This window comes from Bacillus sp. FSL L8-0099, assembly GCF_038006385.1.
Classification (GTDB): domain Bacteria; phylum Bacillota; class Bacilli; order Bacillales; family Bacillaceae_G; genus Bacillus_A; species Bacillus_A toyonensis.
Genome location: NZ_JBBOVC010000003.1, coordinates 115,343 through 173,013 on the forward strand (window position 1 = coordinate 115,343; position 57,671 = coordinate 173,013).

Sequence of the window (57,671 nt, forward strand, 5' to 3'; positions counted from 1 at the left end):
GGCTTATTAAACTTCCATCCGCAGCTGCATAATTAGTATCACTGTGGTGTTTTAATAAAGCATCTCGATTTTTTTCTGGTAAAGAATAAATAAAGTCAATCATATTAGCGTCAAATATACGATTAACAAGCTTACTTTCATTTACAGCTTTATATGAGAAAGGTCTCATCGTTGCCGTAATATCTGATTTCGGATAATTATTGATTAGATGGAAAAATAATTCAGCTGAGCTTTGTCCCGACCCTACAACTAAAAACTTATGAGCATCATTTTGTTTAAAGTTATTAATTTTGTTTTTAAATTGACTTGAATGAAATACTCTACTATTATTCATTTCAATATTTATTGGCGTTCTTGGTGTTCCACCCGTAGCCAAAACAATATTTTTAGTAATATAGCTCTCTAATTGATTAGTTTTTGTATTTTGCACAATAACTTCTAATAATTCGACGGAATCTTCAGATATAATAGGGTCTACTGAAATTACTGTTCGACTATAATAAACGTGTTCTTCTAATTGAGAAGCAACCCAAGACATATAATCATTGTATTCAAGTCGTGACGGATAAAACTCTGAGAGATTAATAAAATCGCTTAGTCTTTCATTTTCATGTAGATAATTTAAAAAGGAGAATTTACTTTTAGGATTTTTTAGAGTTACAAGGTCTTTCAAAAATGAAATTTGAATATTTGTATTATCTAAAAGCATCCCCGGATGCCATTGATAGTGCGTTTTTTCTTCTAGAAAAATTCTTTCCATTGAATTATTTTCTTCTTCAATAGCAGTTGCTAAAGCTAGGTTCGCTGGCCCAAATCCAATTCCAATAACGTCATAGATTTTATTATTCATTTGACTCGTCCTTTTCGTTTTTTTTTAAATTCTCGTATATAATTTTATTTTTTATAGTTTTTTTATAGTTTTTTTATAGTTTTTTTATATTTTTAAAAATAATTCCAGAAAAAGTTTTATTTAGACATAGTAACTTTCTTACTTAAAAGTTCAGTGATAAGTTCAATTGTTGTGTTGACAGTAATATTATCCTTGTCTAATATAGGGTTTATTTCCGTGAACTCTGCAGCTACTAAGTTTGTATTATTTCTTAGCATATCAATTGCCTCTTTTGTATCATCTAAACTTAAACCATGTGGAACTGCCAATCCTCCTCCAGGAGCAAATTCAGGATCTAAAGCATCTAAATCAAATGTTAGATGAACTGCATCTGTATTATTATTGAGAATCTTAATTGCTTTTTCCATAATACTTTTTATTCCTTGTTTTCTCACATCTTCTGCTGTAAAAATTGTTACTCCTAAATTTTTGAGAAACTCTTCTTCCCCCGGGTCTAAATCACGAATTCCTATTTGTACGATATTCTTTGGATCAATTTTAGTTTCTTTCTCTAGAAAATCTTTAAATTTTTCGTTACCGTATCCTAAGAGAATTGCTAAAGACATCCCATGAATATTACCAGAAATCGATGTTTCAAATGTATTTGCATCCCCATGAGCATCAAACCAGATTACTCCCAATCGTGGTATTTTTCTAAGAATTCCAGTAACAGTACCAATTGCAATACTATGATCTCCTCCTAAAACTAATGGGAAATGCCCTTTTTCCAATTCGTTCTCAACTGTCGAGGCAATATTTTTACATATATCAATTACTTCATTTGAAAACTCTTGTTTGACAATTCCATAATTTTCATTATTGGTTGAAGGAAGAGAAATGTCTCCTAGATCAACAAAATCAATTCCGATTTCAGTTAATTGTTTAGACATACCGCCATATCTTACAACATATGGTCCAAGGTCAACCCCTCCTATACTAGCTCCGAAGTAAGTAGGTGCTCCCAAAATAGATACTTTCTTATTCATAATATTTTCCACTCCATTTCTATAAGAATACACATAGGATTACTGGGTTTTAAATTGATACTATTAAATAATTTATCGATAAATCTAGCGGTTATATTCCTCATTTAAAACAAGGAATATAACAACCAGATTTACTTAAGTTTTTATGCATGTACCGGAATTTCTAATTCTATATTTAATTGATTATCTAATACTCTAGCTCTTTGGCGCAATTTTTCTACATCAGATTTATCATTATAGGGTGCTCTTAATGAAAGTAAGCCCGTTATATCAAATCCTTTTGGAGCATGATATACTTCAGCTCCTACTTTTGCTACAGGATAGTAAGCCTTATACTCTGGCTGTTCAGCAACAATTCCCAATTCATTTTTCTTTATAATTCCAGATCTATATACAAATTTAATACAAGTACAAGATTTTGGTGTTGTAGATCTAGTTAAGAAGAATTCCATAATATCCCCTTTACAATCTAATAAACCAAGAATATTAACGGCTACTAAATCAATTCCATGTACATCACGTATATTACGATAAACATGCCCGCCACTGATTCTAGTACTAAATTCTACAACTTTAAAATTCCCTTGCGTATCTCGGCGTAGTTCTACATTAAATAAACTGTTTTCAATAGCTAATTTTCCACATATTTCTTTAGCAATATTAACAACTATGTCTTCATCTACACCAACATACGGTAAAGTGTATTCATCTTCCTCGAAATATGGACCCATCATTTTATTTTTATTGTGAATTCCACCAAGGTAAAATTCTCCATTTAAAACGACTCCATCAACTGTAATTTCTTCACCAGTCAGAAATTCTTCTACTAATGCCACACATTGTTGTGTTTGGTTAAAGTAGAATCCTTTATTTGTTTTAGAAAGATTAATAATTTTTTCTAATGAATTATTCAATTCTTCTAAGTTGTTAACTAAATATACAGATTCACTGCTAGCAGCCATAGTAGGCTTAATGATTACAGGGAAAGGAATATTTTCTATTTCTTTCTCTGCATCCTCTATAGAATTAACTTTTGCAAATTTAGGACTAGCAATAGAATTCTTTAACATAAATTCTCTCTGCTTTGATTTATCTCGAGATGTCGTAGCAGCTTCAACAGATAACGCTTTATTCCCAAAGCGTTCATTAATTTTAGCAGTTAAGACAATATCAGTTTCTTGCCAAGTGACAAAAAAGCTAATTCCTATATCTTTTCCTTTTGCAAAAATATAATTTTCAGCATCTATTTCAGAAGCCTCTTCAAGTACAATTACTTCTTTAAAGCGCGCATCAATTGTTTTACTTGGTACACTCGTAAACAAGTAAAGTTCATCAGATATTCTTCCTGCAGTTTCAATATGATCACCATGAATGCTATAACCTTTTCTCATGATGATTCCAATTTTTTTATTTTTCATATGTAATCTCCTTTTCTTCTCTGTATATCTTGATATCACGTTGTAATCGTATACTAAAACTTTTAATTGTTCAATAGATTAGAAATATTTAGAAATATTTTCCCGTAAATATATTTTTATGTAAAAAAATACTAAAAATTCCCAAATCAAAAGTCATACAACTAGATATTTTTACTTAAGAAAAACAAACAAGAATTCATTAAAACGCCGTAAAGTTTACCTTTTTTAAACATAAATTTACTTTTTTTTACATTTATGTTTTTTTCTATTGATTATTATTTATTGAAAAAATTTATTTTTCTTTAATGGAATTACATACTTGCCTATAATTAGTTGTTGTCTAATTTAAACAAACTTGATAAAAAGATATTTATTTTTACCTTTCTTATTATGCAATTATCGTTGTAATTAAAAATCTTTTTCGCAAGAGTATTCAGCAGGTGCAAAGAAAACTAGTACCGTGAGATCTTCTTCAATAGTATGAAATCTATGTTTCATGTTAGCCTTTACATAAATAATAGAACCAGATTCCACAAAAATATTTTCACTCTCTACTTCAAGTTGTGCTCTGCCATTGATAATATAATATACTTCATCTTCTGTATGTGGTTGTTGCATATCTAAAGATCCTGCCTTCAATTCATAAATCCCCATACTTAGATCCGTTTCATGCAAAAATTCATAATAATTTTTGTCTATATTTCTTTTTTCTCTTAAAATCTGTGTAAGTTGATAATTTTTCATTTGCTATCCTCCTAATGTTTTAAAATTCTAGAATCAATTAACTTAGTTAACTTAATAAAAGGAATATATCAGGTATAATCTAAATTCCTTTATATGTGTCTAAAGAATTAATTAAAGATATATAAACTGCCAGCATAACAAAAAGAGATAGAAATAGTCCTATCTCTTTTCTACATAAAGGCCATGCTTACAGATTATCCTTTCATTTCAAATTTAATTTTAATAGGGGAAATCTTAATATTCAATCTCTAAAATATTTTCTCAATATGTATAATTTAATCTTTAATTTATACTATAGTTAACTCTATTTTTAACAAATTATCCAAATATATGGTGTTTTTTCACTCTTATGAAGGATATTAATTCAATGATCATACCGAGATGAATGTATTACCAGTATTATCAATAAGTTGTTGAATGAACTATCTATTTTTCCTTACATAAAATACTTCTTATCAGATATCGCGCTTTGTATAACAAAGTACTAGATAATATCTTCTTGTTTTACTTTACCTTTAACCTTTTATTATGATCCATAAAATAAAGAAGCTATGTATGTAATAATGACATACCTAACAATCTTAATTATAAGCAGTCTTGTGAACTATAAACATCAAAGAGGAAGCTATATGCATAGTAGTATTATTATAAATACCCTGGAACAAGGGGATTCATTCGGTTTTGTTAGGATTAATTCGATGGCTATTAAACATAAAAATTAACCAAAGTAAATACTACCGAGTGTTGGATAGTTCATGTAACCATCCCGTAAAATCTATAAAAATTGAAAGGAGATAAATACATATGAAAAAAATGAATTTCATTAAATCACTTATACTTATATTCACAGTTATATCTCTAGGAGCATGCAAAGATGCAGAACTCAACAATTCACTAAATTGGGATGTGCAAAAGTTCTCATTTACAGATCAAAATGGGAAGCAATTTGGATCAGCTGAGTTACAAGATAAAATTTGGGTAGCTGATTTCTTCTTTACAAGTTGCCAAACAGTTTGTCCACCTATGACAGCAAATATGGCAAAAATCCAGAGAATGTTGAATACGGATGGGATTAAAGATGTAGAGTTTGTATCATTTAGTGTTGATCCTGAAGTAGACACACCAGAAAAAATAACAGAATTTATGAAGGTCTATGAAATGGATGGAAATAGGACTCATTTCCTCACGGGATATAAAAGAGCAGATATTGAAAAGTTTGCTAAAGAAAACTTCCAATCACTTGTAACTAAACCAGAAAATGATACACAAGTTATACATGGTACAAGTTTTTATCTGATTGACAAAAATGGAAAAGTTCTAAAAAAATATTCAGGTGTCGAAAATACTCCTTATGAAGAAATTGTTCAAGACATTAAAAAAATTCGATAAAAAAATTCTATTAAGTCAATATTTAGAGGAAAGTGAAAGTTTACTTTCATTTTTTTAAACATTTACAACAAAATTTGTAATTACTTTCTCAATATATATACTATTGTTGATTATGGTTTTAATATTAAGAATCAGCAAAAATCTAAGCAAAATAAAAATATAATGGTTATGCTTTTTGTTTACTCCTTGTGCTTAAGATAAGATCGTGTTCGCCGATCTTATCTTTTTACTTTGTATACTTTTGATACAAAAAAGAATCCTTATATAATAAGAATTCTGTAACTGGAACTAAAAATTTTTAATAATTTAGGAGATTATTTGTTTGTAGACCACTTGCTTTCTACTATGACCATCGACAGTAAATTTATCTGTTGAAACAATCTGCCCACGTTAGGGAACCCTACTTTTTAAAAATATAGTAGAGAAGATGGATATGATGATTAGTCTAGTTACTACGTACATGAGGATTGAATTAGGATCTACGGAAGAATTAAAAGAACTTCAGAAAGAAATTATTCATGCTCAAGCATATATTCAAAAAAGAAAATTTGAAGAAACACAGAGATAAAACCCTGTGTTTTTATTTGGACGTCTATGAAACCAATTTGTTATACATCAAATTAGATGTAATTTAGTCATTGTTTTGGCATAATCCATACAATTTGTTGAATTCGTACAATATACGGTACCGTATCTTCAATAAGTAAATGATCTGGTTTAACATCTTTTAACTTTCCTCTTACATTACCTCTTACAGTTTCAATAACCACATATTTACCAATTACTGATTGTAATGTCTGATATACGTAGGGATTAGTTGTACTTACCATATGTTGTTCACTCAAGTCATTTCCTTCCGAATAACTCATTCTATAAGACTCCTTTCTAATTTGCATTCTTTCTCCTAATATATGATATAAATCTTATAAATATGCTAGAAGGATAATTCATTATAGGAACGGAAATAACATTTTAATCAGATACGGTTTTTATTTCTAAATTGCTAACAATTATTTATATAAAGTTACTTTTACTAGTTAATAGGTGATGGTATATGGATATTTTAAATGTACATCTAGGCTGTTCCTTTTAGGGGTACTGCCGCATGCCCATCAACTTAAGAATTCAGAATTACCCCAAAACAAAAAATGAGCTTTTTTGCTACAAGTTAGCACAAAATTTCGTTCTGGGAGTATTTACTTTTCTTAGCTTGATAGAGATGTGGTAGGGCCCTATATTTGACTCTTGTTCTACACCTAGATATGCTAGAGTTCGTTCTAACATAAGTGCAACCTGTTGACGTGTGAGTGTGCCATATGGTGTAAACTTAGTAGCTGAAACACCTCGGATAATTCCTGTATCGTATAGGGCTTGTACATCATAATACCGGCTGCGAACGTATTTACATCAAGAAGATTGATGGAGCAAATGATGATTGCCCTGAATTGGTATGATAGCTGTTTTTACAGAGTTTGAGCGTGATATTATTCGTTGAAATTCTCTTCGTAGAGATAATACGTAAATACAAACAAAACCAGCAAAACACCTTTTCTGTGTCGCACTGGTTTTGTTGAAATTTATCTTGAATTGTAGCTATTTTGCCGTGATTGCAAATTCTGAGTTCGGTGCCCCAGCAAATACAACCGTTCCGTTCTTCGGCAATTTCACTTTGTTATTGCCGCTCACAACGGTAAAATTAACACATACTCCCTTCTCATCATACACCACAAACGAACCCTTCGATGGCAACGTCACAGTCATCATTTTCCCGGCTGCCGCTTGCGGGATTGTAAACCATTTAGCATGCCCATTTGCTTGCAGCGTAACTTTGGATGATTGGCCAGCATCAAGTGGTTTTACGTTGCTTCCACTTACGTATAACAACCCGGCCATTTCCATATATTCATTGCCGCCTTCTGTATAGAAATGCGTTTCCGTCGTATCACGGCCATTCATTACGGGGATTTGGAGCTGATGCGTCGCGGTGTTCGGACCTGTAATTTTTCTGCCCTCCCAATAACCTGCCAGGCCTTCCTTACGAGTAATTTGTGTTGTAATAAGTTTCGGTTGTACGAGATATTCAATAGAACTAAATTTCTCATTCACGAGATAGAACTTGACACCTTCCCGCTTCGCCCATGCGGCAGCGGTTTTCTTTGATAGCACATTGTCTTCTAGTTTCTCGGCTAAATAGTGAGTCATCGCACTTTGCCCTAAGTCTGGTGTCGATTTATATGTGCTCTCCCTCAAATAAGTTCTTCCATTCTTCTCGGTGACAAAGTTGAGCTTAGAAGTACCCTTCTCATTAATAAAGCTTCCATCCGCAGTATATACATATTTTTCTTCTCGATTAGATGGTAAGAACAGTTCTCCATTCTTCGTAATTTCAATTTTGAAATGAGTTTCGCTGTTGCCATAAAAGCCCGCTTTCTTTACCACGTCTTGAGGCATCTTGACCTTGACCGGCTTGCCAAAAGATTTGTTCGGCTTGATGTTCTTAATTGTACCCTTCTCTTTAAGCACGGCGAGCAGCAATTCTGTTGCCAGCAGTTGATTTGTAGAGCTTCGTCCACCGGATGACAACACAGCCACTGCCATTTTCTGTTCTGGAAGCACGACCAGTATAGCATGTTGAAGTGCCGTGTCGCCGCCCTTAGCCAAGCCTTTTATCCCATATTCACTGAATGGGTATAGTTTCACACTATCCCAGCCAAGACCATAGTTAAAAATATTATCTCCATCCCCCGGCCACATTCCTTTTTTATATTCCTCTTTCTCCATCGCCTTGACTACCTTATCAGAGAGGATCCCTTTTCCCTGTCCCATAAATAATTGTGAGAATCGTACCATATCTTCTGCTGTGGAAGAGACCCCTCCCGTACCAATCACATTCACTGATTCAATTGGAAGCTGTCCTTGGTACGCCGGAAAATAAAGTCCAGCCCGCTTTTCGTCTCTCCATTTGTCCTGTGGCGTTTTTGTATGATTCATCTTTAAAGGTTCCGTAAACCGTTGATGTAGAAATTCGGTAAAGCTCATACCGCTGACTCTTTCCACCAAAATTTCGGCCAGCGTAAAGCCATCGTTGCAGTATACCGAGAACGCGCCAGGGTCTGCTTTCAGGCTCTGGTTGGACAATTGCTGCAACAAGAAATCATGGGAATAGGTATCATTATCGTTAAATAAAAATGCATTACTTAACGTGGAACCTTGCAAGCCGGAGGAGTGATTCAACAACATACGCGGGGTAATGCGTTTGTACCGCCCATCTTTCATCTTAAAATCAGGAACATAGTTGACCACAGGAGCATCCAAATCGACTTTTCCTTCGTCGACCAATTTCATTACAGCCGCTGTTGCATACATTTTACTGACTGAACCAATCCCGTATAGAGTATCTTTGGTTAGTGGCTGTTCCCCTTCCATATCGTTCTTTCCAGCCTGCCCCGACAAAGTAAGCTTGCCATTATCAATTAGCGCATACTGCACACTAGTCGTCCCATGGGACTTCGTGAGTAGCGCAGCCTTCTCTGCTGCAATTTTCTTCAGCTCTTGGCTAGCTACTTCTGCGTTAGATACAACTGTAGTCTTACTGTCAGAAAATGCTTTCGCCCCTGTTGGTAGAATCATAGTTAGCGCTAATGTAGCGGCTAATACACCAGTTAGTTTATTTTTCATGAGGGAATTGCCTCCTTAGATAAGTAATCAATTTCATCATTTATTTGTTTAACTATAAAAGCTATGACAAAATTTATCCGTTTTTCCTTTTTTACTACTTGCTAAATTCAGCAAGTAAAATATTTTTAAAAGGATCAGGACTATCAGCTTTAAGGTTGTTCAAATTGACGGCCAATGTATGCTTGCCTCCAAGTGTACCTCCAGCAAAGGTACTAAATCCTGGAATGCCACCTGAGTGTCCCCATATTGAGACACCGTTTGGAAGCTTAGTTTCATAGATTCCAAGACCATATCCGCCGGTTTCAGCAATTCCTGTAGGAACTGTAGTAAGCATTTGTTTTAGTTGCTGTTCCTTTAGTAATTTGCCACCGAGCAAGGAAGAGAAGAATTTGTTTAAGTCGTCAGCAGTAGAAATCATATCTCCAGCCGAGCTACCTATACTTGGGTTATAATAAGTAACGTCTTTTAGCTCACTTGCTCCGTCTGGTTGTAAATATCCACGGGCATGCTTGGTGCCTGGAATAACGCTTGAATTGCCAGGTAGGAATGTATTCGACAATTCAAGCGGTTCAATAATCCGATTTTCAATCTCTTCCGCATAGCTGTTTCCGGTTACTTTTTCAATAAGGATGCCCAGTAATACGTATCCTGTGTTTGAGTAGGACCAGCCCTTTCCTGGGGCAAATTCTGGGGGCATCGAAAGTCCAATCTTCACTAGTTCTTCAGCGGTAAACGATTTTTTTGTATTCGTAAAAAAATCAATTTCTTTTGACCTTGCGTATTCAACGATACCACTTGTATGATTCAATATCTGCCGGATAGTAATCTGGTTACCATCATATCCGTTTCCTTGAATGACGCCAGGCAACCATTTTTCGATGGAGTCGTCTAGATTCAGGCGGTTCTCTCCAGCTAATTGAAGTACAACCGTTGCGGTGAACGTCTTTGTCACGCTGGCAATGCGAAAACGAAAATCTGTTTTCATTGGTTTTTTGGTGCTCAGATCCGCTACCCCAGCGGCATAACCCCACGTTTTTCCACCCTCAGAAGTTTTAGCAAGTATCCCTGGATATCCAAGTTTCAATGTATCCCACATTGCCTCTTTGACGGAATTTCGATGTCTTTGGTTGCTTGTTTGTAACGAACTAGGTACATTTTGAATGGACTCCGCTTTTACACTTGAGGTTGGAGTTGTATAAAACAGGGAACCTCCAGCTACTAAAAGGGCAAGACTTGCACATGTAATTTGACTACGTGTTTTCATCAGGTATTCCTCTCCTCTATTCATATTGTATAGATGGTTTCTTGCTATTTCGTATTAACCACACAGCTATCATCTCCACCAAAGAAAAAAAGGCAACATTGAATTCGTAATCATCTTCATAATTATTATTTTTACAAACGCCATTCTGTCCTGGGTAAATTCCTCTTTTTCCACATATATGTTAACCACATAAATTACTTCTTTTCCTTGAAACAGTCTTGTTACTGGTCTGCTTTTCATATATAAGTCATATCTGTTCGCCTTTCACGCCTCTTTATATTTTTATCATACACAATGAAAATTTCTTTTTTCTTACCCATTTCTTACAAATTACTTACTTTCAAAATCGCTTTTATAATAGGATAGAAGGAGCATCTGTACCGGAAAGTTCAGTAAATATATTAATCAAAAAGAAACACAGAGGTTTTTTATTTCTGTGTTTCTTTTTTCCATCCTTTTAAATATTAAGAATCGATTTACCCTTAACAGGATGAATTTTGGCTCTTTTCTAATGTAATTTTTCTTCTTGCAATACAACACAAATGACATTGTGCAGCATGGAACACTCCTAACGTTGTTAAAATCACTTGTTTTTAAGTCAAAATTTATTTAACTTAGGGCGGATACTCCATATCCATCAGCTTAAGAAAAATAAACACCCTCAAAACGAAAAAATAAGCTACCTTCTCAAAGTAACTACCTGTAGAAAAAGAAAATGTTTATTTAGGAGATATATTAAAACCTTAGCTTGATAGTAATGTGGTGCTACCCCACATCCATCAACTTAAGGAGAATAAACGCCACCAAAACAAAAAAAGCCCCAAAGTTTTCTTGAAAATAAGTTGGGGCTTTTGAACCAGAAAAGTACATTTTCAACTATGAAAACTACGATAAATTTTTCCTTTTTTCCTACTTGCTAAATTCAGCAAGTAAAATATTTTTAAAAGGATTAGGACTGCCAGTTCTACCCAAACTATTCCAATTGACGACCAACGTATGATTGCCTCCAAGTGTACCTCCAACTAGAGTTGTAAACCCTAGAATGCCACCTGAGTGTCCCCATATCGAGACACCGCTTGGAAGCTTAGTTTCATAGATTCCAAGACCATATCCATCGATTCCTTCTTTTCCTGTAGGAACTGTAGTAAGCATTTGTTTTAGTTGCTGTTCCTTCAGTAATTTGCCACCGAGCAAGTAAGAGAAGAATTTGTTTAAGTCGTCAGCAGTAGAAATCATATCTCCAGCAGAGCTACCTGCACTTGGGTTATAATAAGTAACGTCTTTTAGCTCACTTGCTCCGTCTAGTTGGACATATCCACGGGCATGGTTAGTGCCTGGAATAACACTTGAATTGCCTGGTAGGAATGTATTCGACAATTCAAGTGGTTCAATAATCCGATTTTCAATCTCTTCCGCATAGCTGTTTCTGGTTACTTTTTCAATAAGAATGCCCAGTAATACGTATCCTGTGTTTGAATAAGACCAGCCCTTTCCTGGGGCAAAGTCTGGAGGCAGAGAAACCCCCATCTTCACTAACTCTTCAGCCGTATACGATTTTTTTGTATCCGTAAAATCAGCGTCTTTTGACCTTGAGTATTCAGCGATACCACTTGTATGGTTCAATATGTGCCGGATAGTAATCTTGTTACCATCATATCCATTTCCTTGAATGACACCAGGCAACCATTTTTCGATGGAGTCGTCTAGCTTCAGGCGATTCTCTCCAACTAATTGAAGTACAACTGTTGCGGTGAACGTCTTCGTCACACTCCCAATGCGAAAGCGAAAATCTGTTTTCATTGGTTTCTTGGTTCTCAGATCCGCTATTCCAGCGGCATACCCCCACGTTTTTCCACCCTCAGAAGTTTTAGCAAGTATCCCCGGGTATCCAAGTTGCAATGTATCCCGCATTGCTTGCTTGACGGAAGTATGATCTCGTTGAGTATTTGTTTGTAACGAACTAGATACACTTTGAGTGGGCTCTGCTTTTACAATTGAGGCTGGCGTTGTATATAACAGGGAACTTCCAGCTATTAAAAGGGCAAGACTTGCACATGTAATTTGACTACGTATTTTCATAAGGCATTCCTCTCCTCTATTCATATTGTATAAGTGTTTGCTTACTGTTCCTTACTTCCTGACAAGACTTAGGGAAAGGCCCTCACTCTTAAAGATTAAAGCCCCAGTACAAAGATATCTATCAATACCAAAAATTTGAGCCATTTAAATCTCCATCCCTTCTATAACAAAATTATTCAAAGGTATGAAAGCATATTATGTACCCTTAGTTATTGTTAGGATTAACACAACATGAGACATAACCCCAATCCATATTTTACTTTATTTATCCATAATATGTATTGAGAAAGAATGTGAATTCAAATCCTTTCCGTACCCCAACTATTAATCGTCTTTTTCACCTATTATAATTAGTTATTTAGAATTTCATAATAGGCCTCACCATACATGCCCATAAACTTAAGAGATTTTAATACTCTTAAGTACTAAAAAACATTATTCTTTCTAAACAAGCTAGATTAGAAAAGATGGCGTTTTCTTATGAATCTCTCGATTCAAGATGAACTACAACCTCTAAACCCTTTAAACGAAACTTCTTTACAACTTTATTATCACTTTGTTCTTCTTTACAATACATTTAATCTATTAAGATTTAAAAAATTATACAACAAAAGAGTGACTCGGTTTAGAATCACTCTTTTCAGCTACCTCTTAACTTCATACCATTTACAAGTGAGTTCTTCACCAAACTCACTTGTGAAAATCCCTTTGACCGATGAATGTTGCAAGTAAGAACGGCCTATTCAATATTTTCTATTCAAATATGATAGAATGAAAATATATCCAAAACGGAGGGAAAACAAATGAACTCAAACACAAAACAGTTTATTTATGATATCCAGCAAAGAAAAAACAATTATATAGAAAATGTATTAATAGCAATACAACATCCTGAAAAAGAGCATTCTGAACAGGTCATTCAAAATATAGTAGAGAAGATGGATATGATGATTAGTCTAGTTACTACGTACATGAGGATTGAATCAGGATCTACGGAAGAATTAAAAGAACTTCAGAAAGAAATTATCCATGCTCAAGCATATATCCAAAAAAGAAAATTTGAAGAAACACAGAGATAAAATCCTGTGTTTTTATTTGGACGTCTTTGAAACCAATTTGTTATAAATCAAATTAGATGTAATTTAGTCATTATTTTGGCATAATCCATAAAATTTGTTGAATTCGTACAATATACGGTACCGTATCTTCAATGAGCAAATGATCTGGTTTATCATCTTTTAACTTTCCTCTTACATTACCTCTTACAGTTTCAATAACCACATATTTACCAATTACTGATTGTAATGTCTGATATACGTAGGGATTAGTTGTACTTACCATATGTTGTTCACTCAAGTCATTTCCTTCCGAATAACTCATTCTATAAGACTCCTTTCTAATTTGCATTCTTTCTCCTAATATATGATATAAATAGAAGGATACTTCATTATAGGAACGGAAATAACATTTTAATAAGATACGGTTTCTATTTCTAAATTGCTAAAAATTATTTATATAAAGTTACTTTTACTAGTTAATAGGTGATGATAAAGTGATATTTTGAATGTACATCTAGGTTGTTCCTTTTAGGATATGTATGATTTTAAATACGGCCTTTATTAGAATAGTGCTCATACTTTTTTTGAGATTCTTTCGTAATACGTGCATTAAGTAAAATTGCTAATAATAAAAACACTCCATATTTTCCTCCTGTAGCTCCTATGATAATCACACTACTACAAACAAGTATAATTAATAGGATAAACGAAACCGAATAAATACGTTCATAATTCTTTGATATCTTTTCGTATTTTATGCGTTCTTTCCTTGCATCCATCTAAATTCCTCCTTTACATTATCCATTTCACTATCAAATAAATCTCGCCCTAAAAAAGGAAACAATATATCGTTATATAAATTAGTTTGTTTTTTTATCGACTAATTTATATAACGTAAAAAGAAATCCTACCAATATTAAGCTTTCCACCATGATAATCCCGACCCTCTCCTTCCTTTTAACCCCAACACATCAAATAAAAGTTGCAGCAAACAAAAAGGATCCTCCCTTCTCTTAAAGGCTGATCCTTTTCTTCTTGCATACAACTATTTTTAGCTATTCTTGATTAATTAGAATAACAGCTGGTCCATCTACACGAATTCCACCAACTTCGATTTTTTCATAAGGCTCAACTGTAATAGAAATAATCCCTTCTTGCTTCTTTAATTCATTACTTAATTCTTTTGTTGACATTTTTTTCATGTGTGCACTCCTTCTTACTGCTTAATTTACTTTTTGTATGTAAATAAAATTTAAAATGGTTTCCTGGTCTGGAAACCATTTTTTTGTAGTTGACCATATGGTGTTACCAGTCTGTTTATCAATTTTACGTAAAGAAGATAAACAATTACTATTCACTGTCTCAGTAGATGTAAGCAACTCTTAAAGATAGCGGTGAGATTGATTGTTTTTTCTTCTAGAAATAATGACTTAGATAGTATATTACCTAAAACAATGAAAGCCCTACCTCTCTTTCATCCTTACGGCTCCTTGTCCGTGCCAGTGTGAATCAGGATTGCAAAAATCAAGTGACTATTTAATCGAGTTATTTAATGAAACTTCGAACGTTCGTAAAAGAAATTTAAAAATAAAAATGGATTAGATTGAAGTGATAACAAAAGAGGTTCCTACTCTAAAAGTGAGTTGAAGAAGTTGAATGTCTTTGAAATAATTTACTTTTAATAACCATCATATACCCAGAAAATTCAGGATATTCCTGGGGGATGTCATACATTATTTATAATCAATCTTAACAGAAACTTTTTATTTGTTTTTCAGTGATTCCTTTAATTAATTCTAGCTCACTGACCAAAAATTTATATGCATCATCCAACAATTTTTTTTCGCTTGTATTCAGTGCTTTTTCCTTCTTCATACGGATTAAATCACGTATAACTTCAGCACCTTCTTGTATTTCACCCGTTTTTATTTTATCCGTGTTTACTTTATGCCTTTGTTTCCACGGCAGTAATTCATCTGATTCTCCATGCTGAAAAATTTGTATAATGTGCGTTAATGCAAGTATATCAATAACTGGGCGTATATTCGAACTCAATATTTTACCCGTAGGAATCATGACTTGCATATTACTAATTGACATTTTTATTACATAATACAATTGCTTTTTCCCTGAGAACTCTTTTTCTTCTATGGCTTCAATTATACCTGCTCCGTGCATTGGATAAACAATGTTATCGCCAATTTGAAACATATAATCCACCTCCATATGTGGTAACCTTCTCAAGCTTAACACATATGTTATTTTTTATCAAATATTTTATAATATCATAAAATCTTTTTTACCGTCAATAACTTTTTTAACGAAAATTAAATTAAGTAAAAAACACCCCCAAAACAATAGGGATTGTGTCAGATTTCCCATAAAGGTAAGGGAATTTCCCCGCTTATATTCTGAAATCCATACTCATTAACGTAGATCAGTTTTCCCTTGAAACCGGCCAAATCGATCCCGTATTTTTTTCAATCTTATATGGTACTCCAAAATCTCAATTCTTGCTTTTTCTGCTAGAGGGGCAATTGGTCGTAAGTCTTTTAACCCCCAATACTCAACCACTACATCAAGTACTTGATCAAAATATTGTAGTGGTCCATAGTTTGCTTCTTTTGCAATCACAGCCATTCTATTTTCAAAATCAGGCATGACGGCACCTGGCATTTTAAAATTCTTAATCACATTGGCAATATGGTAGCAATAATTAGGTTCTAATTCCAAATGTGTTCGAATTACGTCTCGATAAAACGCATAATGAAGAGTCTCATCTTTGGCGAGACGGCGTAATAATGTAGCAAGATCTGGATCATGCTTACTTGCAACCTTAGCTACATTATTGTAAAACACCATCGTTGCAAGTTCTTGTAGCGTCGTATACGTCATGGCTTCGATAGGTGTATGAAAATCAGGCTCAAATCCACCCTCAACGACTGATTTTCTTAATTCATGTATTCGTTTAGGATTCACACTTCGAGTGAGTAGCAAATATGTCTCCAATAGATTCGAATGTTGATCCTCTTCTGAGGTCCAAGTATGAATAAAGTCCGTAATAACAGAAAGGGAGCCTTTAAAAGTCGCAGATAAATACGTTGTAAACCATGGTAAATTCACTTCTGTTAATAAAGCTGTTTCAATGGCTGTAATTACACCAGATGGAAGAGTAACTTGACTTTCATCCCAAGGAACTCTTTTAAAGTCCATTCCCTTATCCCATGGTAAAAACTCATGATAACCCCAGTCTATCTTCTGTGCTCTTATTTTATGTTGTTCATACAGTTCTTTTAAACGTGGTTCTAATCGGAAATCTAAATCATTTGTTAGCATATAAGTGCCCCCTTTTCTTATCATATAAATAGTCATTCTATATTTACTCTTAAAATTTTCTACAAATAAATATTACGTTCCTTTTTTAAAGTCAAACATAATAAATTTGTAACAAAATTCTTTAAGAGCGCTATTTTTTTATATAATTTTTTCATATAAAAAGGGATACTGAGGATAACATTCATGGATGAAGATACTCGTCATGTTTTAAATCTTGGTGAGTGTAAAAAGGTGCAAGCCTATAAAGAATCGTTTTATAATAAAGATTGATAGTATTTTATACACACTATCAACTTATTTAGATGTAAAATCCATTTAGCGCTTGAAAAACAAATACAGTTGATGAGATAGCCTTAAACGACAATTCCCAACAAGATTAATATACATCGGCTAAGTTAGACCGAATTTTGTGAAACAGTATATCACACAAAGGAAAGAGGCGATAAACATGGAGTCAACGGAAGCGCATATGAAGGAAAAACAACGCAGAGAAAAAATAGAAATAATATTCAGCCATATGGTAAAAGGAGAAGGTTATTTTCACGGTTCTTCTTATAAATGGAAAAACATTGTATATCAAAATTATAATAGAATACAACAAAAAGAGTTGGAAATCGAACAAATTATTTCAGAAATGGAAAAAGAAGGGGTCAGTTTTGCGCAGCATCGTTCACTCATACACTATCCCGTCATTGATTTTGTAAAATATATAGCTAAGATTTATAAGGAGCCCCTCAAATACAATAATCATATTTAAAATAAACCTTTATAAAAGGTTTATTTTAAGAGAATTTTAACTATACCAAAAAAATATAATATTCTTTTTATTCGCAATCCTATTTATTTTTGTTATAATATCAACTATAACGTATTATATTCGTTTGTATATCTTCATATTTTGGGAATTTTATTGCACAAAAAGACAACTCTTAATTGGAGTTGTCTTTTATTTTTTTCGATATACATAATACTATTCTGATGCAAAAAATCAAAGATTCTTACAAGTATAGAAAAAGTAGGATTTTTCATAGTAGAGATGCTACTTTATTTCCTTATATTCCTTCATTATTTTATAAAACGTGTTTTTCTTTAGCTCCAACATTTGCATAAACATGATAGCTGTTGTTTCTCCACTTTTCCATTTCGAATAAGTTTCTTCTATATAGGGTTACGGCTACATGCCCATCAACTTAAGAGTTCAGAATTAACCCCAAAACGAAAAAATGAGCTTTTTTGTTACAAGTTAGCACAAAATTTCGTTCTGGGGGTACTATAAAATTTTACAATAACGAACGTTTTCAAGAAAGATTAAACGACTTAAGCTCATCGGAATACAGGGTTCAAGCCGCTATTATTTCCACTGTCTACTTGACAGGGAGCTGTTTAAGATTAATTCAAATGGGTTCTTTTCTTTTGGAATGAACTTGAGTTTTTATAAAACAATTTAATTAAAACTCAATAACATTTGGATTTATGCATATTTTCTTCGGATTTTGCCAACCACCAATAACAATAAGGGAATCCCTAGCTCATAGACGGGAAATGCAATTGGAATTACGAAAAATATGTAGTAATAATGGGTAAATGTCTGAATATTTTTAACCGATACAGCTAAGATAAACGAAATTGGAGCAAGAACCCAAGCTACTTTTCGCCAATCCTTCAAATGAAACATTTGTGCTGTTCCATAACAAGCTAGAAACATGTATAACGCCAGTTTAACAAAAATACTAAAAAACCAAATAATAACAATCAAAATATCCACATTTTGAATGAACTCCATGACGGATATGTACCGGCTCAAATCGTAAACCGGATACAAAAAGCTTGAAGGCAAATTCGGACCAAATGTTAAAATGACCGCTAATGTTCCAATCGTTACCATGAAAACGGCCAGTCCTACTCCCCACATCGCCCGTGATGACGCTTGTTCTGGTTTATCCATAAAGAAAACGAACATTGTCATCATGACAGCCTCTCCAAAAAATGCGGCTACAGGGGTATAGGAGCCTTTAAGGATAGGAAGCCATCCAGAATCGTGATAAATAGGGCGCATATAATCCCAATTCATATTGCCAACATTTAAAAGGATTACAAACGTTATCATTAAAAGTACCATTGGCCCTATAATTTCACTTAGGCGCCCAATACCTTCCACTCCACCTTGGTAAATGATAAAAATGAGCAATAACATCGCAGTAAAGACAATAACCCACAAAGGTGTATTATGAAACAAAGCGATAATAATGAACTCACCAAATTCACGGACGGTTATCCAAATTATCATGTACCATCCAAAGAAGTACGGAATCAGCAGTAGCTTCCCTAACCATTTACCAAGAATGGTTTGACTAAATTCAATCAAAGTTTGCTTTGGATAAAGGGAACCAAGTGTGGTTGCCAAAAAAGTAAGAGCAATCCCTACACCCCCTGCAATCAAGAGCGAGATCCATGCATCTTGTTTGGCAGTGCGAATCGTCGCTGGAATAACTAGAAGGAGTGATTGTCCCACTTCAAATGTGAACATCATCCAAAAGATTTGTCTGCCAGAGATTTTCATCGAATTTCTCACACTCTATATTCCTCCTTATTTTTTTATTTCATTTTTCTTCAACTGCAACGATGGTCCAGTCAGTCCTACTCGCCGAATAGTAAGCTTTGTATGAACAGAAACCCGCACTTTTCGAAACTGTTTACTCCAATTCTTTTTTAGCCCTTTCCATTCAGATGGATATTTTTGATGAATGGTTTCACCCAATCCAAAGATATCGGTTCCATATTGTTTTTGAACCTTTTTAATAGTTTGGAGAGCTTGTTTTTCGGATTGTTTTTCCAATACATGTTCTAAAAGAGTAAGATTTTTTGGCTGCGAAAGATCTAAATTCGTATTATTCTCCTGAATCGTTCCTTCACCTGAAAAAACAATGTCACACTTAATTGTGTCCCCTTGAATAGTAGGTATGATTTTTCTTTTGATTTTTGTCATATATAAACTCGCATTACCATTCCCTTTAGAGGCAGTTGCTGTAATCGTCTGTTTACTTAAACGATTCACTACCCAAAGAGTGGTTAACCATTCCTGCATATTTAAGTATCCTACCAATTTAAAATCGTTATTAAATATTGCACCCCCTACAATTTGAAACCCTTTGACCTCGGTTTTACCTTTTTTATTAGACGTATTTAGCTTAATAGCAGGCAAAATTGGGGTGATTCCATCACTCGTACCAACAATAAGAAAATTTAATAAAGACGTATCTCCCAATGCCTCTATTTGCATATGCTCTTTAAGTGCCCCAAGTGCTGGGATAGCCTCTAAAGGGATGGATGCCTTCAGAAACTCTTTTGCAGTATTCCCCTTTATTACAAACGCACCTGCTCGTAATCGAATATCCGGATCGCGGCTATATGCATCTAAAACTGGCGTGAGACCATTTTTAGCCATTTTTTCTCCAATCAATATTACACGCTGGTGCCCTCGAAAGATTTCTCTCGACATTTTTGTTTGCATCATTTGTACAGCTTCATGTGTATCCCTTCCAGTTCCGGATTCTATAAAAACCGCTTTTCCTGCATTACTTCTTCCGCTCTGTCCCATTCCCATTTTTGATGGGATGATAAACTGAGCGCTAATTTCAACCTTATTATTCTTCGCTTGATCAAGTCCCCATCCTAATTCAATTGCCAGATCATTTAACTCCGTACGATCCCAGCAGCCCGTCAAGAAAAATAAAGAAATGACCAATATCATACAAAATGCCTTGTACAGGCTCATTCTGGTTCCCCTCCCCGTTTCGCACCTGGCTTTTGTCCATCTGGAAAACGGACTTTTTCTTCACCAGATACCATTATAGGACGGTGCGTCATGTTCCAACGAGGTGTTCGGAGTAAAACATCCTTTAAATCACTCGGAGTCTGAGGCGCAACCGGACTTAAATACGGAATGCCAAAAGAACGAATGTTAGTTACATGAATCAAAATCGCAAGAGTGCTTATTGCAATACCATATAGCCCAAGCATCCCCGCCAATAACAGCATCGGAAAGCGTAACATCCGGTAAGCGGTTCCTAAGTTGTAGCGCGGGAACGCAAACGACGCAATACCGGTTGTCGCAACAACAATGACCAAAGGTGCCGAAACAATACCTGCTTGCACCGCAGCTTGTCCGATAACAAGTGCTCCCACAATGCTAACTGCTGATCCAATAGGTTTTGGTAACCGAACGCCCGCTTCCCTCAAACCTTCAAATATAAATTCCATCATTAGCGCTTCTATGACAGCCGGGAAAGGAACGCCTTCTCTCGCAGCTGCAATACTAATAAGCAAATTTGTTGGGATTAATTTCGGATGAAAGGTTGTAATAGCGACATAGAGAGAAGGAAGAAATAATGAAATGTTGATTAATACTAAACGTATCCATCGAATAAAGGTTGTGTAAATCGAGCGTTCATAATAATCCTCCGCTGCTTGCAGACCTGTCCAGAATGTCATAGGAACGATTAAAACGAAGGGGGTGTTATCCACTAAAATAGCGACTTTCCCTTCTAAAAGACTTGCACACACCGCATCTGGACGCTCGGTGTTCTGAATTTGCGGAAAGGGAGAAAAAGGTTGATCCTCGATAAACTCTTCAATGAAAGCGGACTCCAGTACCCCATCAATTTGAATTCGCTGTATCCTTTGTCGAACTTCTTCCAAAATGGAATCTGGAGCAATGCCCTCAATGTAGGTAATCACCACATCTGTCTGTGATAATTCCCCAATCGAATAGGGTTCCATTTTTAGTTTTTGGCTCCGAATTCTTCGGCGAATAAGGCTCGTATTGACTCTTAACGTTTCTGTAAAACCGTCCCGAGGACCGCGAACAGAGATTTCGGCAGCAGGTTCTTCAATACTACGTTTTTCAAACCCTTTTAAATCCGCAATCAGGGCTTGACTCTCTCCATCTGTTAAAATGACAATATTAGCTTTCAATACTCCCTCTATAACCTCACGAAGTTTAGAAACCGTCTTTACTTGAGAAACAGCAATAAGCTGATTTTGGATGATTTCTCCTACTGAATCCAAACCCTTTAATCCATCAGGCATACCTTCGAACATCATTGGTTTCAAAACAACCTGTTCCACAATCTTAGTGTCCGTTAATCCGTCTATATAAATAAAAAGAATTTTAGTTTGACCATTTATTATAATTGGACGAAAAACAATATCGGAACAATTTTCAAAAACTTGTTTCAAAACTTCTTCATTCGCAGATACACTCTGTTTAAGTTCACAATCTTGATCATTTTGGAGCAGCATATTTGCACTCTCAAGTTTCTGAATATCTTTTTTAAAACGCTTTATCATACGAAGTTTCTTCATCATACTACCCCATTTATCGAACGGTTTATGTTTTTTATAAAAAGTAGATTTTCTATATTTGGACCTTAAAGTTAATGAGTCCTTGATAGCAAATTTTTATATACCTTCCCACCTAATGGTTTTGAATAAATAACGATTTTCGGAAGTTAAAATCATTCGTCTGCAAAATGCCAAGAAGAAAATACACCATCGATATCTTTCTTAAAATTTCCATACACAAGAGAATTATTCAATTACTTATTTAAGTTAGTTAATCGACAAATTGGGAGGCGCATTTACATAGCTAAGTAATCACTACCTTTTGTATTGATCTATTAAAAGGAAACAGCCGTATTTCTCAAACGAGAAGGTACGGCTGTTATGTTTTCGAGAGTAAACACCTTTATAATGAGGATTCATAAATATTATATTAAGGGGTAACGCCCCACATCCATCAACTTAAGGTATATTTTTATACACAATACGGTCTTTCCATATAGTTTTTTATTATCTTTTATAGATTTTATAAAAGTAGGCATATCAAATAAACCCTGATGGGCTTCAATTTTTTTACTATGCTATCTGATGAGTAGAAGTGGTATACTCATACACAACACCCAAAATATCAAAGACTGTCTTTTTCTCGTATCGATGAGATTTTCGTCCGTTGTGCTGTAGGAGGTTAAACAGACGAAGGAGAACCTTTGATAGCTCTTGGGTGTTTTTGTGTAATGCTTGGTGAAAAAGTGAAAAATAATCTTTAATTATGTACATCGCTTTATATTCACTTAGCTCTTTCTGTTTCTTACGCAACAGGAGTTCTCTCATTTTAAACATTGTAGAAGAACATAATAGGATGCTAATGAGTTGTCCATAAAGATGACATTCTAATCGCTCTTGTTTAATAGATTTACAACGATGAATTTGAAACCAGGATTTCCATATCTTAAATAACAGTTCTATTTGCCAACGTAGTGAGTATAAATCATAGATTTTCTCTTTTGGTACCCATTCCGTAGGAATGTTTGTCATATATACCGTAATTCCTTGTAGAAGTTTCGTACGCTCTGTATATGTAATTCCTTTTTTCTTTTCACGAATAGCTCGATCACGTAGGCGTTTTTGTTTTTGCTCCTCCGTACATTTATAAACCACAATGCGAGTAGGTAATTTGTCTTTGCTCCCTACATATACATCATGTAATTCATACACTTGGCCAGGTTGTAACTGGTTCATGATTTCTTCCAAATGAATTTGTATATATACCGGCCTCAGTTGAGCGGGTTTTGTTTTAAATACGACTGTTTCGAACTCTTTTCTATATATCTTAGTTGGTAACTTAAGACGTGATAAATAGTATCCTTGCCTATCTTGAATAGACTTAAAGTCTTGTAAACGAAAATATCCTAGATCACGAATATATAGTTCATTCTTTTGTGCCATATCTGTTCGAGTCGCACCATACGCTTGATCACTTCGTTTCCCTGGTTCAATTTTCACATCAGAAAATTCTCCACTCAACAGGTCATACTCTAGTTGAATTTTTACACCAGCTCTATGACTACATCCTCCGGCACCAGGATAAGTAGATGCAAATCGATCCGGCACTTGAAATGTTGTAGAGTCAAGGATAAGAATACGCTCAAAGTGAGCAGAAAGAGCATGAGAAATCTTAGATAATCCTCCAATTTTCGCTTGTAGAAGTGTAGTAAATACAGTTCGAAAGAAGGATACAGAAGCCGAGTTAAATCGCCGATTAAGTCCCTCAGGACTTAATAAAACTCCTGTTGAAGTTTCTAATTGACTACAAAGTTGAGTAAGAGAGGTAGTAGCGATTTGTTGATTTAACCAGACACACAAAGATAAAAAATGGTGCCCATGGCACTTGCGTTTTCGTTTCATTCCGCCTGCTTCTATAGCTAATTGATTAAGTGTAGCGGGAGACATATATCGATATAACTCTTCAGCAAATAAAGACAACTCTTGTTTTTGATGAATATTCATAAAAAGCACGTCACCCTTTCTCATTAACATAAGAGAATAGTAACGTGCTTTTAACTTCAAGAATAGTCTAAATCCTTAAGTTGATGGATGTGGGGTAACGCCCCATCGCTATCAAGCTAAAAAATAGGTTACCCCCAAAACGAAAAAATATGTTAAATTCCCATAGATAACTATCTTATATTAATTACATAACCTAGTGTATGATATAATAATATAAAGATATTGTGTTTAAAGGGGGGATTCAAATTGGTTAAAAACTTACCTTTACTAATAGTAATTTTAATACTAGGTGTAAGTTCTTCTACATTAAGTACGAACGGATACTTTTCTCCAGTTATAGAATGGTCTTTAATGATTATAAGTATTATTTTAAACATTACTGCAGTGATAGGTTTATCACTACACGTCCTTGTATATCAACCTATGAAAAGATTTGAAAAAAATTTAAAAGAGACCTTCAAATAAAATAATTATATTTGAGGTAACACCACATCGCCATAGAGCTAAAAAAATGTATCCATAAAAAGAACAAATACGCTATTCTTTCTGTAAAATCATAGGAAAGGATGGCGTTTTTATGTCTGTTTTTATGTCTGTTTCTGTGTCTGATGAATTACAACTATTTGCTCAAGAGATTCAAAGTTTTTTATCTCCAAATACCTTACGGAATCTTGCTAGAGATGTTGGTTTCGTATAACGAACCAGTAAGTACCAAGCAAAAGATTTAATAGCTTTATGTGTATGGGTGAGCCAAAATGTAGCTATGACTTCTTTAACTCAATTATCTAGCTGTTTAGAAGCATCAACAGCAGTACTTATCAGTCCTCAGGGACTGAATCAACGATTTAATAAGGCGGCCGTCCAACTTTTACAACACCTACTAGCCGAACTATTAAACAAAAAATTGACCTCATCTATGCCCATTTCTTCACCATATACTTCTGTTTTCAAGCGTATTCGTATTTTAGATTCAACGGCATTTCAACTTCCAGATCCTTTTTCATCCGTTTATCCAGGTGCAGGAGGATGCAGCCATACAGCGGGAGTAAAGATTCAGCTTGAGTATGATTTATTAAGTGGACAGTTTCTTCATATTCATACAGGTCCAGGGAAACAACATGATCGAACCTACGGTTCCCTGTGTGTTCCAACTGTGACAGCGAATGATTTATGTATCCGAGATTTAGGGTATTTTCATTTGAAAGATCTTCAACACATACAAGATAAAAAGGCTTATTATCTCTCACGTATCAAATCGAATACACGTATTTATCAAAAAAATCCTAATCCTGATTATTTTCAAGATGGCAGAATCAAGAAAGGTACAGAGTATATCCAGATAGATGTGGAGGTTGTAATGAACTCTCTTCAACCAGGACAAACATGTGAAATATCCAACGCTTATGTAGGAATGACTGATAAAGTCCCAACTCGTGTGATTGTTCATCGACTAACAAAAGAACAACAACAAAAACGATTACAAGATCAAACTGTAAGAGAAAAAAAGAAAGGAATGAAGTATTCTGCTCGTAGTAAACGACTTAGCGGTATCAATGTATATATGACAAATATCCCTACAGATATTGTCCCGATGGGACAAGTACATGATTGGTATTCTTTACGTTGGCAAATCGAGATTATATTTAAAACTTGGAAATCATTCTTTCATATTCACCATTGTAAAAAGATAAAACGAGAACGATTGGAATGCCATTTGTATGGGCAACTGATTGCCATTCTACTCTGTTCTTCTACCATGTTTCAAATGCGGCAATTACTTCTTATGAAAAAGAAACGAGAACTGAGTGAATATAAGGCCATATATATGATTAAAGATTACTTTCTTCTTCTTTTCCAAGCTATACAGAAAGGCACTCAAGAACTATCAAGGATTCTAATTCGCTTGTTCAATCTCCTACAGCAAAACGGGCGAAAATCCCATAGGTATGAGAAAAAAACAGTCTTTGATATTTTAGGCATCGTATACAATTATTCCATGTCTCATACTCATGCAGCTTAATTTTAAAAAAGCAAAACCCATTAGGGTTTATTTCGTATGCAATTCTTTAAATAATATACAATTAGTCATTAGAACATAGGGATTTTTTCACCTGAAATTGATTTTACATAACCTTAGCTTGATAGCGATGGGGTACCGCCCCACATCCATCAACTTAAGGATTTAGACTATTTTTGAAGTTAAAAGCACGTTACTATTTTCTTATGTTAATGAGAAAGGGTGACCTGCTTTTTATGAATATGCACCAAAAACAAGAGTTATCTTTATTTGCCGAGGAGCTATATCGATATATGTCTCCCGCTACACTTAATCAATTAGCTATAGAAGCAGGCGGCATGAAGCGGAAATACCATAGGCACTATTTCTTATCTTGGGTGTTTTTGCCCAAAAAAGAATTGTAATAACAAGCTGTCATTAAACCCCTTATACCAAAAGGTTGGCAAATATCCAATCTTTTTTATGTAGATAGGCTCTCTGGTTCTGGTGCAAAAACTATAAGGCTCATGTAACGAATCTCTGAAACTTGGACATACTGATACTAGTACTTTAAAAAAGGACGTGATTAGTATGAAAAAGCAAAACTTATTCAAGTGGAAACACTATCAGCCTGAACTAATCTTATTAACAGTAAGATGGTACCTGCGGTACAATTTAAGCTTTCGTAACCTGGTGGAAATGATAGAAGAACGAGGAATATCAATCGCTCACACAACCATTATGCGTTGGGTTCATCAATATGGGCCTCAATTAGAAGAGAAAGTAAGATATCATCTTAAATCAACAAATGACTCATGGAGAGTTGATGAAACCTATATCAAAGTAAAAGGTCAATGGATGTATTTATATCGTGCTGTAGATTCCAGAGGAAATACCATTGATTTTTATCTTAGTAAATCAAGAGATAAACAAGCAACCAAGTGCTTTTTCAAGAAAGCTTTGGCTTTTTCGTATGTTTCTAAACCTCGTGTGATAACGGTAGATAAGAACCCTGCCTACCCTGTAGCGATACAAGAGTTGAAAGAAGAGAACCATATGCCCGAAGGCGTACAACTAAGACAAGTTAGATATCTTAATAATATAGTGGAACAAGATCATCGTTTTATCAAGAAACGTGTGCGTTCTATGTTGGGGGTTAAGTCATATAAAACAGCAACTTCTATATTGAGTGGTGTAGAAGCCATGCATATGATAAAAAAGGGGCAAATTGATTTACAGAATCAGTCTGTCCAAAATCAGAAAGAGTTCGTCCACCGAGTGTTTGGACTTATAGCATAAAATACGATTTCGTTAGGAATCTACTATCATCCATGTTCTTTTGCATATATTTGCACCAGAACCGACATATCAAGCGACGTTTTTCCAAATCCGCAGAATTTCAAAATCTTCTTCATGCTTCACGTACCTTGAAAGGAATCGAAACGATTCATGCTATATACAAACAAAAGAGAAGTCACATTCCAGACTTCTCTTTTTCGACGTACAATGAATTACAGCAATTATTTAAAACGGGTTAAACTATAACCACATGTTGTAAACGGATTTATGTTTTTTCAAACTTTGCAACAGAACTTTCATACTGATCACGACCTTTTGTAGATTGATAATATCAGTATGTCGAAGTTTTATAGATTTTTTGCCCCAGAATCGTTTGCTCTTTATCACTGTTTACTTCAACAAAAATTAAAAGCTTTTTTTTAGCAATGAAACTACCACAAATCCGTATACACAGTAGAATTCGCCGGAATTGGCTTCCAATATTGCTGATTTGGCTGCCATGCTTTAATCGTTCCATCTTGGCGCTTAATAAACGCTTTGAATTGAACATTTCGCTCAGCTGGTAAGTAAACTGTGCCTCTCCAATCCCCATAAGTAGAGTTGTACGATAACTTAATAGGATATAGCGTTGTATCCCATTGCCCTAATTCAGCACGATCTCCAACAATATACACTGTATCTCCAGTAGTTGTTGGTGCATTTTTTACAACGATTGTTTGCGAAGTAGGAGTAACTCCTAAAGTATCTTTGAACTGCGCCATCAATGTATTATTGTACATAACATCTTGATAACGAAGCAGTGTGAATCCCGCAAAGTTATAATTAAAAGCCATTTCAGCTGCTTTCTTATATTCATTGTCGCTTCCTATGCTTAACGCATTTTCGCCATTTAGGACAATCCCTTTTTCATTCGCAAGCTTAGCTACTTGTTGTACAAGTGATTTTGGCATTGAATATTCTGGATATGTTCCCTTATCTGACATTTCTAAGCAGGTAAATGTTAAATCTAATTTTGCACTCTTAAAAGCGTCTAACAAACTACTATAATCATTATATCCCGCTGGCTTTTCAGCGCTGTGCGGAAGATTTGGATTGTTGTATTGCCAATGAACACCGGCAACTTTTGCTCCAATTGGTACGTGGAACGTATTATCAAATGCAGAATGCGCTAATTCACCTATCAATTTTGTATGCTCTTCTAACACACCTTCATACCACTTTAAGAAATCTTCACCGTACTTTGTTTGATAGCCGATTGTCAAAAATTGATTTCCATCAGATGGAGGAAGTACTTGTGACATAGAAATTAAGTTTGTCCCCCAAGCTTTGTTTATTCCTGCTAAAGATCCATATTTTTGCAATGCCCAAGAACAAAATTGCTCTTTCGCAAATTCCGTATAAGCTTGAAACTTTCCTCTAGACGGGTAACCTGATCCATCGGCCGACGTATAAGATGGGTAACGTGTTTCTCCAGCCGGACCGCCCGATAAATAAATCTTCGAAATGACATCTTTATACGACGCCATCGCCTCTGCAAAAGCATTATATAGTTCACCGTACTGCTTTCGAATTACATCTGAAGCTAGCGGATTTAATGTTTCTTTATTAATCGTTCCTGTTTCCGATTTAAAATACAAACTATCATCTGATTTTTGATTCCATATCCAAGAAGGAAGTGGTACATTACAATCATCTCCAACATTACCGCCGCATTGATGCGTTGAAATAATCGGAATCATTTTCATACCAGCCTTTCTTACAGATTGTGCAAAGCGCTGCGCATAAGAAAAATCAAATTGTTGATCTCCATTCTTCTCCATATCTCCCCACCAAAAATCAACAGTAATGGCAGAGAAACCGTTTTGTTTTGCCCAACGTAAATCATTTTCAAACGTCTCCCATGTCATCATATCCGGTATTTTCTTTAGCGGTGCCATAATATATGCTTTGTAATTTCCGTTCATTGATTGCCCGTTTACAGCTGCATAACTTTGGCTTGGAAAAATTGAAAAAGCAAACAATATAAAAACAGATAACGTGGCAATACTACAGCCTTTTAAATATTTTTTCATACGCTCTCTCCTTTTCTGAAAATTAAGACTACCAATAATAAAAACTTGAATGAAGGCAAAGGATTTCATTCTATATTTGTAATTACAAACACATATGTATACGTTTAGATATTATCATTTATTGCAACCGCTTGCATTGTTTTTTTCGTATTTTACTAGCTTTTTATATATGGGGTCACCATACATCGCTATCAACTTAAGAAATACATTCTTCCCCAAAACAATAAAAATGAACTTCGGTGCTATAAAAAACACAAAATTTCCGTTTAGGGGGTATTTGCTTTTCTTAGCTTGATAGCGATGCGGCGAGACCCCTTAAATAGCAAATGAGATTAAAATACTTTATACTTAAACTTTAAATAATATGGAGGTTAAATAAAAATGAAACATACAACATCTTGGATACCTAGAGGCATTATACAGTGGATTTTGACCATCCTAACATTAGTAGCATTCCCTATCATTGGCATAATATCGTACTATATTCTGAATCCAAGTGATATGGATAAATTAATGAGTTCACTCGCTTGGGCCACAGCGTTATTTCCAGTGTCTCTATCAATTGTAACATTGTTCATAATAGTTCTTTTAATACTAGCTTTTTGGAAAAAAGCCAAAATTGCACAGGTGATTTTAGTACCATTGTCACTACTATTAATCTTTCTAACTGTACAGCCACTTACTAGTATGTTGAGCTATGCTAACAGTAAAGACGCCACTGTTTCTCTTAGTTCCCACTTTTTCAACAGCCAAACTATATCAACAAAACCCATGGAGAATGTAGTGTATGGAAAAACTACGGATGGTATTGAATTAAAGATGGATGTGTGGCCAGCCAAAGAGGCTTCAAAAAACAAATTAAAGCCTGCTGTTGTACTAGTGCATGGAGGAGGATGGGTATCGGGTGATAAAGGGGAATCTTCACACTGGAAACAATGGCTAAATGACCTAGGATACACTGTTTTTGACGTACAATATCGTATGCCCCCACAAGCAGGATGGAAAGATGAAGTAGCAGATATCAAATCAGCACTAGGATGGGTATTACAGAATGCAGATACCTATCAGATTGATCCGAATAAAATAAATGTAATGGGGGAATCGGCAGGAGGGAATCTCGCTATGTTGGCTGCTTATAGTATGGGGGAAGAACAGTTACCAGCCTCAACTAATGTTCCAGAAGTACATGTTAACTCTGTCATTAACATGTATGGGCCAGCAGATATGACAATGTTTTATAATGATAATCCGAGCACTAATTATGTACACGGTGTTATGGAAGAGTATATTGGAGGCACTGTTTCACAGTTTCCCGAACGATATAAATTACTTTCACCTATCAATTATATTCAAGACAACACACCACCGACCATTACATTATTAGGAACAGGTGATCGTATAGTTCCAGTAGAACAAGGTGAAATGTTAGACAAAGAACTGACTGTGAAAAATGTAGCTCATGAATTCTACCTTCTTCCAGGCGTTGACCATGGATTCGATATAAACACAGGTAGTTTGAGTACTCAGTTTGCAAAAGAGAAGGTTACGGCATTTCTTCAAAGATATAATAAATAGACATATAAATTATCCATTTAAAAACAATTAGGCAGACTAAAATTTTTAGTCTGCCTAATTGTTTAGAATAGGGACTTTCAAAGAAACTATATCATCCATCTTTGTTTTTAAATATCTATCATGAAGTGATTTACAACCAAGTAGCATTACTACCTATTTTCATGTCTTTTTGTATACATCGATTCGTTCCATAGCTTCTCCTCCATTAAATAATTAAAATCTACATTATATCTTATATTAATGAAATCTTTAAAATGCAACTAGTACCTAATACAACACAATTTATAGAAAGGAGTGAGGATGTGAATATAGTAGAACGATTTTCTTTTTATCTGGAACAGGAAGGGGTCTCGCCACACATCCATCAACTTAAGGATTTAGACTATTTTTGAAGTTAAAAGCACGTTACTATTTTCTTATGTTAATGAGAAAGGGTGACCTGCTTTTTATGAATATGCACCAAAAACAAGGGTTATCTTTATTTGCCGAGGAGCTATATCGATATATGTCTCCCGCTACACTTAATCAATTAGCTATAGAAGCAGGCGGGATGAAACGAAAACACAAGTGCCACGGGCACCATTTCTTATCTTTGTGTGTATGGTTAAATCAACAAATCGCTACTACCTCTCTTACTCAACTTTGTAGTCAATTAGAAACTTCAACAGGAATTTTATTAAGTCCGGAGGGACTTAATCGACGATTTAATTCGGCTTCAGTAGCCTTCTTTCACACTGTATTTACTACACTTCTACAAGCTAAAATTGGAGGAGTATCTAAGATTTCTCATTCTCTTTCTTCTTATTTTGAACGGATTCTCGCCCTTGATTCTACAACCTTCCAAGTTCCAGATCGATTCGCGACTACTTATCCTGGTGCCGGAGGATGTAGTCATACAGCTGGTGTGAAAATTCAACTAGAGTATGACTTGTTGAGTGGAAAATTTTCTGATGTGGAAATTGAACCAAGAAAACGAAGTGATCAGGCATATAGTGCGACTCGAACAGGCATGGCACAAAAGAATGAACTATATATTCGTGACTTAGGATATTTTCGTCTACAAGATTTTAAGTCTATTCAAGATAAGCAAGGATATTATTTATCACGTCTTAAGTTACCAACTAAAATATATAGAAAAGAATTCGAAACAGTCGTATTTAAAACAAAACCCGCTCAATTGAGACCGGTATATATACAAATTCATTTGGAAGACATCATGAAACAATTACAACCTGGCCAAGTGTATGAATTACATGATGTATATGTGGGGAGTAAAGACAAACTGCCTACTCGCATTGTGGTTTATAGATGTACCGAGGAGCAAAAACAGAAACGCCTACGTGATCGAGCTATTCGCGAAAAGAAAAAAGGAATTACATATACAGAGCGTACAAAACTTTTACAAGGCATTACGGTATATATGACAAACATTCCTACGGAATGGGTACCAAAAGAGAAAATTTATGATCTATATTCACTGCGTTGGCAAATTGAACTGTTATTTAAAATATGGAAATCTTGGTTTCAAATTCATCGTTGTAAATCTATTAAACAAGAACGCTTAGAATGTCACCTTTATGGGCAACTCATTAGTATTCTATTATGTTCTTCTACTATGTTTAAAATGCGAGAACTCCTGTTACGTAAGAAACAGAAAGAGCTAAGTGAATATAAAGCGATGTACATAATTAAGGATTATTTTTTACTTTTTTACCAAGCATTACACAAAAACACCCAAGAATTATCAAAGGTTCTCCTTCGTCTGTTTAACCTCCTACAGCACAACAGACGAAAATCTCATCGATATGAGAAAAAGACAGTCTTTGATATTTTGGGTGTTGTATATGAGTATACCACTTCTACTCATCAGGTGGCATAGTAAAAAAATTGAAGACCGTCAGGGTTTATTTGATATGCCAACTTTTATAAAATCCAGAAAAGATAATAAAAAACTATATGGAAAGAACGCATTTTGCATAAAAATATACCTTAAGTTGATGGATGTGGGGTACCGCCCCATGCCCATCAAGCTAAGAAATTAAGTCGCCTCCAAAACAAAAAATCTCACTTCTGATCTGAAAAAAGATACGAAGTGAGATTTTTTTGGATACTACCAATAATGATAGGTTATATAAACCTCACATGAAGAATTGCTAGTTCACATAAATTGGTTAGCGGAAATTAACAATAGTTTCCTTCTTCATCAATCCCAATTGGATAATATGGCATAGATTTTATAATCTCATACAGTTCTTGGTGCGTTCCTGATAACCAATCTGTAACAAAATTTCTCGGATTAGCGTACCCTTCACCTAGCATATTTAATTCTTCACATTTCAACCAATATTCCCTAAAGACAGCTATAATTCGTCCTTGATTAGAGATAGGTCCAAATATCTCTTGAATCCATTTTTCTAACTCTTTCTTATTTTCAAATTTATACTGATTTATCATACGAATTCTTTCAAATCGTTCTTTTTCTTCGATAACAGCCTTGATTAGTTCAAAAACATAATCTTGAAATAACTCATCGTATTTAGACATTCTTAGTTTCTCCTTCAAAAATCGAATCTGTTTAGTTTTAACTTACGAAACATGTAAAATAAAAAGTAATATTAAATATATGTATATCTCATACAAATCGAGTTAACATAACTCAAATAAAGGAACCTACTTATAACAATCTCCCTTGTCAAGGAAATCAAAAATACGTTCAATATTTTTTTGTTTCAAATCTCATTGAAGAATGGATTGCATTAAGGAAGATTTCAACTTTTGCATGCTCTTTGCCTAGTAAACTATTGACTTTCAAAGTAAAATCAATAGTTTGTTGTATTGCAACATTTTTTGCACCAGAACCAATTTTCTTATGTAGAAAAAATCCAAGTATCAAATTGCCACTTCCATTTTTATTTATTAAAATTAGAGCTTACGAAGAAGGTGGTTAATCAGAGCAGCCCTAACAGGAAGTTGATTGATTTCAATATGCTCATTTTCGGCATGGTTACCTTCTCCCACTGGACCTAACCCATCTAGCGTTGGAATGCCTAATGCGGAAGTGAAATTCCCATCACTGCCCCCACCCACTGATTCCTCAGTCAAGTGAAACCCTAATTCAGATGAACATGTTTTTGCCAGATCAAATAATTTTTCATTTTGAGCTGTTCTTTCCATTGGCGGGCGGACAACTCCACCTGCAACCTGTAAGGATATCCCTTCCAGATGCGGCTTTAGCCCATGAATGATTTTCGAAACACGCTCCCCCTCACCGAACTGGCTGATTCGTAGATCCACATTCAGTTCCGCTTGTTCTGCTACCACATTTAAGCCACTTCCTCCTCGTACCACACCGACATTTAGAGTTGTGTCCAACTCATAATCGGTAAGTGAGTGCAAGAATAAAATCTGATGAGCCATTTCCTGTATCGCGCTGATTCCATCCTGATGATCCTGCCCTGCATGCGCTGCTTTTCCTTTAATCTGGATTGAAAACTTGCCAACTCCTTTTCGGGCTGTTTTAAGTGCACCTGTATGTGGCGCTGCCGGCTCCGGAACGAGAACAACCTGGCTCTTTAAAGCTTCCTGTTCGATCAATGCCCTAGACGTGTTGCTTCCAATCTCTTCATCGCTAGTGCAAAAGAAAACGATTTTCTTGTTTAAGGAAATCTCCAACTCACGGCAGGCTTTCAGCGCCCAAAGAGCTTGGATAATTCCTCCTTTCATATCTAGGATGCCTGGTCCATACGCCTTGTTCCCTTCTACTCGGTAGGAAAGTCTTCCTACTTCACAAACAGTGTCAAAATGGCATATGATTAAGATTTGGTCATCGCCTTTCCCATAACTAAACCGGAGGTGATTCCCCGCATGCTCTTGGGGAATCACTTCCGCCTCAATGTCAAGATGCTTCTTAAACAGCTGTTGAATTACTTCTCCACATTGATCCACCCGTACTTTCGAATGCGAAGGCGACTCAGCTAGCACAAGTGTTTTTAGATCCTCTAAGATCTCTTCTTGGTGTTGCTTTAAATATTCTAGTACTTTATCCATATTTGAAATCCCCTTAATTAATGGTCAATTTTTTAGAAAGGTCCCCAGTTAATCATCACACCGATAATGATGAAAATACATGAGAGGACAAACCAAACTGCCGTTAATGGAAGCATGAACCTCACCCATTTTCCATAAGAGATGCCACTCGTTGCTAGTATACCCATCAGCACACCGGATGTCGGATTGATGGTATTTACTACTCCTTCCCCCAACATAACTGCTTGAACAACTACTTGACGTGTAATATGCAGCAAATCTGCCAAAGGAACAAGAATCGGCATCAACACAGTAGCTTCCCCGGAACCTGAAGAAATCAAAAAGTGTAGAGCTGCACTTCCAATAAACATTCCAATCGAAGCAGCCATCGGAGACAACGGTTCAAGGAATTGGGCCAACGCATTGACGATGGTATCTAATATCCTTGCATCCTCAAGGATTAAGCCTACGGCTCTAGCCATCCCGACAATAAGAGCTCCATAGACCATTTTTTTACAACCTTGAATAAATGTCAATGCAATATCATTTGCACTCATTCGAGCGATCAAACCGGCGCCGATGGCAATAAAAATGAAAAGACCAGCCATTTCATTTTCCGTCCATTTAAATTTCTGAGAGAAAACGATAAAACCTAGCAAGGACAATCCCGCAAACGATAAAATTAGCTTTTGCTGCAAGGAAACCTTTACCGTAGTCTCTACTTCCGCACCTTTCACTACAATCCCAGAAGTGAACGATTCTGAGCCAAGGATGCTTTTGGTCGGGTTCTTTCGAATCTTGCGTGCATACAAATATATATATATAAGAGTAGCGGCCAAAAATGCTAGGTAGATAATAATCCGGTAGCCCATTCCCGAGAAAAGCGGAAGTTCGGCAATACGCTGGGATAGCCCAAGCGTTTGAGGAGCAAAAACAGGTACGTTCCAACCAGCAAAAGTTCCTAGATAAATAAGAGAAACGCCGAAAATAGGATCCAATTTCAATTCACGTGCGATAAGTAATCCTAACGGAATGAAAGCGATTACAGCATTGACCAAAATCCCAGTCGTTCCCAAAACAGAAAATAGAAATCCTACAGGGATAATTAACAACAGTAAACGATTCTTGAATCGAGTAAGGGTTGACTTAAGAAGCGCATCGATTGCACCCGATTTTTCAATGACTGCTAAGGCTCCGCTTGTAAATAAGATAAGGAAAATAAGCGGCGCACCTTTTACCATTCCGTGTTGGATCGTAGTAAAGAAGTCTATGAAACCTGTGGGATTTGAATCAATATAATGAAAACTTCCAGGTACCGTTAGGGTGACATCTCCTTTTTTTATCTTGTCAAATGCACCTGACGGTAAAATGTATGTGGCAATAGCGCAGATCAATGCAACAAAAAATAATAGAACATAAGCGTCAAGCTGTGCGAACCTTCTATTCTTATCTACTTTCTCATGAGCGGCTGTCTTTTCAACTGCTGTTTCTTTCCTAATTGATTGCATGAAATTTCCTCCAATTCCGAAATTCTTTTTTCATCTTACTCCTCTTTTTTCCTTTGGTGCTTTGAACCCCTTATTTTGATTGACTCTTCAATAAGTCATCTCCTCTTTTCATTGTGTTATAAACTTCAGAAGTCACAGTTTATTAAAGCAAGAATCATGCCAACTTTAATTGATGAGAATATTCTACCAAATACTGATATTCAGTCAATTTTTAAGTTGTTTTATTAGTATCGGGTCAGTTTTTAGGTTGTTTTATTGGTTATTTTATAACCTAAAATATAACTATTACTATATTATCGATTCATAATAGCAAATTAAATCTTCCGTCCAAAGAAAAATTTGGTGCCAATAAATGTATTTAAAAGTAAGGTACTCTTGCCGAAAAGGCGGATTCGTATCCCTCACGATTGTCCAATCTCTATCATAATAACGCGGATAATGAAAGGTGACGCTGACCAAACGCAAAAAAACCACAAAAGACATATTATAAAAATTAAAAAGATGATTCTTCTACTTTGAATTGCAACCGAATTTTTAGCAACACTCTAATCTATCATTTTAGCCAAGAAGACTCCCTCCTCAAAGAACGTGAAAAGGATATCCCAGTGAGTAGTAGGGAGATAAATTGGCTTTTTGAATAAATAGAACTCGTCTGTTGGCTGTCGTTCACCTATAACATTCAAGAGTCGCAAAAAGAAAAAAACATTAAACTTGTAGCACGAAAACCAAGTTTCAAATTGAAAACAAGACTGAAAACCATACCAATTTCGTATCAACCGTAGGGACTATGGGGGTAGCCTTCTAAATAACTAGCGGTTACGCTGGTGTTCGTAGGAATCTCATACTTCAAGCGCAGCTAAGTGGGGGCAAAAGCTTCAGCTACTAAAAAAAATCATTTACACGCCGTATGTTTTATGAATGAAAAAATCCGAAAGTATGCAAATTGCGAATAATAAATTGCATACTTTCGGATTTTTAATTTTATTCTTTATTTTGTTACGGTACCCTTTAGCCACGCATGAAGCACAAAAATCAGCAATTTACCACAGAGAATGAAAATGGTTTGGGACTTTCAATACTAATTATTAATCCAGTCAATCTAGTCCATAGATTCATGAGGCATTTGGCGCTCTTCATTTTTTATTAAGAATAAACTACGCCTATTTAAGCATTACCTTTTATCCCAATTTACAGAAGTTAATTTTCATGGTAGCTGAATAACTAAACAAATATCACTTTTGTAAAATAGGCCCTTCAGGTTTCCAAAGGGATTAAAACCCTAATCAAAAACTTCCCTATTTGTGAGGTTTTAAATTTATGTCCTTTTACTTAGGACAGACAAACAATAACCACTAGGGCATCTTCCTCAATTAATTAATTTCTTTTTGATACTTTGTAAAACCTGTATCCCCATAGGAGTGATCGTTGTACCTTGCTTCTTGACACCTACTGCGACACATCCACATCGTTTGAGAATCGTTAGCTTATAGCGAATTTGAGCTTCGGATAAGGGATGGGAGAGCAATGAGCGTAAAACAGTTCGTCCCACCCGTTCCTGCCGTTTACTCATATTCCACAAGATCGTCAATATATCTTCATAATCCATTAGGGAACCGTGACGTGACAAGAATTGAAGGATGTCCTCCCTTTCCACTGTTTCGCCTTCGACTGTTGGATCGTGAGGAGTTGACAAGATAAGGCTATTATTCAATATACGTTCAGGAATATGTTGTAACTTCACTGTATCTCCTTCCACGATTACCATCAGATACTTAATGAAATTTTCCAACTCCCGAATATTACCTGGCCAGCTGTAGTTTAAAAGAACATTTTTTACTTCAGGTGTAAATCGTAGTTTTCTCCCATTATCGTAAAAGAAATAGTTAATGAGGATAAAAAGATCCTCTTGCCGTTCTCTAAGATTTGGGATATTTAACGGCAAAACGTTGAGTCTATAGTACAAATCTTCCCGAAAAGCCCCCTTAGACATCATACTATTCAGATTTCGGTTTGTAGCAGCGATCACCCTGACATTGATGGGAATTACGCGATTTCCTCCTATCCGCATTACCTGCCGCTCTTGGAGCACACGCAGCAAAGCTGCCTGAATACTGAGAGGAGCATCCCCAATCTCATCCAAAAAAATGGTTCCATTATGGGCCAATTCGAATAGACCCATTTTCCCTCCTTTTTTAGCTCCTGTGAAAGAACCCCCTTCGTATCCAAACAATTCACTTTCTGCCAAACTTTCTGTAAGGCCAGCAAAATTGACCGGGACGAATGGTCCATCCCGCCGAGTGGAATACCTATGAATCGCTTGGGCAAATACTTCCTTACCTGTACCATTTTCTCCTGTGATCAATACGGTAAAATCACTTTCTGCCAGTCTGACAGCAACCTGTTTCACAGAGGTGATGGAATCGCTTACACCGATAATGTTTTCGAAAGAATATTTTGTCGTCAATCCCAGTCTGCTGCTATTTTTGCGGATTTCCTGTTCGTTTCGTTGGACAATTGTGACATCTTGAAACGTAACAACGACGCCCATCAAATGCCCATCCAGCATCATGGGAACTTTGGTAACCAGAAGAACCTTGTTCCGTATCTCCAATAATTGATTGGACTCCTCCACATGAGACTGAAAAATCTGATTCAGGTTAAACTCAGAAATTACATCCCAGTACGTCTTTCCAAGGCAATTTTCTGCAGACAGGCTGAGGATCTTCTCTGCTTCTTCATTAAAAACCGTAATGCGTCCCCATTCATCCATACTGATAATTCCTTCATGAACAGCATTAAATACGGATTCCAGCTTTTGATTTAACCGTTTCTCATTGTTTACGGAATTGGCTAAATTCCTTCCAAGGCGGACAAAATCACTGAAAAACTCCGCAGTATAGAAATGCGCATTTTCTATAGGAAGATTTAATTGTTGAGCAATATCATAAATCGTTGTCAAATCGATCGGGCGTATGTCCAAATCAATCACTTTATCAATCGTCTCCGGGATAAGTTCTTTTAATCCATGAGTAACCGCTACTTCGATACTCTCAAGTACAGGCTGGATTTCCGCTGGCTGCGGAACGTATGGAATAAAGTGCAAATGCTCAAACCCCAGACGATTCAAAAGCTCAATAGCATCTACAATCGTGTCCATACTATTCGATACAAATAGACATTGGGTTCCCGGAGCTAATTCCATCAGTTGTTCGAGCTTTGGTAAACAAACGGTTCTTCTGGCAAACAGTGTCCGCTCATGGAGTGGTTTCGGTAAACGATCCAATATACTTTCGGCGGAAACTAGAATCAGTTCACACTCATCCACTAATTGGTTATCTAGCTCTCCGTGCTCATGAACAGTATAAATCTGAATATTGGAACCAAAAAACATTCTCAGGTTAGTCTCAAAGGTTTGTGCTAGCTTTTCCCCTCTTGTTAGCAGTAAAATGCTTGGTCTCCTCATTTTTTTCTCCTCTTAAAATTCCTTTTTTAGAATAAGAATAACCTAAAAACAAATCTAAAACCATACCTAATAAAAAATGAAACCCGTTAGGGTTTATTTGATATGCAGAATTTCTAATAATCTACATTGGTTTTTTAGAAAAAGAAAAAGTTTCTTTTAAAACTCATCTTTCCTAACCTTAGCTTGATAACGATGGGTCAGCACTACATCCCTATCAAGCTAAGGTTTTGAAGTACCCCAAAATGAAAATTTTCTTGCTCTGCAGGTAGTGATTTGGAAAAGTCAGCTCTTTTTTGTTTTGGGGGTGTTTATTTTTCTTAAGTTGATGGCGATGTATGGTGCCCCCTACTAGGGAACTATCAAAACATAACTTTTCAGGTAGTGATTTTGCTACTATTTGTATATGAATAAGCCAACAGGTAGCGAGTGATTCCTCAATTCGATTGTGTAGTTAACTAATTATTAAATGATATTTGATTCCCCTTCTCGCTTAAACCATCATTTGAATTTTTTATAAAACATTTATTTTTCATATTATATTTATTTAATATGAAAAATTGCATATTCATTATAAAAACCTAGAAAAATCAACAGTTTAAGGTCTTTTACACCAAAATATAAGTAAACAAACCGAAATAATTTTAATAATATCCCATTTTTTACAATTACCTACCTTTACAGGATGTATATATGAAAATATAATTTTTAAAAAATATAAATATTCTGTTTAAAGCAGGATTTAAAAACAAAGGAGAAGAAAAAATGAAGAAATCCGTCGTTACATTACTAGCAACTGGAATGGTTTTAGGCGCTCCATTTTCAAATGCCTTTGCAGCCGAACAAGTATCACAGCAAGAAGCTTTGAACAAAATGGAAGTCGTTCAAAAACAGTGGAATGATGAAAAAGGAAATCCATCCTTCCTTTCAGGTGAACTATCTGATAAAAAGGTAGCTTCAGAAAAAGCAGTAAAATCGTTCCTTGAAGAAAATAAAGAATTATTTAAAATCAACCCACAAACTGACTTAACACTGAAAGAAGTAAAGTCAGATGATTTAGGAATGAAACATTATGTGTACATTCAATCTATTAATAAAGTTCCAGTTGATGGGGCACGTTTCATTGTTCATACAAATCGTGATGGAAAAGTAACAACAGTAAACGGAGACGTACATCCCGCTGCTACTGACCGTATGAAAGGAAATACAAAGGCAAAGATTTCAAAAGAAACTGCCCTTTCAAGTGCATGGAAACATATTAATCTAGCAAAAAAAGATACATTGGTAGAAACAAATGGTACTTCGTTAGAACAAATAAAAGAACAAGCAAACTCTACAAATGAAAAAGCAGATTTAGTTATTTATGAAAAAGACGGGAATTATTACTTAGCTTATAAAGTACAATTACAATTCTTTAAACCTTATGGAGCAAACTGGCAAATCTATGTAAACGCAGCAGATGGAACAATTGTAAAGTCATATAATGCAGTTACAGATGCAGATACTCCGCAAAAAGGCTATGGTAATGGCGTACTTGGGGATCGAAAAAGCCTGAATACAACTTACAGCAGTCAATATGGAAAATACTATTTAAAAGATACAACAAAGCCGATGAACGGTGGCTTCATCGTTACAAATACAGTAAAAAATGCTACCAATTGGCAAGCCCCAACTAATTACTCTCTATTCGATGCAGATAATGCTTGGGTAGATAAGAGCCAAGGTCCTGCAGTTGATGCTCATTTTAATGCAGGAAAAGTATATGATTATTATAAAAATGTTCATAACCGCAATAGTTTTGACGGAAATGGTGCAACGATTCGTTCTGGAATTAATTTCGGAACCAACTACAATAATGCATTCTGGAATGGACAACAAATGATTTATGGAGATGGTGATGGTGTTGAATTCGCACCGCTGTCAGGTTCGCTTGATGTTGTCGCACACGAACTAACACATGCGGTAACTGAAAAATCAGCTAATCTTGAGTACTTAAGTCAATCCGGGGCACTAAATGAATCTTTTTCTGATGTATTTGGATATTTTGTTGATCCAACCAACTGGGATTTAGGAGAAACTGTATATACACCAAAAGTTGCAGGAGATGCACTTCGCAGTTTATCAAATCCTGAAAAGTATGGCCAACCTACTCATATGAATAACTATCAATATTTACCAGAAACAGATGAAGGAGATAATGGCGGCGTACATATCAATAGCGGTATTCCAAATAAAGCTGCTTATTTAACAATCACTTCTATTGGTAAAGAAAAAGCAGAAAAAATCTATTACCGTGCTTTAACAACGTACCTTACAGAAAAAAGTGATTTCAGCGAAGCACGTGCTGCTTTATTACAATCTGCTGCTGATTACGATGGTGTTAATAGTGCGACATATCAAGCTGTGCAAAAAGCTTGGAATGACGTAGGAGTAAACTAATAGTTTCATTGATAGAAGAATATAAAAGGACAAACTTGCTAGGAGTACCTGGCGAGATGTCCTTTTTTCACTGTATTAGAGGTATGACACATGCCCATCAAGCTAACAAAACAAAATTTTGTGCTAACTTGTTAGTAAAAAGCTCATTTTTTCGTTTTGGAGTATTTGCTTTTCTTGGTTTAATGGTAATAAAGTGATACCCCTACTAAACTACCCATTATCTCCTATAATCCAAATAAGAGGAATAAAAAATACTAACACGTTTAACATTATTCCGATTTTTGCCCAAATATTTTTGTTTTCTATATATGATAAAACAGCTAGGATAAATCCAATCGCACAAAGAAATGTTGTTGAAAAAATCGAAGCTCCAAATAATGCGGTTAATATGATTCTGTATTTAACATTAATAAGACATACCATTAATAAAATAGGTATTACAATTGATATGCTTATATTTATACTACTTTTTTTCATCATAATATCCCTTTCTAAAATAGCATATGAAGAGAGCACAAATCGAAGGTTCTTTATAGGGTTACGGCCAGTATTTCGGAAAAACCCCACAAGTTAAATAAGTAATAAAAAGTCAATTTTATTTCTACATAAACTAGTTTTTTCTAAACAAACATGTCTATTATCACATGTTATTACATTAATATAAACATTTAAATGTAGACGAAAAACTCCAACAATAACAATTTTTAGAAATATAAATCATAAATATATGCTCTTCTTACATATATAATACAGAGCTTGTCTTATTAAATATTAAGTTATGTAAGAAGGGAGAATCCCCCTTGAAAAAAGTATTATTATTTGGAGACCCAGGTATAGATGATTCTTTGGCAATTATATACGGTTTATTGCATCCTGAAATTGAGATTGTTGGAATTGTTACAAGTTACGGAAATGTTACAAAAGAACAAACGACTCGAAATGCTGTTTACTTATTGCAATTAGCTGGAAGAACAGATATCCCTGTTATCAGTGGTGCTTCTTTACCATTTTTTGATGGTTTCACTGCTTATTATCCAGAAATACATGGTGCAGAAGGACTTGGACCTATCCAACCACCAGAAAGTGTAGCATCAATTCCTATTCATAATTTTAGTCTAATTCTGTCAATTATTGAAAAATATAAGGAAGAATTAACAATTGTTGATGTAGGTAGATCCACTTCTCTTGCAATCGCTTTAAACCTTTGGAAAGAAACAATGCAAAACATAAAAGAAATATACATAATGTCCGGGGTATTTCTTCAACCAGGAAATGTCTCACCTGTAGCTGAAGCAAATGCATATGGTGATCCAGTTTCAACCCGGTTTGTAATTAATCAATCTAAAAATTTAACAATAATTCCTTTAAACGTAACAAATTCAGCTATTTTACTTCCAAATGAAGCAGACTATATTGCAGAACACACTACTACCCCATTTAAATCATTAATTAAACCAATTTATGATTATTATTTTAGTGCCTACAAAAAATTAAACCCTAGTATTAAAGGCGCTCCTTTACATGATATTGTTGCGATGAGTGCAATTGTCAATCCAGATTTCCTTCAATATATGTATCGAAAAGTAGAGATTGATTTAGAATCTTTAAGGGGACAGACTGTCGCAGATTTTCGACCAGGTGCAAAAGCTGAGGGAACTAGAATTGGATTGAAATTAAATCAAAAACAGTTTATTAATAATTTCATGGAAATTATTATAGATAGAGGAACAAATTAGAAAATGAATTTACCCATTCGTATGTAAAACATTATGATATAATAAATTTTCTTTAAATAGTATACAATATACCTAAAAAGAGTATGTATGCATTTTTTTGTAGGATTTTTAAGTTACTTAGTACTTACAATTGGGTGGATTTTTTTATTAATGATGTGGTATGCACTATTCTTTTTGTACAAACTCTACTATTTTATTCATACTAATCAAGAATCCTAAGAGACACAAAATGTGTCTCTTTTTTGTGCACAACTAACTGGCCCCCATTCCAAAAAAAGATGTTACGGTTGAACGGAATTCCAATCAATTTCTTGATATAAAGGAGAATAATTAATATTTACCGAAATCATTTTACATGCTGAAAATAAAAGGAAGTATATATCATTTGGTCTAAAAATTATTTTGAAATGTAAAGGAGTGAGATTAAATGAGTATACATGAAGTTTTGATATCTAGAGCTAATACAGCTGTAGTAATGAAATCAGGAAATGATTCAACGGCTTTCATTGGGGGGAATCCTTTTAAAACAATTAATGGCGCCATAACAGCAATTAATGCAATAAGTGCCACTGGAATAACGATTTTTGTGTTTCCTGGAATCTACGATGAGACAGTAGTCATTCCAAATGGAAATTCATTAAGAGGGATTAGCTTGTTAACTGTAATGATTCGTCAACAGAATGTAACCTCGAATACAACTGTGTTAACAATGGGTGAAAATACAAGGGTTGAAGATATTACTGTACTATTAACTTCAGTTAATCATGTCAATTTAACAGGGGTTGCTTTTCCGGGTACCACATCATTAACAGCTAGATTACGAAACGCAGTTGTAACAGTAGATAATTCAACTGCATCAACCAGCGGAACTTCCAATGTTTATGGTATTCATTCTTTTGGAACAGGAACTCCTGATGAAAGTATAAGTACAGTAAGAGCTTCCACAATAACGACTAGATCAATTGGTCTTGGAAATAAAAGAACATTATTAGTTAACACGAATCCACATAACTTTCATTGTCGTGATATTAATTTAATTACTACTAGTTCAGGTGGATCGGGATCATATATTGGTGCAGAAGTTAATCGGGCTGGAGCACAATTAAGTTTACGTTTAGCATCTATTCAAGGTCCTACTGCGGATATATCTCAAACTGCCGGAACTTTGGTTTTAAGTTCAACAAATCTTCAAAATTCAAATGCTAACAATTTTGGTTTTTCTACAATTTCACAACCTACATTCCTTGTTTGGGCAGATCCTGGTAGTTTACCAAATAGTGCGACTCGTTTTTATCGACCTGGGACGGCTGCCGTTTCAATTACAGAAGCCTTTCTACGATTAGGCCAAAAAGCCGTAATAAAATCTTTAGCAATTCAGGCCTTAACTGGACCTGGAGGTACAAACACGGTCACTTTGACAATTCGAAAAAATGGTGTAGATACACCTCTTACTGTTTCACTAACTGGTACTCAAACTTCCAATATAAATAATGATATTTCGGTGACATTTCTAGCAGGTGATCGTATTTCACTAAAAGTAACGACAGGAGGTGCAAATGCTACAACAGATACTGTAGCTCAAGTTGAAATTTTCTAATATGTATATTCCCTTAGCGTACAAGGAGACGTGTAAAAAACATAGTTTTTGCAAAATTGTATTCTTCTTATCTTAAACAGAAGAAGAAAAGCGTGAACATTATATTTATCGAGTTATGAGGTTTACATTCTCATTTAATGAATATTTTATAGGGTGTTGAACTACCCCCACTTTCACTTCGTTTAGAAGAGGGGGATTCCTAAGTAAAGAGTTCTATCGAACTCTAATTTATTAGGCTAGCTCCACAGTCCTTGCGGTTAGAAGCCTTATCGCTTCATTCTTTAGATTGATACTTGCGTTAATATCCCTATCATGGTGTGTAAGGCAAGAAGGACAGTCCCATTTACGTAGGTTTAGATTTTTAACGTCTTTGTTTTGATATCCACAACAAGAACATAATTGGCTTGAAGCAAATGTTTTCGATACGACAATGACTTGTTTGCCGTACCATTTTGCTTTGTATTCCAACATGATTCGAAACTGTGACCATGATACCTCACTAATTGCTTTTGCTAACTTATGATTCTTTAACATATTCGATACTTGCAAATCCTCTATACCGATAACATCGTGGTTTTTGATGATTTCAGTCGAGATTTTGTCCAAGTAATCTTTTCTAGCATTCGTCATGTATTCATGAATTCTAGCTACTTTTACTCGTTGTTTATTCCATCGAGAAGATCCTTTCATTCTTCTAGAAAGAACACGCTGTGCTTTCGCCAACTTCTCTTCTAATGATCGAAAAAACTTCGGATTGTTATAGGTTGTTCCATCTGACAAAATGGCGAAATCTTTTAGTCCCACATCCATTCCAATGTAAGAATGTGTTTTCGGAAGTTCTTGCACTTCTGTTTCAACTAACAATGATACAAAGTATCTGCCAGAAGGGTTCCGTCTAACTGTAGCATTTACAATACGTCCCTTTACTTCACGACTTTTGGCAAATCGAACAAGACCTAGTTTTGGCAATTTTATTTTGTTTCCTACAACGGCAATGTTTTCATTTGTTTGTTTTGTGGTATAAGATTGTACATTGTTCTTCTTAGATTTGAAACGCGGGGCATTGTTTTGTTTTTTGAAAAAGCGTGTATAAGCATCCGCAAGGTTACGAACAGACGACTGAATCGCAATACTATCCACTTCTTTTAGCCAAACAAACTCTTTCTTCATGGCAGGAAGTTTGGCAGAGCATGTACCATATGTCAAACCTTTTCCTGTTTCTTTGTATGCATTATCCCATAGAGATAGGAAATGATTGAATACAAAACGAGAACAGCCAATCGTTTTATTGATTAGGGTCGCTTGTGCTTTATTTGGATAGATACGAAATTTATATGCTTTATTGATCATCATTCGTTTCACCCCCATTTCGATATGTGTCTATCATACAACAAACGTACATTCGATAGGTAGTAAAGTAACAGTTTATGTATGTGGAACAATTAAGATTGCTTCCTGCCATCCCTTGTTCGAAGCCAATTCATCTCCCACCTACTCACTTCGCGTTCCTTGAGGAAGGAGTCTTCTTGGCTAAAATGATAAAAAAGACCTGACGTTATATATCAGGTCTTTTTCAGGTCTTATTCTATACCAACTGCATCATAAGCCTTCGCCACACCTTGTACTTCTTTTGAATTTTTACCATATAAATCTTCTGCGGCTTGAAGTGCAGCTTGGCGCATCATTTTAAAATCAGATTTTGCTGTTAAATATTTTGTAAGAGCACGATAGTAAATTTTTTCTGTAGCTTCGCGGCCAACGCCATTTACTTCCACACCGTAATGCCAGCCACCTTCCGACAATAAATATGCTGCTTTATTATTGATACTACTGTTAATATGAACACCGCCATTATCATATGGTCCAGGGTAATATTTTCTATAATGATCTGGATAACCTTGAGTGGGTTCTAATGGATTGGGAATAGATGCAGGATGACTTAAGGATCGCATCGCATCCCCTGCTATATCTGGTGTATAAATATCTTCTCCCGCCTCCCAATCATCACGGTCTACCATCGCACCGAAAATATCCGAAAATGACTCGTTTAATGCACCAGACTCATCTTGATACTCTAAATTTGCTGTATGCTCTGTTACAGCATGTGTTAACTCATGGGCAACAACATCTAAGCTCGCAGAAAATGGAATAAACAGTTTTCCATCTCCATCACCATACGACATATACACACCGTTCCAACTAGCGTTATTCCAGTTTTCTCCTACGTGAACAACAGAACGTAACTTTGCTCCTTTGTTGTCATAGGAATTACGATTAAATGTTTTCTTATAATAGTCGTATACTTTTTCTGCATTTGCATGTGCATCAACACCTGCTTTATCTTCAAAGAACTTGGATTTACTTTCAATTTCATAACCTGTATATCCCAGTCCTTTTGATGTTGAATCATAGGATTGTTTCAACAAATTTCTCCAATCAAACGTATAAACACCGTTTCCACGTTTACCATCAAATAAATGGAATGCACCTGTTTTTTCATTTTGAACAATTTCAAATGATTGTCTGTTTCCTAAAACACCATATCCAAAACCAGTAATATGATCGACCGCATTATATTTATTGATCACATTACCATTTGTTGCATCAATAAAATAATGCCAGTAGCCTGGTGCTGGTTTTGAAACAGAGGCTTTTACAAGATAGGAAAGATAATATTGTCCATCTTTTTCATATACGTATAAATCTTTCTTCATACCATCATAGTTATCTACTTTTCCAATCTCTTTCTCAATACCAGCTTTCGCAATATTTACAGCATCATCTTCTGAAATGCTTGCAGTTGATGAGATATTTTTATTTTCTAAATTCGGTATAACTTGTCCAAAAAATGCTTTTACATTATTATTTTTATCAAGTGCTACTGTTTGATCAGATCCATATACAGGAACACCATTATATTTTTCAATAAGCTTCACATGCGTTGTTTCTGCTTCTGTGTCTTTTTCTTCTTTAACGATTTCAAAATGTTTCTCCATATTTCCTGCTAATTTAAACATGTCTTTCTTACTCTTTAAATACTCGAACACAGTCTCTTTTTTATCTAGTCCTTCTGGTGCTTTCCACTCTTCACCAATATAAGATGGTGTTTGAAATTCTTGGTTGTATTGAATCTTTTGCTCTGCTGCATATGTACGTGACGTTCCTAATGTCGCAAATGCACCTATAGCCATAGATACAGCTAATGTTGAAGATAAAATCACCTTTTTCAAAATACCACTTCCCATCCCATTTTTTAACACTTTTACACAATTCTAGATATAATAGTAAATCGCCTCCTGTTTGAGATTATATAAAAACAAAACAGAAAATTCAGATAACAAAACTTATAAACATTTCATGGTCTTGCAAAAGACGTAAAATCATATGAGAACCAACTATTTGTACGGTATGGTCACAGTACCGTAGCCCACAAACCTATATAGTCTGTTGTGGAAGGGGTGATGGCACACCGCAGTCTTACACGTCAGCGATACTAGAAATAGACTTCGCCTTTGGTAGCAAGAATCCCACTGGCGTTAGTCAGCTTGTGCCTTTAGCCGTGGGAGTGTCAAAAAACGCTAAGTTGAATACAACAAAAGTCTTGCAAATCTATAAAAATAAAATTAGTGGCTCTGTTGCAAAGTTTACTAAATGAGTCTACACTCCATCGCTATCTGATGAGTATGCTATATTTTAAAAAAACCCAATATACTTGTGACCAAATAAAAAAGCACCCTGTAAACAGAGTGCTTCACTTCTACCTAATGACTAATATTAGCAGTTGGGTATAAAGTTGTTCCTCCAATTGAAACTTTTATTTCATTTGTTACTGGAACATTTTGTTCATTAATAATGGTTCTCCACCATTCCCATGCAAGACCTGTACATTCTCTCGCTACGACTTTTACATTTTTTGAATTCGGTGGAAGTGGTATTACTGTAGAGTAATGAGCCGTTTTATCTTGGTTGTTTCCTTCCCAAGTTTTATGTGTTAATACTTCTTTCCCATTTGCATCATATGAAAATTCATCCCAAGATACATCAAATTGAGCAACATATGCACCGTAATGATCAAGCGTCATTTTAGCACTTGAATATTCTGTAGTTGTAGTCTCAACATAATCTGTATTGTTATGAACAGCAGCCGTTGCGTTATCTTTTAAGAAAGTGCTTGTATATGAAATTGGGTATGCTGGATTTTTAGAACTTAATTCTGCATTATCTTTAATAATATTTCGGATTTCATTAAAATCCTTTGTAACAACTTTGTTATGCTCTTTTGCATCTCCGCCTAATACTACAGCGGTAAAGGTACTTTCTTCAAAAATATCTTTGTACTGTCCACTCGCTTCAACGCCTTGACCCTTAATTAGAGCTTTAAAAGCAGATTGTACATCTTTACTTTTAGATGATGTTTCTAATTTTACATAAACGGTTCTACCATAAGCTACATTTGACACCATAACAGGCGGAGCAGTATTACTTACCCCTTTACGAGTCAACTCATCAAACGTAACACTGTTATCAAAAAGATCGGATGGATTGTTAGGTAGTTCAGCACTTACGGTATAAAATATTTGCTTATATGCCGCAACCATCACTTTTTTCTCTCCATTTGCAACGGCATTAAAGTCAATGTTTAGACTGTTATCAAGATATTTAGCGTTGACATTAAGAGCACTTGCGATTTGTGATTTACTATACACCATGGACTCTGTATACTGCATTCTTGCAGGTAACGAATGTGTTGATGCATACTTCTCATTCCAAGTAGATACTAAATCATCTACTGCTCCAGACACATTACCATATGTCGGATTTTGGACAGATATCGTATTTTCTTTTCTCATTCCAGGTAAGTCTATACTAATATTTATAGGTTTTCTCTTAGCCACTAATAAACTAGGTTGATTATCTGCAAAAGCTTTATTTGCAAGTTGTACTGCACCTGGATACGTACGATTAGCCACAGAATCAATAATTGAAATATCGACTGGTGACGTTGTAAGTGATTTTTTCTCACGTTCCACTACTACAAATTTACCATTTGAATTTGTACTTTCTTTCGGAACAAAACTCTCTACTTTATCCCCATTTACTGCTAAAATATCTCTACTATCATACTTTAAATTTGCTATGCCAGTATCAATGCCAATAGCTTGTTTGGGTGCATTAGCTGAATTACTTTTAGGTGTTTCCGCTAATGAAATAGATGAATAATTAATAGTGCAAAAGCTGATTAATAAACTTGCTAGTAATTTTTTTCCTTTTGTATTTCTTGTAGTCTTCACAAAAATCAACTTCTTCCTTTTTTCGTATTGAGGTATAATAATTATTTATAAATAATTGCTAAATAATGAACTTACATAAGTGCTTTTAAAAGTTCTTGAATTAATGGGAGTACTCCACCTATAAATTTTAAAATTATCATATTATTTCCGCCCCTTTTGTTGTTGCTAAGATGTGATTTATCTTTATACTCTCATTATAGTAAGCGCTTACAAATCTATCAATACATTCTTATATGTAATATTGCATATTAATAATGTTAAAGGAACTTTACTCACACAAATAATCTGTATATCAATTCATCTTTGATATACAGATCATTTGTATGATAATTTTTATAAATAATTGCTAAATAGTGAATTTACATAAATGCTTTTAGAAGTTCTTGAACTAATGGGATTGCTCCACCTATAAATTTTAAAACTGCCATTGCGATTTCCATATTATTTCCTCCTCTTTTGTTAGTACTAGGATGTGATTAATCTTTATACCCTTATTATAGTAAGCGTTCGCATTTGTAACAATACATTTCTGTATGCAATGTTGCATATTTATACGTTTAGACAAAAATTAGACCTCTATTAGTCATTCTTTAATGGTACCATAGCAAGGTGAGAGTCTTTAAGGGTTCTTCTTAATAGGAGGAAATATGGAAAGAGTACAAGAGATTTACAGTAATCTAAAATTTAAGAGTTGGGTTAAACAGGTATTAGCTGTAGGCGGAATGGTAGGGTTCTGCTACTTGGTGTTATATGTTTTCTGTTTCTTATTTGATATGTAAAAATTATACAACTACACTGGTAGAGTCTTGCCTAGAGAGGTAAGACTCTCTTGTTGTACTTGAGATGAACAAACTGCATAAAGTATTTCTTAGGTTCGTCAGATTACTCTGTATGGTGCCTTGTTCCTCTATGTTCTAGAACAACTAACTCCTATCATTGAAAGTAAATAAACTTCTATTTAAAAGCTTCCATTTATATTCAAAACATAATTGTATTGATAAAAAATGTATTTTTACTAGATACATATTAAAAATACAAGGATAAATTATATTACGTTTGGTAAAATCCTTTTTGTATACACTAATCTCTATATAACCATATAAATATAATATATTAAAAATAATTTAAATGCAAGAATACTAGTAGTGGAACCGCCAGCATTTCGGAAAAAAACCACGCTAAGCAAAAAATACAATAAGCTGTCCATATGGACAGCTTATTTACATAATTATCGTTAGCAGCAGTCAATGAATCTATAAGTTTACAGTTAATCGTTTCTGAAATCGTATGATTCCTCAGGAACATTTAACGTATGTCCGTTAATAATTACTGTATCATTGTCTTTCCAGACAATCTTTGCTGTATCCTCTTGGTAATTCCAATATACATTCTTTGGCTTGAAATATTTACGATGATTAAATACTAACTCTCCTCTAACAGCAAAACTCGTTGTCGCTCCACCGTTTGTTACGTAAGCTTTGAATGTATATGTTCCGTCAGGAGACTGTTTTTCAGCAATCTTTTCACCTGTCGGTAATCGATCCATACTGAAAAACGCCCAATACACTCCGTATACGAACAAACCAACTATACAAAATAATACAATTAACGATTTTCGTTTGGTTTTCTTAATTTCTTTTTTAATTTCTTTCTTTGTAAAATTTATGTTTTATCTCCCATTAATGATTTTCATAGCAAACCCCTCCTCCAGTTTAGAAGGGAGCTTATATTAACTGCTTATGTACAACAGTATGTAGCATCGCTAAAGGCATCTTCAGGAATATATACTTTACCATCTCTTATTTCATACGGAATGTTATTTCTTTTTAGTTTAGCTGTATCAACAGTATCAACAGTGCTACCCCACTGTTGTAAGTCACCGTTGTACTTTTGACAAGCAGGTAACACTAAAAGAGCTGTAAAACATAAAAGTAGTTTTCTAAAACGATGTTTTTTCATAATAATCCTCCTCTTCCTTGATTGTATCATTCGGGAGAAGTGATTTGTCATGAAAATTGGATGTATATTCCATACACGGCCGGTTAACATAACGTCCTTTATTTTTAGTAAGAAAAAGCCGGATTCTTACTCTCACAAGGAATCCGGCTTTTTCTTTTTCTATGGCTACATGCATTTTTTATACATTCCTATCCTGGCGCGGTTTTAGGATTCTTGTTTATTACTGGATTATCCGAAAAGTTGTATAAAATCTTGCATACTCTTAGCATGGTCTTTTTCCGAAATGCTGTCGAGACCGAGCCCCTTTTAATGTATAAAGAAAAGTCACCCTAAGGTGCCTTCCTCCGACTTGAACCACTTTAATTTTAATACTATGGTTCCAAGTTTAAAAACTATAGGGACTTCTCCTTTGAGCTGTGTAAGTAGTTTTTAAGAAATTATGAATGGTTATCTTCGTTTTCAAAATACTCTTTTTTAATTATTTGTAATTTGTTTTCGTTTTTTGTTAATTCAAATATAAATAATGCTGTTTTCATGTTATTAGCAACATTTTCGTCATTAGATTGGTTAAGCTTTAATAAGTTTGAACCTTTTCCATAGTATAGTTCACCCAATAAGTATAAAGTATTTAGATTAATAGCTAATTGGATGCCCTTATCAATGTATTTTATTGCCTCTTCGTATTGACATGTGGAACTTAAACATTTTGATAAATTATAAATGATTTTTAATCTAATTTCTTTATCTCTAGGAAAATCTAACTTATTAAAATTAGTTAAACATCTTCTTAATATATTAATACTTTTTTTGTATTCTTTGTTTTCTGCATAAAATATAGCCATTGTCTGCATAATATCTATTTCTCTTTCTGATAAACAATCAGCATTGGTTAAAGTTAGTTTTAATGCATGATTTAAAAGAGTTAAAGCCGATTTTATTGAGTTATTCACACGATATATGGCAATTGCTTCATGCCATACTAGAAATTGTTTATCTTCTGTTGATTGGAAATTGTTTTCGTTTTTCTCTTTTTTTACTATTTCATAAAGTTCTTTATATTGATGTTGCCTTATGCAATCTTTAATTACACTTTTTACATTTTCTACATATTTTAATTTTTTATTTTGAGTTATTGCAAATATATTATTTGGATCTATACCAAGTCTTTCTGATAATTGATATAACAATATGCTAGATGGATAAATCATACCTTTTTCTATCTTGCTAATTTGACTTTGTGAACATATTCCATGACATAATTCGGATTGTGATATATTTTTTTTAATTCGAAGTTCTTTAATGGTAATACCCAAATCGTTAAATTCCATTTTTCCCCCTACTATTTAGCGCTGTATTAGTATAAGAATATTCTCCACCCTTAATGTAATGTAAAATTAATATAGTTGCAATTATTGGTTAATTAATATTGCATATATTAGTCTATGTTTTTCGGTCCTCGTAATTGCAGGAATTATTTTTGTTGTTATGATTATGAGGCAATAGATGTTCCATCAAGAAGAAAGTATTATAGGAAACAAGATACTGAGTAATATACATAAGAACCTCACCATTTCCATAGGATGGCGAGGCTTTTTAGTGTACAAAAGAAAAGACACCCAAAGGTGCCTTTCTATGAATTGAACCACTTTAATATTTAATAATATGTATTGGAATCCCATCCGAATATTGTTTTACCATATCTCCGAAAATAAAGAAGCATCTAATTTATATTAGATGCGGAATGTATCAAGTACATTATCTTTTTCTTCCTTATTAATCCCGATATATCTTAGTGTAATTTGTGGTGTACTATGATTCAATATTTCTTGTAACATAGCAATATCCTTTGTTTGCTTGTAAAACCAATATCCAAATGTTTTACGCATGGTATGGGTACCTAAAGATTCGACCCCGGCAAAATCTCCGGCTTTTTGTAATTGTCGATAGGCTTGAATTTTACTAATGGGTTTATCTCCTTTTCGAGAAGGAAATAACCAGGTATTATCTAGAGTTTGAGCATAAGGGTATACCTCATCAAAAATGGAAGTAATGTTAATCATGCGTTCTTTCTTTGTTGTTCCCTCTTTTTTATGTATTGAATGTATACTTTTCTTTAAAAAAGGTATCAGGTGAATTATATTGAAGTCAATTATTTGACAATGAATGTACATCTTTGATTTTAGAAATTTCGTTTAGATAAGAAGGAAAGGACAGAGTATTTATGTTACAAAACTTATTTTATAATCTTAATATATAAAATATAAATTATAAGAGGTGTTTTATGATTAGTTTACTCAAAAAGAATTTGTTATTATCAAAATGGAGGGAATTTGTAAAATTTGTTTCGGAGAATTTTGATTTATGTAATTCTGATAGTTTAGAAGAGTTAAATGAGAAAAAAAAAGAATTAGCTATGTTGGATTTAGAAACAATAAAAGATGTTATTAATCGTACTAGTGCTATTAATAAAGCTTTTTATGATCTATCTAAAGGTTTTCCTGTGATTGCCTCAGTTATATTGTTTATGTTTACGTTTGTATTAAAAGATTATATGTTAATTATTTTTCATGCTAAATATGTGAATGAACTTCCTTCTGTGATTGCTTTGTTTGGTTTAGTATTTATTACAGTTATTTTTTCATGGGCTTTTAAAGCTATAATTACTTCTCAAAATCGAAATTATTTATTGTCACAATTTGAAAATATGTTGGTTGATATAAAAGAACAGAAAGAGAAAGAAGAAGAGGAACAAAAAAAGAAGGAAAATGATAGTGTTTCAAATTTAAAAAATACTTTTGCTAAATAAGTATTTTTAATTTTTTTAGCAAAGTGATTATTAAGATTATTTTATATCTCTTCGTTTACAACGATTTGAATGTATACTTTTATTATATAAATTGAGAATATGAGGGGATTCGGCGGGCAGTCAATATTTCAGGGTATTTGAATGTAAACTAATATCTAAAAGTTTACATTGGGGTTTTGAATCATTTATAGCTAATTTTGTAATAAATTTCTCAATATTGATATAGATGTTAAATATGGGTTTTATATCGAAAATTAACAAAAAATATAATATCATAAAAATTAAGATGTTTTCTGTCACTTGTTTTTCCCTTATGCTTAAGATAAGATCGTATTCGCCGATCTTATCTTTTTTTATTTGTAAATTTTAGATACAAAAGAGGAATCCTTAATAGCTTAACCTTGCTACCAATAATGAGACGTTATGTTAACCGAGCATGTATATGGTATACATTGTTTCTTGTTCAATTAACTGGCAGTTTAGTTATATAAGTAATTGGATATTTATAGTAAGATGAAGGTGAATGAGAGAAGAATTTATGGAGGTTACTCTATGGACTACAATCTATTTAGAACTTTACCAGAAATACCAAATCCTAAGTACATTGTATTTAGTGATTTTGATGAAACGTACTTTCCTCACCAATTAACCGCCGAACGAAAAAGTCAAATACAAGCATTAGAACAGACTATCGTAGAAAAAAGTAAGATTTCTGGTTTACTTTTTGGTTTGGTAACAGGTAGTAACATTGAGGCTGTTCTTGAAAAAATGAAGAGGGGTGGATTTCAGTATCTTCCTCATTTTATTGCAAGTGATTTGGGAACAGAAATTCATTATTTCAACAAATTAAAACAAGGTGAAATTGATAAAGAATGGCTTAGCAGGTTTGATAATGGCAATTACCATCCCGATAAAATAAAAGAGATAGTTGATTTGTTAGCTTCTAAAAATATTGCTTTAGATAGCCAATCACAGATGGGTGCATCAAAATACAAAAGCAATTACTACTATTTCAGCAAGAATGAAAAGGACGATCAATTAAACCTTAACCATATTAGACAAGTTGCTAGTGATTTTAAAATTAGTATAAACATCAATCAATGTAATCCTTTGGCTGGAGATCCAGAGAATGCATATGATATTGATTTTATCCCTTTAGGGACTGGAAAAGACGAGATTGTGAGATATATATTAGCAAAATTTAAGATAGACCGACAAAATGCAATTGCCTTCGGTGATAGTGGTAATGACTTGAAAATGTTACAGGCTGTAAAATTCGGTTATTTACTTGAGAATGCTACAAGTGAGGCAAAAAATGGACATGAGCGTTTAACCATAGGTTCTTATTCAGAAGGGATACTTAACACCATTAAAGAACTAGTTGTGTAGTAGTGATTGGAACCATTTTTTATAAGTTTTTAAATTAAATGGTCTTTGTTTGTGAAACAAACGGATGCTAATGTTAAATAAACAAGATACATTGACTTCCGTTTTCGAATTTTATGTAAATAAGCTGTCCACATGGACAGCTTATTTACATAATGATCGTTAGCGGAAGTAATATATTGATAGGTCAATACTTACAAATCTTTTATATGTTTTCTAATATCTGCGGCTACTTTGGTAGGATCATCAATCTCAAAAAAGACATACTTATATTTTTCATGACCTTTTAATTCAATCATTACGAGAGGGACTCTATTTTCACAAGAGAGAAAG

The 57,671-nt window shown here is 34.5% G+C and carries 44 protein-coding genes and 7 pseudogenes (2 of these 51 running past the window's edge); 16 read left to right on the top strand and 35 right to left on the bottom strand.

Annotated elements, in window-relative coordinates; translation table 11 throughout:
* From MHH42_RS29835 to MHH42_RS29850, 4 genes are all read right to left on the bottom strand, one after another.
* Positions 1 to 850, bottom strand: the 5' portion of a protein-coding gene (locus tag MHH42_RS29835; RefSeq protein WP_070173482.1) for a lysine N(6)-hydroxylase/L-ornithine N(5)-oxygenase family protein. 440 nt of this gene lie to the left of the window's left edge; the window shows 850 of its 1,290 coding nt (coding positions 1-850); the start codon lies at positions 848 to 850; the stop codon falls past the left edge of the window.
* 116 nt (positions 851 to 966) lie between these two features.
* Entirely contained in the window at positions 967 to 1,875 is a 909-nt protein-coding gene (gene rocF / locus MHH42_RS29840; protein WP_001036986.1) for an arginase, read from the bottom strand.
* 143 nt (positions 1,876 to 2,018) lie between these two features.
* Positions 2,019 to 3,293, bottom strand: a complete 1,275-nt coding sequence (locus MHH42_RS29845) for an ATP-grasp domain-containing protein (protein ID WP_098835657.1) — start codon at positions 3,291 to 3,293, stop codon at positions 2,019 to 2,021.
* A 408-nt stretch (positions 3,294 to 3,701) separates the two neighbouring features.
* On the bottom strand, positions 3,702 to 4,037 hold the full coding sequence (locus MHH42_RS29850; RefSeq protein WP_000800967.1) for a cupin domain-containing protein: 336 nt from the start codon (positions 4,035 to 4,037) through the stop codon (positions 3,702 to 3,704).
* An 804-nt stretch (positions 4,038 to 4,841) separates the two neighbouring features.
* On the opposite strand from MHH42_RS29850, the gene MHH42_RS29855 reads away from it, so the two are divergent.
* Both MHH42_RS29855 and MHH42_RS29860 read left to right on the top strand, forming a co-directional pair.
* Positions 4,842 to 5,426, top strand: a complete 585-nt coding sequence (locus tag MHH42_RS29855) for an SCO family protein (RefSeq protein WP_000738659.1) — start codon at positions 4,842 to 4,844, stop codon at positions 5,424 to 5,426.
* 433 nt (positions 5,427 to 5,859) lie between these two features.
* Entirely contained in the window at positions 5,860 to 5,994 is a 135-nt protein-coding gene (locus tag MHH42_RS29860; protein WP_002106854.1) for a hypothetical protein, read from the top strand.
* A 67-nt stretch (positions 5,995 to 6,061) separates the two neighbouring features.
* On the opposite strand, the gene MHH42_RS29865 is transcribed toward MHH42_RS29860, so the two are convergent.
* The 5 genes and pseudogenes from MHH42_RS29865 to MHH42_RS29880 form a co-directional block, all read right to left on the bottom strand.
* A complete protein-coding gene (locus tag MHH42_RS29865) occupies positions 6,062 to 6,295 on the bottom strand; it encodes a YuzF family protein (protein WP_016090794.1) in 234 nt (77 codons plus the stop codon).
* 292 nt (positions 6,296 to 6,587) lie between these two features.
* Positions 6,588 to 6,797: pseudogene (locus tag MHH42_RS32510) on the bottom strand (hypothetical protein); the annotation flags it as partial.
* A 222-nt stretch (positions 6,798 to 7,019) separates the two neighbouring features.
* Positions 7,020 to 9,104, bottom strand: coding sequence for a serine hydrolase domain-containing protein (locus MHH42_RS29870; RefSeq protein ID WP_340895212.1), 2,085 nt, complete (start codon positions 9,102 to 9,104; stop codon positions 7,020 to 7,022).
* A 94-nt stretch (positions 9,105 to 9,198) separates the two neighbouring features.
* Positions 9,199 to 10,368: a serine hydrolase domain-containing protein gene (locus MHH42_RS29875; protein ID WP_097872991.1), complete on the bottom strand. Its 1,170-nt coding sequence runs from the start codon at positions 10,366 to 10,368 to the stop codon at positions 9,199 to 9,201.
* 909 nt (positions 10,369 to 11,277) lie between these two features.
* Positions 11,278 to 12,447: a serine hydrolase domain-containing protein gene (locus MHH42_RS29880; RefSeq protein ID WP_070173486.1), complete on the bottom strand. Its 1,170-nt coding sequence runs from the start codon at positions 12,445 to 12,447 to the stop codon at positions 11,278 to 11,280.
* Positions 12,448 to 13,250: 803 nt separating this feature from the next.
* On the opposite strand from MHH42_RS29880, the gene MHH42_RS29885 reads away from it, so the two are divergent.
* Positions 13,251 to 13,526, top strand: coding sequence for a hypothetical protein (locus MHH42_RS29885; protein WP_001087717.1), 276 nt, complete (start codon positions 13,251 to 13,253; stop codon positions 13,524 to 13,526).
* Between the two features lie 70 nt (positions 13,527 to 13,596).
* Here the strand turns inward: MHH42_RS29885 and MHH42_RS29890 are convergent, their stop codons facing one another.
* The 5 genes from MHH42_RS29890 to MHH42_RS29910 all read right to left on the bottom strand — a co-directional run bounded on the left by MHH42_RS29890 (position 13,597) and on the right by MHH42_RS29910 (position 16,841).
* Positions 13,597 to 13,827, bottom strand: a complete 231-nt coding sequence (locus tag MHH42_RS29890; RefSeq protein WP_340895215.1) for a YuzF family protein — start codon at positions 13,825 to 13,827, stop codon at positions 13,597 to 13,599.
* Positions 13,828 to 14,050: 223 nt separating this feature from the next.
* On the bottom strand, positions 14,051 to 14,284 hold the full coding sequence (locus MHH42_RS29895) for a hypothetical protein (protein WP_000340029.1): 234 nt from the start codon (positions 14,282 to 14,284) through the stop codon (positions 14,051 to 14,053).
* Between the two features lie 276 nt (positions 14,285 to 14,560).
* Positions 14,561 to 14,707, bottom strand: a complete 147-nt coding sequence (locus MHH42_RS29900) for a BC1881 family protein (protein ID WP_070173488.1) — start codon at positions 14,705 to 14,707, stop codon at positions 14,561 to 14,563.
* 547 nt (positions 14,708 to 15,254) lie between these two features.
* A complete protein-coding gene (locus tag MHH42_RS29905) occupies positions 15,255 to 15,716 on the bottom strand; it encodes a CarD family transcriptional regulator (protein WP_000486300.1) in 462 nt (153 codons plus the stop codon).
* Positions 15,717 to 15,932: 216 nt separating this feature from the next.
* The gene (locus MHH42_RS29910) at positions 15,933 to 16,841 is read right to left on the bottom strand and encodes an acyl-ACP desaturase (protein WP_016090800.1); all 909 of its coding nucleotides are present in this window, start codon (positions 16,839 to 16,841) and stop codon (positions 15,933 to 15,935) included.
* A 448-nt stretch (positions 16,842 to 17,289) separates the two neighbouring features.
* Between MHH42_RS29910 and MHH42_RS29915 the strand changes: the two genes are divergently transcribed.
* Positions 17,290 to 17,598, top strand: coding sequence for a hypothetical protein (locus MHH42_RS29915; protein ID WP_000446158.1), 309 nt, complete (start codon positions 17,290 to 17,292; stop codon positions 17,596 to 17,598).
* Between the two features lie 282 nt (positions 17,599 to 17,880).
* Here the strand turns inward: MHH42_RS29915 and MHH42_RS29920 are convergent.
* The 5 genes and pseudogenes from MHH42_RS29920 to MHH42_RS29940 all read right to left on the bottom strand — a co-directional run.
* Positions 17,881 to 18,003 (bottom strand): annotated as a pseudogene (locus MHH42_RS29920) (recombinase family protein); the annotation flags it as partial.
* 309 nt (positions 18,004 to 18,312) lie between these two features.
* Positions 18,313 to 19,401, bottom strand: coding sequence for a GerAB/ArcD/ProY family transporter (locus tag MHH42_RS29925; RefSeq protein WP_033659354.1), 1,089 nt, complete (start codon positions 19,399 to 19,401; stop codon positions 18,313 to 18,315).
* Positions 19,402 to 19,428: 27 nt separating this feature from the next.
* Entirely contained in the window at positions 19,429 to 20,616 is a 1,188-nt protein-coding gene (locus tag MHH42_RS29930; protein ID WP_340895219.1) for a Ger(x)C family spore germination protein, read from the bottom strand.
* On the bottom strand, positions 20,613 to 22,208 hold the full coding sequence (locus MHH42_RS29935; RefSeq protein ID WP_098835639.1) for a spore germination protein: 1,596 nt from the start codon (positions 22,206 to 22,208) through the stop codon (positions 20,613 to 20,615). The genes MHH42_RS29930 and MHH42_RS29935 overlap by 4 nt, the downstream gene beginning before the upstream one ends.
* 549 nt (positions 22,209 to 22,757) lie before the next feature.
* Positions 22,758 to 24,188, bottom strand: a complete 1,431-nt coding sequence (locus MHH42_RS29940; protein ID WP_139138377.1) for an IS4 family transposase — start codon at positions 24,186 to 24,188, stop codon at positions 22,758 to 22,760.
* Between the two features lie 246 nt (positions 24,189 to 24,434).
* Between MHH42_RS29940 and MHH42_RS29945 the strand changes: the two genes are divergently transcribed.
* From MHH42_RS29945 to MHH42_RS29965, 5 genes and pseudogenes are all read left to right on the top strand, one after another.
* Positions 24,435 to 24,653: a hypothetical protein gene (locus tag MHH42_RS29945; RefSeq protein ID WP_000240392.1), complete on the top strand. Its 219-nt coding sequence runs from the start codon at positions 24,435 to 24,437 to the stop codon at positions 24,651 to 24,653.
* A 124-nt stretch (positions 24,654 to 24,777) separates the two neighbouring features.
* Positions 24,778 to 26,208 (top strand): annotated as a pseudogene (locus tag MHH42_RS29950) (IS4 family transposase).
* 233 nt (positions 26,209 to 26,441) lie between these two features.
* A pseudogene (locus MHH42_RS29955) lies at positions 26,442 to 26,579 on the top strand (IS4 family transposase); the annotation flags it as partial.
* Between the two features lie 196 nt (positions 26,580 to 26,775).
* Entirely contained in the window at positions 26,776 to 27,483 is a 708-nt protein-coding gene (locus MHH42_RS29960; protein WP_340895222.1) for an IS6 family transposase, read from the top strand.
* 62 nt (positions 27,484 to 27,545) lie between these two features.
* A pseudogene (locus tag MHH42_RS29965) lies at positions 27,546 to 27,722 on the top strand (IS6 family transposase); the annotation flags it as partial.
* Positions 27,723 to 27,914: 192 nt separating this feature from the next.
* Here the strand turns inward: MHH42_RS29965 and MHH42_RS29970 are convergent.
* On the bottom strand, positions 27,915 to 29,555 hold the full coding sequence (locus MHH42_RS29970; protein WP_098835635.1) for a family 14 glycosylhydrolase: 1,641 nt from the start codon (positions 29,553 to 29,555) through the stop codon (positions 27,915 to 27,917).
* Between the two features lie 381 nt (positions 29,556 to 29,936).
* Here MHH42_RS29970 and MHH42_RS29975 point away from each other — a divergent pair, with 381 nt between their 5' ends.
* Positions 29,937 to 31,130, top strand: a complete 1,194-nt coding sequence (locus tag MHH42_RS29975; RefSeq protein WP_340895225.1) for an alpha/beta hydrolase — start codon at positions 29,937 to 29,939, stop codon at positions 31,128 to 31,130.
* 448 nt (positions 31,131 to 31,578) lie between these two features.
* The gene (locus MHH42_RS29980; RefSeq protein ID WP_340895227.1) at positions 31,579 to 33,009 is read left to right on the top strand and encodes an IS4 family transposase; all 1,431 of its coding nucleotides are present in this window, start codon (positions 31,579 to 31,581) and stop codon (positions 33,007 to 33,009) included.
* A 302-nt stretch (positions 33,010 to 33,311) separates the two neighbouring features.
* On the opposite strand, the gene MHH42_RS29985 is transcribed toward MHH42_RS29980, so the two are convergent.
* From MHH42_RS29985 to MHH42_RS30005, 5 genes are all read right to left on the bottom strand, one after another.
* On the bottom strand, positions 33,312 to 33,674 hold the full coding sequence (locus MHH42_RS29985) for a hypothetical protein (protein ID WP_016090806.1): 363 nt from the start codon (positions 33,672 to 33,674) through the stop codon (positions 33,312 to 33,314).
* A 169-nt stretch (positions 33,675 to 33,843) separates the two neighbouring features.
* Positions 33,844 to 34,023, bottom strand: a complete 180-nt coding sequence (locus tag MHH42_RS29990; protein ID WP_098624234.1) for a hypothetical protein — start codon at positions 34,021 to 34,023, stop codon at positions 33,844 to 33,846.
* A gap of 29 nt (positions 34,024 to 34,052) precedes the next feature.
* Positions 34,053 to 35,177, bottom strand: coding sequence for a M20 family metallopeptidase (locus MHH42_RS29995; protein ID WP_070172737.1), 1,125 nt, complete (start codon positions 35,175 to 35,177; stop codon positions 34,053 to 34,055).
* A gap of 32 nt (positions 35,178 to 35,209) precedes the next feature.
* Entirely contained in the window at positions 35,210 to 36,664 is a 1,455-nt protein-coding gene (locus MHH42_RS30000) for a YfcC family protein (protein ID WP_340895233.1), read from the bottom strand.
* 1,366 nt (positions 36,665 to 38,030) lie between these two features.
* Positions 38,031 to 40,127: a sigma-54 interaction domain-containing protein gene (locus tag MHH42_RS30005; protein WP_340895236.1), complete on the bottom strand. Its 2,097-nt coding sequence runs from the start codon at positions 40,125 to 40,127 to the stop codon at positions 38,031 to 38,033.
* A gap of 762 nt (positions 40,128 to 40,889) precedes the next feature.
* Between MHH42_RS30005 and MHH42_RS30010 the strand changes: the two genes are divergently transcribed.
* A complete protein-coding gene (locus MHH42_RS30010) occupies positions 40,890 to 42,563 on the top strand; it encodes a M4 family metallopeptidase (RefSeq protein WP_340895239.1) in 1,674 nt (557 codons plus the stop codon).
* A gap of 210 nt (positions 42,564 to 42,773) precedes the next feature.
* Here MHH42_RS30010 and MHH42_RS30015 read toward each other — a convergent pair whose 3' ends face one another.
* Positions 42,774 to 43,040, bottom strand: coding sequence for a hypothetical protein (locus MHH42_RS30015; protein ID WP_016090813.1), 267 nt, complete (start codon positions 43,038 to 43,040; stop codon positions 42,774 to 42,776).
* A 323-nt stretch (positions 43,041 to 43,363) separates the two neighbouring features.
* Between MHH42_RS30015 and MHH42_RS30020 the strand changes: the two genes are divergently transcribed.
* Together MHH42_RS30020 and MHH42_RS30025 are read left to right on the top strand one after the other, a co-directional pair.
* Positions 43,364 to 44,299: a nucleoside hydrolase gene (locus MHH42_RS30020; protein ID WP_340895243.1), complete on the top strand. Its 936-nt coding sequence runs from the start codon at positions 43,364 to 43,366 to the stop codon at positions 44,297 to 44,299.
* A 427-nt stretch (positions 44,300 to 44,726) separates the two neighbouring features.
* The gene (locus tag MHH42_RS30025; RefSeq protein WP_340895244.1) at positions 44,727 to 45,896 is read left to right on the top strand and encodes a hypothetical protein; all 1,170 of its coding nucleotides are present in this window, start codon (positions 44,727 to 44,729) and stop codon (positions 45,894 to 45,896) included.
* Positions 45,897 to 46,127: 231 nt separating this feature from the next.
* On the opposite strand, the gene tnpB is transcribed toward MHH42_RS30025, so the two are convergent.
* The 8 genes and pseudogenes from tnpB to MHH42_RS30065 form a co-directional block, all read right to left on the bottom strand.
* Positions 46,128 to 47,249, bottom strand: coding sequence for an IS200/IS605 family element RNA-guided endonuclease TnpB (gene tnpB, locus MHH42_RS30030; RefSeq protein WP_098203313.1), 1,122 nt, complete (start codon positions 47,247 to 47,249; stop codon positions 46,128 to 46,130).
* A 227-nt stretch (positions 47,250 to 47,476) separates the two neighbouring features.
* Positions 47,477 to 49,126 carry a M4 family metallopeptidase gene (locus MHH42_RS30035; protein ID WP_340895245.1) on the bottom strand — a complete coding sequence of 550 codons (1,650 nt, stop codon included), beginning with the start codon at positions 49,124 to 49,126 and terminating at the stop codon, positions 47,477 to 47,479.
* Positions 49,127 to 49,657: 531 nt separating this feature from the next.
* Positions 49,658 to 51,187, bottom strand: a complete 1,530-nt coding sequence (locus tag MHH42_RS30040) for a thiol-activated cytolysin family protein (protein WP_445286062.1) — start codon at positions 51,185 to 51,187, stop codon at positions 49,658 to 49,660.
* A gap of 359 nt (positions 51,188 to 51,546) precedes the next feature.
* Positions 51,547 to 51,734, bottom strand: a pseudogene (locus tag MHH42_RS30045) (hypothetical protein).
* 720 nt (positions 51,735 to 52,454) lie between these two features.
* Complete coding sequence (locus MHH42_RS30050) at positions 52,455 to 52,853, bottom strand: DUF5412 domain-containing protein (RefSeq protein WP_185777344.1); 399 nt, start codon at positions 52,851 to 52,853, stop codon at positions 52,455 to 52,457.
* Between the two features lie 71 nt (positions 52,854 to 52,924).
* Positions 52,925 to 53,146, bottom strand: a complete 222-nt coding sequence (locus MHH42_RS30055; RefSeq protein WP_097854311.1) for a hypothetical protein — start codon at positions 53,144 to 53,146, stop codon at positions 52,925 to 52,927.
* Positions 53,147 to 53,583: 437 nt separating this feature from the next.
* Positions 53,584 to 54,474 (bottom strand): helix-turn-helix domain-containing protein, encoded by an 891-nt coding sequence (locus tag MHH42_RS30060; protein WP_000395463.1) that lies wholly within the window; start codon positions 54,472 to 54,474, stop codon positions 53,584 to 53,586.
* Positions 54,475 to 54,876: 402 nt separating this feature from the next.
* Positions 54,877 to 55,236 (bottom strand): annotated as a pseudogene (locus MHH42_RS30065) (tyrosine-type recombinase/integrase); the annotation flags it as partial.
* A gap of 191 nt (positions 55,237 to 55,427) precedes the next feature.
* On the opposite strand from MHH42_RS30065, the gene MHH42_RS30070 reads away from it, so the two are divergent.
* A complete protein-coding gene (locus MHH42_RS30070) occupies positions 55,428 to 55,952 on the top strand; it encodes a hypothetical protein (RefSeq protein ID WP_195755609.1) in 525 nt (174 codons plus the stop codon).
* Between the two features lie 552 nt (positions 55,953 to 56,504).
* Entirely contained in the window at positions 56,505 to 57,341 is an 837-nt protein-coding gene (locus MHH42_RS30075; RefSeq protein ID WP_097887915.1) for an HAD-IIB family hydrolase, read from the top strand.
* A gap of 191 nt (positions 57,342 to 57,532) precedes the next feature.
* Here the strand turns inward: MHH42_RS30075 and MHH42_RS30080 are convergent, their stop codons facing one another.
* A protein-coding gene (locus MHH42_RS30080) for a hypothetical protein (protein ID WP_063549262.1) crosses the window boundary here: on the bottom strand, positions 57,533 to 57,671 show its 3' end. It continues 224 nt past the right edge of the window; the window shows 139 of its 363 coding nt (coding positions 225-363); the start codon falls outside the window, past its right edge — the gene reads right to left on this strand; the stop codon is at positions 57,533 to 57,535.

Bases quoted from the DNA above. Each gene is read 5' to 3' on its own strand.
- MHH42_RS29970 (WP_098835635.1), bottom strand. From the start codon at position 29,555: ATGAAAAAATATTTAAAAGGCTGTAGTATTGCCACGTTATCTGTTTTT.
- MHH42_RS30060 (WP_000395463.1), bottom strand. From the start codon at position 54,474: ATGGAATTTAACGATTTGGGTATTACCATTAAAGAACTTCGAATTAAA.
- MHH42_RS29935 (WP_098835639.1), bottom strand. From the start codon at position 22,208: ATGATGAAGAAACTTCGTATGATAAAGCGTTTTAAAAAAGATATTCAG.
- MHH42_RS29960 (WP_340895222.1), top strand. From the start codon at position 26,776: ATGAAAAAGCAAAACTTATTCAAGTGGAAACACTATCAGCCTGAACTA.
- MHH42_RS29975 (WP_340895225.1), top strand. From the start codon at position 29,937: ATGAAACATACAACATCTTGGATACCTAGAGGCATTATACAGTGGATT.
- MHH42_RS29870 (WP_340895212.1), bottom strand. From the start codon at position 9,104: ATGAAAAATAAACTAACTGGTGTATTAGCCGCTACATTAGCGCTAACT.
- MHH42_RS29850 (WP_000800967.1), bottom strand. From the start codon at position 4,037: ATGAAAAATTATCAACTTACACAGATTTTAAGAGAAAAAAGAAATATA.
- MHH42_RS29900 (WP_070173488.1), bottom strand. From the start codon at position 14,707: ATGAAAAAAATGTCAACAAAAGAATTAAGTAATGAATTAAAGAAGCAA.
- MHH42_RS29890 (WP_340895215.1), bottom strand. From the start codon at position 13,827: ATGAGTTATTCGGAAGGAAATGACTTGAGTGAACAACATATGGTAAGT.
- MHH42_RS29980 (WP_340895227.1), top strand. From the start codon at position 31,579: ATGAATATGCACCAAAAACAAGGGTTATCTTTATTTGCCGAGGAGCTA.
- MHH42_RS30005 (WP_340895236.1), bottom strand. From the start codon at position 40,127: ATGAGGAGACCAAGCATTTTACTGCTAACAAGAGGGGAAAAGCTAGCA.
- MHH42_RS29855 (WP_000738659.1), top strand. From the start codon at position 4,842: ATGAAAAAAATGAATTTCATTAAATCACTTATACTTATATTCACAGTT.
- rocF (WP_001036986.1), bottom strand. From the start codon at position 1,875: ATGAATAAGAAAGTATCTATTTTGGGAGCACCTACTTACTTCGGAGCT.
- MHH42_RS29865 (WP_016090794.1), bottom strand. From the start codon at position 6,295: ATGAGTTATTCGGAAGGAAATGACTTGAGTGAACAACATATGGTAAGT.
- MHH42_RS30015 (WP_016090813.1), bottom strand. From the start codon at position 43,040: ATGAAAAAAAGTAGTATAAATATAAGCATATCAATTGTAATACCTATT.
- MHH42_RS29875 (WP_097872991.1), bottom strand. From the start codon at position 10,368: ATGAAAACACGTAGTCAAATTACATGTGCAAGTCTTGCCCTTTTAGTA.
- MHH42_RS29895 (WP_000340029.1), bottom strand. From the start codon at position 14,284: ATGGATGCAAGGAAAGAACGCATAAAATACGAAAAGATATCAAAGAAT.
- MHH42_RS29860 (WP_002106854.1), top strand. From the start codon at position 5,860: ATGATGATTAGTCTAGTTACTACGTACATGAGGATTGAATTAGGATCT.
- MHH42_RS29930 (WP_340895219.1), bottom strand. From the start codon at position 20,616: ATGAGCCTGTACAAGGCATTTTGTATGATATTGGTCATTTCTTTATTT.
- MHH42_RS29905 (WP_000486300.1), bottom strand. From the start codon at position 15,716: ATGTTTCAAATTGGCGATAACATTGTTTATCCAATGCACGGAGCAGGT.
- MHH42_RS29910 (WP_016090800.1), bottom strand. From the start codon at position 16,841: ATGCTAACAAATGATTTAGATTTCCGATTAGAACCACGTTTAAAAGAA.
- MHH42_RS29885 (WP_001087717.1), top strand. From the start codon at position 13,251: ATGAACTCAAACACAAAACAGTTTATTTATGATATCCAGCAAAGAAAA.
- MHH42_RS29880 (WP_070173486.1), bottom strand. From the start codon at position 12,447: ATGAAAATACGTAGTCAAATTACATGTGCAAGTCTTGCCCTTTTAATA.
- MHH42_RS29985 (WP_016090806.1), bottom strand. From the start codon at position 33,674: ATGTCTAAATACGATGAGTTATTTCAAGATTATGTTTTTGAACTAATC.
- MHH42_RS29995 (WP_070172737.1), bottom strand. From the start codon at position 35,177: ATGGATAAAGTACTAGAATATTTAAAGCAACACCAAGAAGAGATCTTA.
- MHH42_RS29915 (WP_000446158.1), top strand. From the start codon at position 17,290: ATGGAGTCAACGGAAGCGCATATGAAGGAAAAACAACGCAGAGAAAAA.
- MHH42_RS29940 (WP_139138377.1), bottom strand. From the start codon at position 24,188: ATGAATATTCATCAAAAACAAGAGTTGTCTTTATTTGCTGAAGAGTTA.
- tnpB (WP_098203313.1), bottom strand. From the start codon at position 47,249: ATGATGATCAATAAAGCATATAAATTTCGTATCTATCCAAATAAAGCA.
- MHH42_RS30075 (WP_097887915.1), top strand. From the start codon at position 56,505: ATGGACTACAATCTATTTAGAACTTTACCAGAAATACCAAATCCTAAG.
- MHH42_RS29925 (WP_033659354.1), bottom strand. From the start codon at position 19,401: ATGAAAATCTCTGGCAGACAAATCTTTTGGATGATGTTCACATTTGAA.
- MHH42_RS30010 (WP_340895239.1), top strand. From the start codon at position 40,890: ATGAAGAAATCCGTCGTTACATTACTAGCAACTGGAATGGTTTTAGGC.
- MHH42_RS30070 (WP_195755609.1), top strand. From the start codon at position 55,428: ATGATTAGTTTACTCAAAAAGAATTTGTTATTATCAAAATGGAGGGAA.
- MHH42_RS29845 (WP_098835657.1), bottom strand. From the start codon at position 3,293: ATGAAAAATAAAAAAATTGGAATCATCATGAGAAAAGGTTATAGCATT.
- MHH42_RS30055 (WP_097854311.1), bottom strand. From the start codon at position 53,146: ATGAAAAAACATCGTTTTAGAAAACTACTTTTATGTTTTACAGCTCTT.
- MHH42_RS30025 (WP_340895244.1), top strand. From the start codon at position 44,727: ATGAGTATACATGAAGTTTTGATATCTAGAGCTAATACAGCTGTAGTA.
- MHH42_RS30000 (WP_340895233.1), bottom strand. From the start codon at position 36,664: ATGCAATCAATTAGGAAAGAAACAGCAGTTGAAAAGACAGCCGCTCAT.